Source organism: Nostoc sp. DedVER02 (assembly GCF_034530675.2).
Taxonomy (GTDB): Bacteria; Cyanobacteriota; Cyanobacteriia; order Cyanobacteriales; family Nostocaceae; genus Nostoc.
On the sequence record NZ_JAVRCP020000018.1, the window covers coordinates 1 to 57,671 of the forward strand.

Sequence of the window (57,671 nt, forward strand, 5' to 3'; positions counted from 1 at the left end):
CGAACCGCAAAGGACGCAAAGGACACAAAGAAAGAAGTTAAAAGGGTTTGGCGCAGCCTCACAAAGAAATGGTATTAGTCATCAAATGTTCTCCTGATTCTTTAACTATTCTGAATTCTGACTCCTGAATTCTTACAAATAAGCGCCACGCTAAAGGTTACTGCACATTGCAAATTAGTTGAAATTTTCTATTAGTTTGAGTAGCTGATAATGCTTATCTTTATTTATTGGCACCCGCCAATAAATAAAAAATTTTTAGTTTGCTGAAAATTCCAAACCATTTTATTTCCTGCTTAAGAACACGCTCACGATCAGCAGATTCTTGTGGCGGTAATTCCCAAATATCACGGATCTTATCTTCTTGGTGATCTGTTAATTGGAGATGATCTGGTAATTGAGACCGTTGCCCAAATAACCAAGGTACTCCATTTAATAGTTCTCTTTCTATTCCATGAAACATAATTTTTACCCTTATTAAAAATAAAGTGATTTTGACATTTAGCTTTTTACTTCTTGCTGCAATTATTGGCATTTGGCGATATCTTCGTTAAAACTGCTGTCCCAAAGTTATTTAACATCAACTTTTGTGGAAATTACACCCGCTTGAAAAAAGGTATCAGCAACCTTTTGCCCAGAAGCAATAGCTTCGTCAGAAACAGGAAGTAATTCTTGACGACGCTGTTGTTGTTATTAACAAGCAACCCAGAGAGAAGAAAAAATTTTGCCGCAGCCAATTTATAGACACGTTAATTTTTGGGTAAAAAACAAGGAAGTAAAATAACCACCAACTACTCTAGTAAGCCTGGTTCTTCGCCCACAATTCGCTCGTAGAGTGGCTGAAAGCTAAACCAACCACCAGAATGGGTTCCTACTTGGTTATGAGTAAAAGTTGCTGTTTCGTGGTCAATGGGAAGTGGTTTGCCAGCTGCTTCTGCAAGCAGTTGGGCTTGAGCCGATCGCTCAAAAGAAATGTACCAAAAAGCAGCTTCGTCTACTGTTTGTCCCACTGTCAAAAAGCCATGATTCCGTAGAATGACAGCTTTTTTGTCTCCCAAAGATTCAGCAATTCTTTTACCCTCTGAAGTATCTAAAACTACTCCTTTATAGTCATCAAATAGAGCGTGGTCTTGATAGAAAGCACAAGCATCTTGAGTTAGAGGATCAAGCAGTCGACCAAGACTTGACCAAGATTTACCATGCAGAGAATGAGCATGAGCAGCTGCAACTATATCAGGTCGCGCCTCATGAACCTGTGAATGAATCGCAAAAGCGGCGCGATTGACAGGAGCATTACCTTTGACAACTTCGCCTTCTCTATCGACCAAAATCAAGTCAGAAACTCGGATGTGACCAAAGTACTTGCCAAGGGGATTTACCCAAAAATGGTCGGTAAACTCAGGATCTCTGGCGGTGATGTGGCCTGCTGTTCCCTCACTAAAGCCAAAACGAGCAAACAACCGAAATGCAGCCGCAAGGCGTTGTTTGCGGTAGAGTCGTTCTTCTTCAACTCGTTCAAAGACTGGCGGTTGTGGTCTAGTGAAATTTGGCATGATTTTCTCTTTCTTGTTTCACAGGGACATTAAGCTACGGTTACTGTTTGTCGTTCTTGCTGTTGTACTTGTTGACGTACCAAAGGAATCACATCTCGACCGTAGGCGATCGCATCTTCCACCGGGTCAAAACCGCGAATTAATAGTGTTGTCACTCCAGCTTTGTAGTAATCAAATAATGACTCTGCAACTTGTTCTGGAGTCCCTACCAAAGCAGTAGTATTACCACGAGCGCCAGTAGCAGCTGCGATCGGTGTCCATAAACGCTTATCATAAATTTCGCTTTCCTTAGCAAAATCCAATAACCGCAATGAACCAACAGCTTGAGGTCGCAAAGAAGCACCAGCAGATAATTGAATACCTGCTTTAGCACGGCTTTCATTGATGCGTGAGAGAATATAACGCGCCTTTTCCCATGCTTTTGCTTCTGTTTCGCCCAAAATCGGACGCAAGGAAACACTAAATCGTAAATCTTTTCCAGGCGGTGCTGCGGCTTTCACCTCTGCGATCTGTTGTTTAATAGCAGCTATGGGTTCTCCCCAAAACGCATATACATTACTGTGCTTTGCACCTACATCCACAGCAGCACCAGAAGCACCACCGAAATATATCGGAATATGTGGTTGCTGTAAAGGTTTAACTTCCGAAAATGCTTGTTTGAGTTGGTAAAACTCCCCTTGATAATCGAAAGGTTCTTCACTCGTCCAAACTCGCCGCACAATGTCAAGATATTCATCGGTACGGCGATAGCGAGTATCATGATCGAGCCAATCACCATCGCGCTGTTGTTCGGCATCACTTCCACCAGTAATGATATGCACTGCAACGCGACCATTAGAAAAGTGATCTAATGTGGCTAATTTACGGGCGGCTAAAGTGGGAGCCACAAAACCCGGTCTATGTGCAAGTAAAAATTTGAGTCGTTCAGTTGCAGCAGCCAGATAACTGACTACATTAAAGCCATCCGGCCCTGTAGAACTATAACCAACTAATACTCGATCAAAGCCACCATCTTCATGGACTTTTGCAAATTTGCGGACATAAGCTAAGTCTATACTTCCTCCCGTGAGAGATACAGTAGGGTCATGTAATTCAGACGCTTCTCGCGTACCAATCATGCCAATAAATTCCACAGACATATTAATTTTGCTCCAAATCTTTGTTATTTAAGTTTTTAGTGGTAGTTATTCTTTGCCTCTTTTGATCTTTCCTACCTAGCGGCGGTAGTTTCTAACGGACATACTGCCGTTGCAATATCTACTCGTTGCGGAATAATTTTTTGCTCTAGCAACCAGTCAGCTGTTTTCTGAAGCTTGGTGATATCTTCAGCATTAGGAAATATGTAAGACTCTGGGCCTCGATTTTTAGTAACTTGCTTGGCTACAGTATCAGAGATTTTTAGCTCTTTAACTAAAAAATCTGATGCAGCATTAGTATGTTGATTTAACCATTCACCATCCTCACTCAAAGCAGTGAGAGCAGCTTTCACTGCTACAGGATTTTCTTTAGCTGCATCACCACGAACAACCATAATGCCGTAGGTAGGAGCAGGGTGTGTAGTAGTAATTCTCCGTGCCTTATGCTCTAATTGGGCAATGGAAATATAAGGTTCCCAAACTGCCCACCCATCAACAGAACCTTGATATAGAGCAGGTGCAGCATCATTCGGTGATAAGTAAACTCGCTGGACTTTCTCTTTAGGAATATTTTCTTTTTCCAAAACTTTTAATAACAGATATTCGCCCGCACCACCTTGATTAACAGCAACTTTTTTACCTACTAAATCAGTCGGTTTACGAATGGGAGAATCACCACGAACTAAGATGGCACTACTCAAAGAATCTGGACTAGGACGCTGTACAGAGCCAATACAAAGAGGTTGTCCAGCAGCAATTCCAGAAATGGAAGGAATATCACCACAGCCGCCAATATCTGCTCGATTACCATTGAGAGAACTTAAAAGCGTAGCGCAACGGTCAAATGGCCCACTCCATTCAACTTTAATATTTTGCGTGGCTAACTGACGCTCTAACTCACCTCGTTGACGCGCAATGGGAATAATCCCGCCTTTTTGGTAGCCCAAGCGAATCACATTGTTTTTATCTGTAGTTTTGGTAGTGATAGTTTTTGAAGAGGAATCTGAGTTAGCTGTGGCATTGATAGCTGTTTGTTGACTGCAACTAGAAGCTATCAAAGCAAGAAAAGACGTTGCGATCGCAACGTTTTTACTGTTAATACATTTTTGTTTATATTGAAAGCGGTGTTCTTTTAAATAATTCACCACAATTGAATCCTTAATACCAATTTTTAGGAATTTAAGCAGCCATATCTATAATGATACGAACAAATTACACTAACTCGATCGATTTACCGTAGTAACAGAAAGAAGATACCACCTTTTGATGAGTTGTTCAAATCTAATCAATATTTCTTTATCTTTGACTATGAGAATTTAGCGCAGGTATTTCTATATGAACCTACACATAAGTAGTGAGAGAATAAACTGTAAAAAACTCATAGACACAAATATCAAAAAAATTTTTGATTTGAGTGAAAATCTCTAAAAAACTGGTATAATCCTTCCTTTGTATTCTTTGTTGATAAAATCTTTGACATTTGGATGGACAAGTAGTTTGTTTAACTTTTGAATCTGTGGCTCATTTTCTCGACCTTGTAATGTAACTAATGCAAGAGCGTATTTCTTGTCTTTAGCTGTTTCTTCACCCATAGAATTAGGTTCTATTCCTGCAAGTGCAACAGTTTGAGCAGAAGATACAATGAAATCTACATCATTAATAGCTCGGACAACTTGTACACCTTCTACTTCCTTGATTTTCAAGTTTTTCGGGTTAGCAGCAATATCTCTTTGAGTCACGAATTGTTTAGGATTTTCTTTTAATTTAATTAAACCGTTAGTTGCTAATAACCGTAATCCTCGGTCGTTATTTATGACATCATTAGCAATTGTCACAGTTGCATTTTGAGGAATTTCGCTTACTGATTTTAATTTGTTAGAGAAAAGACCAAGCGTGTTCAAATACACTGTATTCAACGCTACTAAATTTAGATTTAATTCTTTACTAGCATTATTCATGAAAGGTCTGTGCTGAAAGAAATTAGCATCAATAACCTTATCTCTCAAAGCTGTGTTGGGTTGTATCCAGTCATTAAAGGTAACAACTTGAATCTCCAAGCCTTCTTTTGCTGCTATATTGTTATTCACAAATTTTAAAATATCCTGAGAGAGTATCCCAGTCACCCCAACTTTAATTACTTCTTTTTGCTCTTTTTGGCTAATTGTTTGCGTATTAGTAGAGTTTTGAGTAGATTGTTGGCTACAACTAGCAAAGATTGAAGAGACAGTCAGGGAACCTAAAGCTGTTAAGAGAAATCTGCGTCTATTCATAAGATTTTTAATTAATGTAAATTGTAAATGCTGAGTAAAATATTGCTCGTCTGTCTCCTTACTTTCATTCAGCGTTTTCTCATACGCTGTGCAATTAAATCACCTATAAATTGAATAATTTGTACTAGTGCAATCAAAACTACAATGGTAGAAAACATAACGCCTACATCGAAGCGTTGGTAGCCATATTGAATTGCCAAATTACCTAATCCACCTCCACCCACAGCCCCAGCCATCGCGGAAGAGTTAAGTAAACTCACAATTAGAATCGTCATACCTAATATCAGTGAAGGCAAAGCTTCGGGAATCAAGACTTTGAGAACGATTTGCCAATAATTGCACCCCATTGCTTGGGCAGCTTCTATTAGTCCCTTATCAACTTCTAAAATGCTAGTTTCAGCGATACGACCAAAAAATGGGATGGCGGCGAGAGTTAGGGGAACTAAAGCAGCTGTGCTACCGATGGAAGTGCCGACAATTAGGCGGGTGAGTGGTGTTAAAACGACAAGCAGAATAATAAAAGGAAATGAGCGTCCAGTATTGACGATCGCACCCAGCACTTTATGCACTTGAGGAAAATCTAGCAAGTTTCCGGGGCCTGTCATCACTAGCAACAAGCCCAAAGGTAAGCCTAATACTATTGCAACTAGGGTAGATATACCCACCATGTAAAAAGTTTCACTGGTGGCTAGCAACAAGCTTTGGAGTAATTCTTGTCCTTGCATTCACCCACCTCTTAACATAAGTTTTAGCGAATGGACTCAAATAAACTTTGCGTTCCTCTGTCTTGAAAAGTTTGCTCAACGGGGGGAACCCCCCTCCGGGTTCGGTAGTTCCTCATGGGGGAAACCCCCAAGACCGGACTACCTCACCGCACGCAACTTTTCGCTGCGCTTACCTCTGTGTTCCTCTGCGTTTAAAGTCTCAGTCCAGCCTGCTTCAGCAGTGGTAAAACGCGCTTACCGAAGAAATCCAGATCAGGCTCAAAATCATAAAAGGCAAGCTGGAACCCATCGACACCAGCCTTATTCAGTTGCAAAAGTTGTTCGGTAATTTGTTCGGGTGAACCGATTAGCTGCACATTACCGCCGATCGCACTGCCAACATCATGACGCAGATTTCCCTTCTTATGCCCCCTCCAGGCGTGTGCATCGCTGCTAACGCGAGAACGTCCAGCAATTGACTCATAATCGGCATGGTCGATTATTGCTTGAGCATATTCTTCTGCCTCTTTTTCCGTTTCCCGCACAACAATAAGCGGATTTAGGAGAGTGCGGACTTGTCTACCATTAGCGATCGCTGATTGTTTGACACGGGCTGTATGGGCGGGTAACGATGACAAAGCGCTTTCTATGTCACCGCCAGCCGGACTGGTGATAAATACGATATCAGAATGGCGACCCGCAAACTCAATGCCAGCATCTGAGCCAGTGGCGTTAACTAGGATGGGGCGACCATAAAGCGGGCGGGGACTGATGTAAGCATCCTTAAACTGCCAAGAACTCTGACTTTTATAAGAAAAATTCTCTGTTTCCGACCAGAGTCGTTTGAGGATGGTGACAAATTCATCAGCGAGTTCATAGCGGCGATCGTGTTCGATTTGGCTCCAGCCAAACAGTTCATGCTCATAAGCCCGGTGTCCGGTGACAACATTAATTCCCCAGCGACCTTTAGAAATGTGGTCAAGTGTCGCACCAAATTTAGCCAGATGGATGGGATGCCAAGGCCCGTAAAGAACATGAATTGTTGAGATTAATAGAATGCGTGAGGTAATGGCAGCAAGGGAAGCAGTAGCAATAAAGGCATCTAAACCTGCTTCTGTCCGAGTTGGCCCTTGTCCGCCCTTTGGCTGCCAGGTAGAATAGCCGAAAACAAGGTCAAAACCTAACTTCTCAGCTTTTTGGGTCAGTTTGGCATTGTAATCAAACGACCAGTCTGTAGTGCGCGGGAGGTTAGAAGAACTCCAACCACCGTGATGAATCGGTAAGAATAGCCCTAGCAGTACTGGTTGCCGGAGAGCTTGGGATAATGGGCTTTGGGGATAGTCTGTTGGAGAAGCGTAAACGCCAAGCGGCTTGTCGCCAGACATCGCCTCTTTACTTGCTTTCAAAGAAGTAGTATCAATTGCACTCATAGTTCCTCTCAACGGTTTCGGTTGGCTGCGAGATCCCCGACTTCTGATAAAAAGTGTTTTCCTGGATGTTATAAGTCAAACAATTTTGGATTTTAGATTTTAGATTGAAAAGAGCAATAAAGAATTGTTTGCGCGTTTAAATTCGCTTGCTCTGTAACCCCTTTTAAATTTTGAATCTTCAATCCAAAATCCAAAATCCAAAATTTAAAATTCGGTCAGGGATTTGAACAAAATTAGAAGAATCCTCGTTGCGGCAATGGTGTACCGTTGATTTCGTAGTCCCCGATCGCACGAGCCTTAAAATGATTTGGATTGTGTGAGGATAAGGTACGGGCGTTGCGCCAATGACGATCAAAGTTGGAGCTTTTCTTTGTTGTGGAAGCCCCACCAACTTCAAACAGCAAAGTGGCTGAACGTAAAGCCAAATCATCAACAATCAATTTGGCTTTGGATGCACTCAGAGAAGTTGCCAGTGCCGCAGCCGTCTCTGCCTCTTCACCCTGAGCTTGGGCAGCAGGGAGGCGATCAAGACCATCAGCTGCTGCTAAAACAATCGCTTCGGCAGCAAAGGCATTGGCGGCAATCTGCCCGATAGTCTGCTGCAAGATTGGATCTTCTGAGGCTTGCTCGGATACAGCATGGTAGAAAGTCCGGGGCCTGTTACGAATGAGGGCTGTTGCATCGCGTAGAACGCTGCGAATAATACCAGCATTGATTGCTGTTAAAAATAATTGCGGGACGATGTTGTATGGCAGGTTGTCTTTGTCTGTATCTGTCTCAAAAATTACTTCATCCGCCTCTACACGGACATTTTTGAATGTTGTCGTTCCAGTGCCTGTAAGCCTTTGACCAAAGCCGTCCCAGTCATCCACAAGGTCAATCCCTTCGCGGTTTGTAGGAATGAGTATAAATGCTTTAGTGCCATCGGGTACTAGCACACGCACGAAAATCAAGTCTGCATAAAGGCTGCCAGTGCTGTAATACTTTGTTCCATTCAGCCGATAGCCGTCGCCATCGGGTGTTAATTTTGTATTTGCGACTTGACCACCACCAGATCGCTTGCTTTCCAGTTCGGTTGAAGCGAGTCCAATAATCGCGCCATCGACGACTGCCTTGAGCCAGCGACGATTTCTTTGGGTGCGCTCAGAACGCAAAATTCGCTCTGTAACAGAGAAATGATTCCGCACAATGTGAGCGACATTTGGATCGGCATCCCCCAGCCGAATCACGACCTCGAATAGTTCGCGTGCGGTGCTACCACCACCACCTTCAGCAATGGGAATTCGCAATGCACCCAACCTGGAACGCCGGATCAATTCAACCACATTATAAGGAAGGATGCGATCGCGATCGCGCTCACTTGCCCCCAGTGCAATAAAATCAAAAAGCTGCTGAAGTTCTGGCGAATTTGCTTTCACAGGAGCCGAAAATTGAATTGTCGTATCTGCAAGTTTTTCTGGACTCTTAATCATTAGTTTTTATCTCCGAATATCTGATGAAAAATCTATGTTGGTGAGTGGTAGGGTTATTGTTGCTTAAGGCTTGACATCTGTTGGAGTAAAAGCAGCATACTGTTCAGCAGAGAGAATCGCATCCCTAACGTTGATTTTCTTGGTGATAAATTTCTGCTCATAGAACAAGTCAGCAATCGTCTGCTGTCCTGATAAAACTTCTTCACTAAGGGGTCTTAGAGTGTAACGCCGCCGCTTTGAAACTAATTCCAATGTGGGAACATCAATTTTTGCTTCGGGTGAAATTAGTTCGGCAACCTCTTTTGGGTTGTTTTCAGCCCATTTACCGATATTGTTAATCTCTTCCAAAATGGCTTTGACTAGCTCAGGGTTATCTTTAACAAACGTGCGCGAACCTAACCAGTAGCCTCCTTGGGTAGTAATATTTTTACCATCGCGGAGAATGCGAACCCTAGCAGTTTTTTGAAATACAGCCAAGTGAGGATCGCCAACAACAGCAGCTTCAACACTCTTACGTTCAAATGCTGCACGAGTTTCTAATGGTGTAAGGTTAATGTGTTTAACATCACTAAGTTTTAATCCGGCTTCTTTTAAAACCTTCACAACGAAGTACTGCTGTGCTGTGGCTCTTTGGAAAGCTAGTCCTTTACCTTTTAAATCAGCTACAGTCTTGATTGAAGAGTCTTTATCGACTACAACAGCAGTTCCTTCACCAGTACCAGGTTTAGTACTAGCAACATATACGAAAGGAACACCAGAAGCTTGAGCAAAGATAGGTGGAGTTTCACCAACAGAACCGAAATCCACACTTCCTACATTCATTGCTTCTAGAAGTTGCGGCCCAGCGGCAAATTTCGACCACTCTACAGAAATACCAAGTGGCTTTAAACGCTTCTCTAAAACTCCTTTAATCTTGACTATATCTCCAGCCGACTGATAGCCCATCCGTAATACTTTGGTCTTGATGTTACTAGAGGCAACAGCGGTTTTCTCTGTAGTTTGTGAGCTACAACCAACTAGGCTTGTAGACAGGGTAAATACTCCAGCTACTAAGAACATGAGAAAGCTACCTTTTTTAAATATTGCTACCATGATGTATTACCAATTTCCTGGGGTTAAAATACAAGCTTTAATTACTACTAAGAACTGATTTTGAAATGATGTAAAAGTTAGAGAGCGGAAATTCTTTATTTTGCGATTAGAGTCCGCTTACAAACTGCCTAATCTGACAAAAACCAAAATCTACTGCAAGGCGATAGATTTGCAGTAGATTGTTAATTGCACGGAATATACCACAAGCTAATCTAAAAATCAAGAAGCAAGGATGACTGTGCTATTGATGCAAGTGGGCAAAATGAAATGAATGCTAGGTGTAATAACTAGCGATCGCTACTTAAACTAGACTAGTCTGAAAAAAGCGATTAGCAGGGCGCGCCAACCCCAGATTTTCGCGCAAGGTGTTACCCTCATACTCTTTGCGGAAGATTCCACGCCGTTGGAGTTCTGGCACAACCTTGTCCACAAAATCATTCAGCCCTTCAGGAAGAAAAGGGAACATGATGTTGAAACCGTCAGAGCCTTCCTCAATCAGCCATTGCTCCATCTCATCAGCGATGCTTTGGGGTGTGCCGACGAAGGCCAGTCCGCCGTAACTGCCAATGCGTTGCGCCAGTTGTCGAATAGTCAAATTCTCACGTTGTGCTAAGGCGATTACTCTTTCTCGTGAAGAGTGACCACCGTTATTCGGTGGGATTTCTGGCAAGGGGCCATCCGGGTCAAAACCCGAAACGTCGTAGCCAATAGCACTATTTAGGCTAGCAATCCCACTGTCATAATGTACTAGGCTATCTAAATGAAGACGCTTGGCCTGTGCCTCGGCGACGGTTTCCCCCACGATGACTAAAGCACCTGGAAGGATTTTTATGCTGTCTGGGTCACGTCCGATTGCCTGCGCTCGTCCCTTAATGTCTGCAAATAAAGCTTTGCCAGCCTCCAGATTACTAGCAGGTGCAAACACAGCCTCAGCGGTTTCGGCAGCTAATTGCCGTCCGGCTTCAGATGCGCCTGCCTGAACGATTACCGGCCAGCCTTGGACAGGTCTGGCGATGTTCAATGGCCCTCGCACCGAGAGATATTTTCCCTGATGATTCAGAACGTGAAGCTTTGCAGGGTCGAAATAAATCCCTGCTTCCACATCCCGAATAAACGCATCGTCAGCAAAGGAATCCCAAAGACCCGTGACAACATCATAAAATTCTCTAGCCCGCCGATAGCGTTCATCATGCTCTACCTCTTCTTCTAATCCAAAGTTGAGGGCTGCGTCTGGATTGGCTGTGGTGACGATGTTCCAGCCAGCGCGACCGCCACTAATATGATCGAGAGACGCGAAGCGGCGAGCGATGTGGTAAGGCTGGTCATAAGTTGTGGAAGCGGTGGCTACTAGTCCGATGTGTTCGGTGACGCTGGCAAGGGCAGAAAGCAGGGTGAAAGGTTCAAAGGATGTGACAGTATGGCTGCGTTTCAAAGCGTTAACTGGCATATTCAGCACCGCTAAATGATCTGCCATGAAGAATGCGTCAAACTTGCCTTGCTCTAGTTTCTGGATGAATCGTTTCAGTGCTGGGAAGTTGAAATTAGCATCAGGCAAAGCCCCAGGATAGCGCCAAGCGCCTGTATGTATGCTTACCGGGCGCATAAAAGCACCTAGTTTTAATTGCTTCGATCTGCTCATCAGTCCTCCGTATGTGTAATTCGTAATTCGTAATTCGTAATTAAAATACAGGTGCAATCGTCCCTTTGAAGTAGTTATTTATATAGTCCTTCAACTTGGGATCGACAACCAATTGATTTAGTTTTTGGATGTTGGGATCATTTACTTTTGATTCTAAAGTTGCTAAACCCACCGCATAATTTTTGTTAGCCATGCCAATTTCGTCTAACACAATAGGATTTAGAGATACCTTTGCTTGCACAAGGAAGGATGCAGATGTCACAGCTAAATCTAGATCGTCTAACGCTCTAACAATAGCGTAATTGTCTAATTCCTTAATTTGGATATTTTTGGGATGCTTAATTATATCTTTGATGCTGTAATACTCCCCTGGTTTTTATTTTAAACTGATTAAGTTGATGTGTTTGAGGAATTTCAAGGCGCGGTCTTGATTGCTGTCATCATTATAAATAGCAATTGTCGCCCCTATAGGAATTTCATTGACTGATTTTATCTTTAGTCGTTTTGAATAGAGTCCAGTTATGGTGGTATAACTACGATTTAACATGACAAAATCTGCGTTGAGTCTTTTGGCAGCTTGTTTCATAAACGGTTCATGTTGGAAAAAATTAGCATCAATTTCCCCACTCTTAAGAGCATCGTCAATTTTCACTGAATCAGCGATAGTCACGATTTGAAAATCTAAGCCTTGGCTGGAGGCTATTTCTTTTTGAATGAACTTCAAAACATCCTCAGTGGTGGTATTTCGAGACCCGATTTTTAGTACTGTTGTCTTAGTTGATTGGCTGACTAATTGACCCGTAGATGAACTTGGTTTTGGTGTACAACTAGCGAAAAAAATAGATGCGATCGCCAACCCTGTTGTTAGGATAAAATAGCGGCGATAGAGCTTTGGATAAAACATGATAATAATTAGTAATTTTTAATAAAGGGTAGAAAGGAAATTCTGTAATTGAGAAGGTCAGATTTAATTTTGATTTTCTTCCCAATCCGCAATTCAATGCACCTGTACTTCAAATTCTGCTTCATGCAAATATTTCAAAGCTTGAGTTACCTTTTGACCTTCTAATTCAATGTGAAACTGACCAACTCGGCGATCGCCTACTGTTTCCACACTCCCACTGAGGATATTGATATCGACATCAAAATTACGGGCTAGGGTGGCGAAAATTGGTTGACTGGCTTGTTCTCCTGCAAAGGCGATCGTGGCAATAACTGCACCAGGCTTTGGTTTATAACCATTGCGATGGGGAAAAAATTCCTGTGAAAGAAATGATTCTGGCTTGGCGATTAAATCGCTAACATATCCCTTTTCCACAATCTTGCCAGCATTGAGTACAGCGACACTATCGCAGATTTGCTTGACTACAGCCATTTCATGGGTAATCAGTAAAATTGTTAAACCCATGCGCTTGTTCAAGTCGCGCAATAAATCTAAAATTGACCTCGTAGTTTGCGGATCAAGTGCTGATGTTGCTTCATCAGAAAGTAAAACTTTTGGTTCTCCAGCCAAAGCCCTAGCAATACCTACCCGTTGCTTTTGACCACCAGAAAGTTGTGCCGGATAAGCATTAGCTTTACCTGTCAATCCAACAAGTGAAATCAATTCTTCCACTTTAGTCCGGCGTTTCAGTCTACTGTAACCCATCACTTCCAGAGGAAAAGCAATGTTTTCCACGACAGTTCTGCAACTTAGTAAATTGAAGTGTTGAAAAATCATGCCAATGTGTTGACGAGCTTGACGTAACTTATCTCCAGAAAGCTTTGTCATCTCCTGTCCGTCAACTACAACTGAACCTGATGTTGGTTTTTCTAACTGATTAACACAACGAATTAAAGTGCTTTTACCTGCACCACTTTGACCTAAAACACCAAAAATTTCTCCTGGTTTGACGATAAGACTTACTCCATCTAAAGCTAGAACTTTCTGGCTGCCTTGGTTATAAACTTTGCGTACATCAGTAAATTCGATCATCTCAAAATCCCTCCACGATAAATTTTTAAGGAATGGGAAGTACTGCCCCTTGATATTTATCTTTAATAAATTGCTTAACTTTATCATCACGCAATAACTTATATAGTTTTTGAATTCTGGGGTCGGTTTCTTTGCCTTTTAATGTAGTGACAGTCACAGCATAAATTGGGTCGTTAGCTGACTCTAATGCTAAAGCGTCTTTATCGGTTTTCAATCCGGCTTGGACAATCCAATTACCCGTAACTCCTGCTAAGTCCACATCAGGAAAACTAGGAATTGCTTGCGCTCCTGGTATCTCTTTAATTTGGATGTTCTTGGGATTTGCAATAATATCTTTAGGACTCGCAGGACGGACATTTTGCTTGAGTTTTATTAAGCCTGATTCTTCCAACACTTTTAAAGCGCGATGAGCATTGCTAACATCATCAGGAATGGTGACGAGGGCTTTATTCGGCACATCCTTGAGAGTTTAGCTGAATCCTGATAGTTTTTTAGTTTTAGTAGATAAAATATGATAGAAGTTAAATTTTAAAATGGTAGTATTATCGGCGACTAAATTGAAAATTTTTGGATAGTATCTAAAAATAATTATTATAACAGTTAGCTAATCTAAATTAAATATTAATAAAGTTATTTTGCCATCATAAATATTACTAATTTATTAATAAACTAGTAATATTTAAAATTGTATAAAGCGTAAGGATTCAGGTCTAATATTGGGGAAGTAAAGAAGGACGAGACAGACTATTATTAGAGTCAGCAATTAGAGCTTGTGCAAAAAAATCAATGATAGACCTACCTTGACGACGGCAAGTTTGCACTACCGTCAACAAGTTGGCAGTGTGTTGAAACCGCGCAATCGTTCGAGAACCACCGCTAATCTTACGTTTTGTCACAGCTAAACGCAGCGATCGTTCGGCTTGATTATTATCAGGGGGAACTTCAGGATTTTCAAGAAAATACCACCATTGAGAAGCTTTATCCCGTAAAGAACGTAAAAGCTGGCTGGCTTTTGCTCCTGCCTTGTCAATCCACTGATTGAGCGTTTGTTGTAACTTAGATTTGAATTGATTAACCCAGTCGTTGTAACTGGTGGAGTCAAGAGTTTCAAACCAGTGAGCGTAATTTTTAAAGGCTTCATCAATTAAATCAACAAACGCTTCGCCAATAGCTTGGTTGTGAAGACCTGGAAGTATAATTAGTTTTTTGAAGTGACGGCGTAAATGAGCCAAACATTTCTGTTGGTCACTCACTGCATAACCATTGTAGACACTAAAATCGTCGCTGCTGAGTACTCCTGTATATTTTGGCAAATATTTTAAAAAAAGTAGCGGTAAAACTGGGATTTAATCTCGGTAGAATCAGTGGCGGCGATTTGATAGCGCCTTTGAAGCTCCGTTTATGGTCTCTTTAATAATCCCCGGCTTATAGCTGTGGAAAGTATCAATAATTATTGTCATCTTGTAGCTTTTCCTGAGATTTCTGATCGTTTTGGGGTTGATTATCAGTCGGTGAATTTTGCTTTTCCAGTGTTGGTACTACTACAGCCGAAGGATCTGATTTGGATTCTATGGGTGGTGCTGTTGGTATAACTACAGAATTTGACGGAATCACTGGTTGAGGGGAGGCAGAATTCTGATTAGATGTGGGTGAGTTCTTTTGTGGCAATGGTGCGGGGGAAGCACTGCGAGATGAGCGGATTGCCCGTAGTTTTTCCACTAGCGAGGGTGTGGGGGAAACGCTAGGTGAAGGTGAAGGTGCGGATTGCTCTAAATCGCCGCGTTGTGATTCTTGTGTAGGGCTGCTGGGAGTTTCTTCGGGGGAAGAACGACGATTACGCCGGCGCTGCTTGGAATTAGAAACAGGCGCTGATTCGGTTCTTGAGGTGTCACCATTCTCCAAGCTAGGTGCTTTCGCAGCTGGTTCTTGAGTTGGCTGTTCAAAAAGCGGCTTTGCAGTTGGCTGTGGCTGCGATTTGGGTAAGATGCTAGTGATGCCAAAACCTGCTGTAGCAGCAACTAGGGCTACACCGATACCAATAAATATTGATGAGCTAGGTTTTTTAGTCAGTAGATTTTTGTTGGCGATATCTGGGTTGGGCTGTGCCACCGCAGGCGGGTTATGAAGACGATTTTGGGCAGTTATACCCAGCACAGTTGCAGCTTGTTGGGCGGATAAATTGATGGTTGGGACTGCATAAGTTGTTAAGCCTTGTGGTGACAGATTCCCTTGATTTCCAGGTAGCAATTGTAACCACTCGGCAACTGTCGCTGGTCGAAAACGAGACTCTACCGCCATGCCGCGCATTACTGCCTGATTGACAGCAGCACTCAAGTGTGGTTGTAGTTCACGGGGAGAAGGCATTTGTTCGCGATCGCGCAATAATGCTGGCATAGGTACTTGTGCTGTCAATAGTGCATACAAGGTGGCGGCTAAACCATAAACATCGGTGGCGGGCGTGCGCGGCGCTTGTGTCAAATACTGCTCAATTGGAGAATAACCTTCAGAAACCAAACCAGTGTGAGTCTGTCTGACACTGCCATTAAATTCTCTGGCAATGCCAAAATCAATTAGTACTACTTCCTGGGTTCCTTGACGAAGAATAATGTTATCTGGTTTGACATCCCGGTGTAGCAAACCATTGTTGTGTACTACCTGCAAGGCTGCCCCAATTTGCCGGATATAATGGATTGCTGTAGCTTCCGGTAAGGTGATTCCTGGTAATACAAATGCGTCTCCCAAGGTTTCACCACGAATGTATTCCATCACCATGTAAGGCAGTCCGGCTTCTACAAAAAAGTCACTTACCCGGACTATATTTGGGTGGATACACGTAGCTAATCGTCTGGCTTCATCTTGGAATTGGCGCTCGAATTTCGTAAAATCAGGATGTTGTTGCAGCCGTTCATTGATGGTTTTCATCACTACCTCCTGGCCCAAGTAGTGATGGGTAGCTTTAAACGTAATCCCAAAGCCACCCCGCCCTATTTCTTGAATTAGGGTATATTTTCCATCCTGCAAAATTGTGCCTGCTAACATAAAGAGTCCTGATTCCTGAGTGAGCAGATAAGTAGCGATTCCTGAGTATTGAGGGATTCCCAAGAAATTTTCCCATATTATAGAGCAGGGTTTTTGCCTATCTATTTTACGAGATGATTTAGTTGTTGAAACTCTCTAAGTGAGAAAGACCTCCGAGCGATCGCAAGAGTTTTATCTTTTTCAGATGATAACGCGAGAGTCACGTCGCTTCGCTCCGAATTCAAAATTAAAAATTCAAAATTAAAGAGATTTTCATTTTATTACTCATTATTTGATGGTAAATATATCCGTGTTATGGGAGCAATTCATGTAGACGCAAAGCGGCTACTCTACGAGTTCTCCAACGGAGTACCCGCAGGGTATTGCCCCTAGAACAGATGTGATAATATTGTGTGGTAATCTTCCCGAATCGGAGTTTAGAACCGAGCGATACAAGAACTTATAGATTGTTTTTGAATAGCAACCAATTTTCAGTTTTTGTGATAAATCCGGTTAAAATCGCTGACCTATACCTAAATGCACTTTGCTTTCTCCCTGGTCATTAATGCCATAATCAGCCCGAATTAAGCCTAGTGGTGAATTGACTCGCACTCCAGCGCCATAACCAAAACCATAACCTGGTTTGTTCCTTACACCAGCCGGATCTCCTAATACAGTATCACCTGAGCCTAAATCTGAAGCAAAATCGGCAAATAATACATCGCCAACGATTGGAACGACAGGAAAACGATATTCCGCGGAAGCTAAAACATAACTGCGCCCACTTCCCACGTCACCTGAATCGTAACCGCGCACTGAATTGGAACCACCCAAGTTAAAGCTTTCATAGGGTGGTAAATTACCAAGAACAGTACCAGCTTGGACATTCACAGCAAATACTTGTGGCTGTTTGGTATTAAATAACTGGACTGGTAGATATTGGCTGTAATTGGCTTTCAGGCGATTTAGGGAAATATTACCTTGACCGATGGGAATAGATTGTTCTGTACTCAGACTCAAAACAGAACCTTTAGTTGGGTTGAGGGAATTATCTCGTTGGTCTTTGGTGGCGGTGAAGGATACTGTAGTTAGGTCATCAATACCAGTTCCACTTACAGAAAGGGGATTTCCCTGCGCGTCCGTTGGAGTAATATTACCTTGGCGATCGCGAATACTAGTTCGGGTATAGTTTAATCCTAATGAGGTATTCCAGTTATCAATTGGTCGCTGTAAGCTGACACTCCCGCCAATTTGACCTTCCCGCACTGTGTCGCCGTTAGCTAGCTTAATCTTGTCGTCAAAGGTTTCCGAAAGTTCCCGATTACGAAAACCATTCACAGTGTACCCCAAGCGATCGGGGTTTGTTGCGCGATAAGGACTGACAAATTTGCTATTAAATTGCAAGTCTCGGGTACTCACGCCAACATTCACACCTAATGTATCGTTAATACCACCAACATTCTGATCTTGATAGTTGATTGTGCCTACCAAACCTTGATCTGCATTGTAACTCCCACCCACGTTAACACCACGTGCCCCAGTTTCTTTAAGTTGGTAGACTAAATCAAGTTTTGTCGCATCTCCTTCTAAGGCGACATTCACACTCTGAAATAAACCAGTCTGATATAGTTGTTGGATGTCTTGTTTAACTATATTTTCTTGGAAGATTTGACCAGGTTTGAGTTTTAGTTGCTGTTGCAAGAAATCTGGTTTAGTACGTCCTCCGACGGGATTACCTTTACTATCAACGGTTTTACCCTCGTCGTTGACAAAACGAAATTTGATCTCACTCACCAAGCCTTCAGCAACATTTACGGTGAGAATGCCTTGAGAACTGGGTTTAATTGATAGCACTCGTGCCAAATTATAACTGTTGTCGGCGTACCACTTATTAATTTGTGCTACTCCTTGCTGGAGTGCTGCGGGACTGATGGTGGTTCCTATTTGAGATTGCAGACGTTGTTGGGCTACTTGGTAGGTGAGGACTTTTGCACCAGATAATTGGAGCGATCGCACAATCACCGGTTGCACTTGATAAACTACATTCAATCCAGTCTTTGTGCTAAAACTATTCACACTGACATTGCTAAATAAACCTGTATTTAATATTGCCGCTACATCTTTTTGTAGCTGGCTTTGACTAGTTTCTCCACCCACTTGAGTTTTAATAACTTTGCGAATAATCTCCTGCAATTCTTGATTGGCTCCCACTACTTGTACATCTGTAGCTGTGACTACTAAACTACTTTCAGTAGTAGTTTTTTGGGGAGATGAGGGAAAAGGAGTAGGGGAGGGGGGAGAAATGGGGCGGATAACTTGGGAATTTACTTCTTGTGCTGACTTTAAGATTACTGGGGAATTTTTGCTTACACCTGTTTGCACGGCGACGGGATTTTGGGAAAACTGTTGTGCAACTATAGTTTCTGGGGAAGCAATTGTCTCTATCCGTGCGGGAGTGTCTTCAATTATCGGTACTACCAAGTTCCCAGCTTTTGCAGTTGGAGTAACGGTTTTAGCAGATGCAGCCGTTGCTTGCTGAGTGGCATTGGCAGCAGCTAAAGTAGCTAAAGTAAAAATTGCAGTAGCGGAAACTCGCATAATATTTAACCTAATTAACAGGGAGTTATATTAATTTGGGATTTTAGATTTTAGATTTTGGATTAAAATACTTGACTAAAAACCTGTTCCAAGAATTTTATCCTTTCCGAATTTGGTGTTGTTTGTAGGAAAGCAAGTAAGTGGGTCAAATTAAATATAAAAACCTCGCCCGCAAGTGGCGCGATAATAATCCAAATTTTATGAGGAAGGTAAAAACCTCGCCCACAAGTGGCGCGACCTGTTCATCCCTTTCCCCTTTCCCCTTTAACCTTTTCCCCTTTTTTTATACCTCTTACCCAAACAGACAGTTAATTTTGATATTTTGTTTCTTATGAGTAATGTATCCCGCTTATCTTTAGGTTCTAACTCTCCACCTGCAAACTCTCCTTTACGGTTACTTGTATTAAGTAATGGTCATGGGGAAGATGGGATTGCAGTTCGGATTTTGCAAGAACTTCAACAACAATCAAACCCACCAGAGATATTTGCTTTACCTCTAGTGGGTGAAGGACGTGCTTACCAACAATTAGATATCCCCCTCATTGGTTCAGTCCGCACTATGCCTTCTGGCGGCTTTATTTATATGGATGGCCGCCAATTGGCGCGGGATGTACGCGGTGGCTTATTGCAACTTACCCTCAGCCAGATTAAAGCTGTCCGCCGCTGGGTGAGTTCTCAAAAAAAATTAGGTAATAGAAGAGCAATTTTAGCTGTGGGAGATATTGTTCCCCTGTTATTTGCAACTTTTAGTGGTGCTAATTATGCTTTTGTAGGTACGGCGAAATCTGAATATCATGTGCGCGATGAAGCTGGATTATTACCACGAAAATCTAAAGATGCACGTTGGGAAAACTTTTCCGGTTCAGTTTACCATCCTTGGGAACGTTGGTTAATGAGTCGTCGTCGTTGTAAGGCGGTATTTCCTAGAGATGCGCTGACGACGGAAACCTTAAAACAATGGCCAATTCCCGCTTTTAATTTGGGTAATCCAATGATGGATGGTCTACAACCAACCTTTTCGCGCCAACAATTTTATGGTCGAAATATTCAACAACAAGAAACAGTTAGACCTTTGATAGTGACTCTTCTTCCTGGTTCCCGTATGCCAGAGGCATACAACAACTGGGAAACAATTATGATTGCGGTATCTGCGTTAATGGCAAGTTTTCAGGAGCGAGATTCAATATTTTATACTTCTGGCACAGTGGTGTTTTTAGGTGCGATCGCTTCTGGTTTAGACTCTAATATTTTATCCCAAAGTGTGCAATCTCAAGGCTGGCAAACGGAATCGGTATGTCCTATCAAAATTGCCGATCCAAATGTTTTGACATTTAAACAAAGAAATGCATATCTACTGCTGACTCAAAAAGCTTATAACGATTGCTTGCATTTAGGAGATTTTGCGATCGCAATGGCAGGTACAGCTACAGAACAGTTTATCGGTTTAGGGAAACCTGCGATCGCGATTCCCGGTAATGGGCCACAATATAATCTTGCTTTTGCTGAAGCTCAAAGTCGTCTTTTAGGCTCATCTTTAATTTTAATCGATCAGCCAGTAGAAGTAGCGAAGGTTGTACAGTCTTTATTCAAAGATCCTGATATTTTGCAGATTATTGCCGAAAACGGACTGCGACGCATGGGTAAACCAGGAGCCGCACTACGGATTGCAGAATGTTTGCAAGAACGATTTTGAAAAGATATTTGTCATTTTTTATTTGTCATTTGTCATTTGTCATTTGTCATTTGTTATTAATTCTTCTCTCTCACTCTCTTATTCCCACTTCCTCATCTCTACTCAGCACTCATCACTCATCACTCATCACTTAGCACTTATCATGCTACTAACCCAGAGCGTAAGGCCCTCACAGCAGCCTGGGTACGGTCATCAGCACATAATTTATTTAGAATATTACGAACATGAGTCTTTACAGTACCAACTGTAATGTACAATTTCTCGGCAATTTGACCATTACTACACCCAGCTACAATCAACTCTAAAATTTCTAATTCTCGTTGAGTTAGGGGGTATGTTTCTAAAACTTGCTCGTATTCTGATGCCAGCGCCTCAATCTTTACAGTTTTTGGTTTATCAGAACTTTGGTTATCTCCAGGAATACCTTGCCGCATCTTCCGCAATACCACGTTGGCAATTGCCGGATCAATCCAAGAGTTACCGCCGTGAGTTGCTTGGATAGCATCAGTTAATTTACTGATACTTGTTTCTTTCATGTAATAAGAATCAGCACCCGCCGCGAACGCTGCAAGTACCGCATCCTCTGTATGATCCATCGTTAAGATGAGAATCTTAGTTGCCGTTTGCCCAGTTTCAGCTTGTTGACGTTTGAATTTACGAGTGAGTTCAATACCATCCATGTCAGGCAAACCGATGTCTACAACAGCTACATCTGGCTTTGCCGTTTCCAAAAGTTTTAAACCTTGGGTAGCATTTGCTGCTTCACCAATTACTTTCAATGCGCTGTGAGCCTGTAATGCCGCTCTTAGCCCCATTCGTGTTAAGTCATGATCTTCAATTAAAATAATGCTAATTTCACTCATCGCTACACTCGCTTTTATGCTGTTTGCATCTTTCAAAATATTACCTTTTGTAAGCGCTTCTCTCTTATTTTCCCAAACTAAAGATAGATGATTTTTTAATCACTCTGCATCCACCGATAGAAATAAGAAATATCTGATTATTTCATATTTTAGATAGAGGACATATCTAGCTGAAGATATATGGATACTTGGATAAAAAGTATGAAATATTGAGACTAATGCAAAATTGCTGTCCCCTTGCTCAAAATTTAGCTTTGCAGTTGCTATGTAACATTAGTTAATTACTATTAACTTCTATAAAGCTTTGCAAAAAGCTTAGAAAAACAGACAATCTACAACAGGTCAAATTTATCTTTTGAGAGAATGAAGGATGGTTTTGAGGGGTTTTTAAGCAAATACCTTGAATTCATCAGGTTGATGAAACCGATGGGCATTCTTATGGGAGGGAATCAGACAGCTTTAAATTTGGTAGGGTTTCGGTGATTTTTCGAACACTGGGAGACTGCGATCGCTCCGAAAATTACTTAAACTCAAGGAGGTAGGATTATTTAAAAATAATACATAGGTATCAGCAGTATTTTCTGATTTACTTAGTCTAATCAATCTGAAGATTCAAACTGCTCAAGCTTATGGTACACAATAATGGCATACAACTCTCACCAATGACTGAGGACGGTCGCTTGCTCACTCATTTACAATTGTTTTAAGCTTAGTAAAGTATTTTATTTTACTTCAAATTAACTCGGTCTATTGTCTTCAAAGGAATAATTTTTGGTTTGGAAATGGCTAATTTATTGGAAGTCATTTGTTCTAAAGCTTTTAACTTTGTAGAGATGATAGCAACACTCAATAATTATTGGATATTGTATTGTGTGAAATATCTTAGTTAATCAAGTTACAGATTTTAGATGCACGAAAATATTATATTCTTTAATTGGATAACCTGAAAATAGAAATGATATATATCAACATCTGTTTGGCGGCAAAAATAAAAACCGATGGAAGAGACGCTGAAACTTTTGGTTGTAGACGATGATGAAGTAGACAGGATGGCAGTCCGTCGCGCCCTGACTGAAGCACGTATTAAAATGGAACTGTCTGAAGTGAGTGATAGCAATGACGCATTTTCAGCTTTAAAAACTACTGCTTATGACTGTGTTTTCTTTGACTATAGCTTACCACTCCCAGATGGACTAACCTTGATTCAACAATTACGTTCTTCAAGAACTAAAGTTCCTTTAGTAGTCTTAACGGATCAAGGGGATGAAGAAATTGCTGTGCAATTAATCAAAGCTGGTGCAACAGACTATCTTTCTAAATCTAGGATATCTCCAGAAAATTTGGCACAGGTTTTGCGAAGTGCAATTCGGGTTTATCGGGCAGAAATGCAGGCAGCTTTGGCCCAAGAAGAACTCATGCTTAAGATCCAGGAATTGGAGAGACAACAGCAGCATATTCAAATGCAAAACTTCAAGCTATCGGAGACATCGCAGCTAAAATCACATTTTTTAGCCACTATGTCTCACGAACTTAGAACGCCGATGAATGCGATTATTGGTTTTTCGCAAATACTTTTGCGTCCGAAGTTTGGTAAATTAACTCATCAGCAAGCGGATATGGTTGAGCGCATCTTGAATAATGGAAAACATTTACTGATGTTACTCAATGAAGTTCTGGACTTTTCTAAGCTGGAGGTAGGACGATTAGACTTAAAGACTGAAAAATTTGATCTATCAAAGATAATAAATCTTGCTGTAGGTGAAATGCGTTCCTTAGCCGATGCTAAAAATTTATCATTGTTAGTGCAAACCAATTTGCAAGATCCTTTAGTTTTTAACGATCCTATTAGGATCAAACAGATTTTACTTAATCTGCTCTCCAATGCGATTAAGTTTACAGAGTCTGGTGAGATTTGGGTTGAGGTTCAGGAACTACCTGCAAATCGAGTAGCAATTATTGTTAGGGATACAGGGATTGGGATAGCATCTAGAGATTTTAAACGTATTTTTGAAGCATTTAGACAACTCGATCAAACTATCACTCGCAAATATCCAGGTACCGGTCTAGGTTTGGCAATTGTAGATTCACTGGTGCGAATGATGGGTGGAAAAATTTTTCTTGAGAGCAAATTGGGCATTGGTTCAATGTTTAAAATTGAATTGCCGCGTCAAATCACTTTAACAAATGTAGCAGGCGAAGCTCCAATACCGTTAGATGAGGGCGGAATTTTTCACTCTGCTAAAAATCCCCAGCAATCATCTTCTCAAGCTAGGCAAGTACCAATAGGATATCCTAAATTTAAAATATAAATTAACTTCCTAAAACTAATAAAAGTTGATGAATTATGTCTGTAGTTGAAAATAATAAAATTTATCACATCCTCGCAGTTGACGATATTCGAGATAATCTAATTTTGGTTCAAACAATTTTAGAAAGTGAGGGATATAAAATTGATTTGGCTACAGATGGAATAAAAGCTTTACGTCAAGTTGAACAATCTCCACCCGATCTGATTTTGTTAGATGTGATGATGCCAGGGATGGATGGTTATGAAGTCACACGTCGGATTCGGCAGAATCCTGCAATCTCTTATATTCCAATTTTGTTGATTACTGCCTTTCATGAATCCAGCGTTGTCGAAGGTTTGGATGCTGGTGCTGACGATTTTATTCGCAAACCATTTGATACTGATGAGTTACTGGCAAGGGTGCGATCGCTATTACGTCTCAAGCACAGTTTAGACGAACAACAAAAAATGGCCCGTCAACGGGAAGACTTTGTTTCCCGTCTGACTCATGATTTGCGAACTCCCCTAGTAGCCGCCGATCGGATGTTGAGTTTGTTTGAGATGGAAACATTCTGCAAAATTTCGCCAGAAATGAAACAGGCGATCGCAGTTATGATTCGCAGTAACCAAAATTTGATGGACATGGTGAATACTCTCTTAGAAGTCTATCGGTTTGAAGCCGGTAAAAAAACGTTGAATTGGGAAGAATGCGATTTACGTGAGATATCTCAAGAAGTAGTCGGCGAACTAAGTCCTTTAACTAGTGAAAAAGGCTTAACTTTAACAATAGACACCAGTAAGTTAGATCCACGGAGTAAAAATGCTGCTGTGATTATGGGGGATCGCTTAGAACTACGGCGAGTAATAAACAATTTGATCGCAAATGCCATCAAATTTACAGATACAGGAGGCATAAAAATCCGCATTTTTGAAACATCACAAGATTCGGTAACAATTGAGGTAGAAGATACAGGATATGGTATTTCACCCGAAGATCAAGTAACAATTTTCGAGCGATTTCGCCAAGGCAAACATAAACGTTCCGGTAGTGGCTTAGGGCTACATTTATCTCATCGCATTGTAGAAGGGCACGCAGGAACTATCAATGTCGCCTCGGAAGTAGGTAAAGGTACTTTATTTACTGTGAAACTACCTAAGAACCTTTAAGCTTTTTCTTCATTAACTAATGTCAAACTAACCCATTCCCCTTTATCGTTATAGCTGCGAATCATCCTTTGGCGGAGGTTTGGCTGAATTAACCAACCCGCTTCTAAGAATAAAGGTTGACGTAACTGCACTTTGAGAGGAGAAGTTGCAGAAGCGCCATCAGGTAATAATAATACTTGTATTTGCTTTTCGGGATCTTGGTCAAAGAGAACAATGGAACCTTTGATAGTAGCAGTTGAGGTAATTGTACGTTCTCCAAAAGAGGTACTTTGAATTAATCGCCCAGCATCATCAAGTTGTATTTTCAAAGTTGTAGAGTAAATTTCAGGCGATCGCAAATCTCGATAGATTGTCATTGCTTCTCCTCGCCATTCTCCCAACAAATCATTTATCTGCAAAGGTGGACGTTCTGTTGCTGAGGTTCCAGCTAGATGTTCTCGAATCAGAGTTAGTCCATTGAGATGACCGTTTTTATCAAATAGTTGCACTAGACGTAAGCGGTGATTTTTATGAACAAAAGCGAGTTCTGCACCAAATTCGGAAAATGGCCCTAGCTGAATTAAACCTTCAGAAAAGGAACCATTTTCAAAAAATAGCAGACCTCCCCCCACAGACATAAATTCTCTGATTACATCATCCTTTTCCGAACGGCTGAGAGTTAGGCGTACTGTCTGGTTATTATTCAAACCTTCTAGGGAAAGACGGCTAGAAGTATCTTTCAGAAGCGTACCTTGGGGAGAAAAATTGGTAAATGAACCTTCCCAAACACCGAGATTTTGTAGAAAACATTCCCATTGTGATTTCATAAGATTTTGTCCTTTGTCATTTGTCATTGGTCATTGGTCATTTGTCATTGGGTATTAGTTACAAACTTGCAACAAATAAATTATCCAATCTTGTAGAGTACATAATATGACCAGCCCACAAGAAGTAGTTGACTATTTTTTTGTAAATCCCCTCTTAGACGATTGACAAATGACAAAGGACAAATGACAAATGACTAACTTTTAGCAAAACGCCGGACTGCAAATAAGCTTCCCATTAATCCTACAACTGCACCGAAACTCAGGAGAATTAAGGGTAATAGTAAAATTTGGGCTGGAGTGAGTTGCACGCCGTTGGTGATAACTTGGATAAATTCAGGTTGATTGGCTAGCAATTTACCGAGAAACTGTTGAATCACAGAAATGAAACTCCAAGCGATCGCACCACCAACTAAACCGAAAGCAATTCCTTGTAAAATAAATGGTAAGTAAATCCATGCAGAGGTTGCGCCTACCAGTTGCATAATTTCAATTTCTTGCCGTCGCGCCATGACAATCAGCCGAATTGTGGTTGTAGTCACTGCGATCGCTGTTAAGGTCAAAATAATCGTAATTGTTAAAGTAATCCATTTCAGCCCCCGGTGTAGCTGGGCAATGCGTTTAACTGCTTCATCGATATATTCCACCGTCTCAACTCCCCGCAATTTAGCCAGTTGCGTTGCTAAATTTGGTACAACTTGAGAATTACGCGCTTTCACCTTCATCTCATCAACCAAAGGATTCTCACCTAGCTGCTGGGTAGCGCCCTCAATATCAGAAATTTTCATTTCCTTAACTAACTTAGTCCAAGCTTGCTCTTTGGTAATGCTTTGTATCGCCGCAACCTCCGGCATTTTAGCGATCAGTGGCTCAATATTTTCGAACCGTGCATCCGGTTCGAGATAAACTGATACTTCTAGCTGACTACCGAACTGATAGAGGAGTTTTTCAACTTGCCAAGAAGTTTGCAAACTCAAACCAAATAAAAATAATAATACCGTAACAGTACTTACAGCCGCCCAATTCATCCAACCTCCCCGCAACAAACCCAGGAAAGTTTCTTTGAGCAAATAGTCAAGTTTCGTAAAAGACTTAAACATAATTCGTAATTCGTAATTATTGAAGAAGAAGTCAGAATTCAGAATTCAGAATTCAGAAGTCAGAATTCAGGAGTCAGAATCAATTGGATGGGGATTCAAACCCCAACCAATTGTAGACACCGTGCAGACGATAGCGTAGCGTTAGCGACGCAGGAGCGTCTGGGGTTTTAAACCCGTTTATTCAGACGCTCGAGTACTCGCTAACGCTGCGCTATCCACCAGTCGCACAGAATTCAATTCTGAATTCTGGCTCCTGACTCCTGAATTCTGTTTGATAATTCCCAATTCCCAATTCCCAATTCCCAACTTGATAGAATAAAAATAGTACGAATTTTCACCACTAGCCATTGAGACACATGCCCTCTGAAATTGCTGTAGAGAAAAAAAAGTTAAAAAATCCACCTTTGGAGCTTCATTATTTAGGCGATCGCGTGCTACGTCAAGCTGCAAAGCGGATTTCTAAAGTTGATGACGAACTTCGCCAAATGGTGCGTGAAATGCTGCAAACTATGTACAGCAAAGATGGCATTGGTTTGGCTGCCCCGCAAGTGGGAATTCATAAACAACTAATTGTCATCGACCTGGAACCAGATAATGCAGCTAATCCGCCTTTGGTGTTGATTAACCCCAGCATTAAACAAGTCAGCCGCGACATCTCTGTTGCCGAAGAAGGATGCTTGAGCATTCCCAACGTATATCTTGACGTAAAGCGTCCCGAAGTCGTGGAAATCGCTTATAAAGACGAGTATGGTCGTCCTCGGACATTAAAGGCCAATGACCTTTTAGGACGCTGCATTCAGCACGAGATGGATCACCTGAACGGTGTGGTATTTGTAGACCGTGTAGAAAATTCCTTGACTTTAGCCCAGGAGCTATCTAAGAATGGCTTCTCGTATCAAGCGGTGAAACCAATAGCATAGGGGGCTAGTAGTGTATTTAACTCCAAAAAGCGGTTTATTTCTGGGTGGTTCTTGTGTAAGTGCGATCGCAGCTGTCGGTTCGATTTTTGAACTCAGTTACGGACAACCAGACTTGGGTTTCCAAGTCACGGCAATTATCCTCGCATTGAGCATTCCACTCACAGCATTATTTTTTGTTGCCGCAGTGAAGGACGCAAGGGCTAACATGAAATAAGCATCAGGTACATAAAAAAGGTAAAAGGATGAATTAAAAAGGCAAAGTTCATTCTTTTACCTTTTATTTTTATAATGCTCCCTGCTCCCTGCCTCTTCAATCTGGATCTTCCACTGCCCCTAAAGCTTTCAGGGTTACTAACTGCGCTGTGGTTAACCCCGTCACCCCCGTGATATTCATTCCTTCGTAGGGTCTTGGCGATCGCAGTGTTTTTATGCACTCACCTGTCAAGACATCCCAAAGCTTAATTGTCTCGTCTTGGCTACCACAAATTAGGGTTTGACCATCGGGACTAAAGGCAACTGACCTGACCCAGTTGGCTCCCTGTAAGGTTTTGAGACATTTACCCATATAGACATCCCATAATTTTACTGTTTGGTCTTCACTGGCACTAGCTAAAGTCTGACCATCAGAACTGAAAGCAACTGACCACACCCGATTAGTATGTTCTTGTAAAGTTGTGAGACACTTACCCATTTGGACATCCCATAATTTCACCGTTTGGTCGTCACTGCCACTAGCTAAAATATGACCGTCGGGACTGAAAGTAACCGACCTGATCCGATTACCATGTCCCTGCAAAATTTTCAGACATTGTCCCGTTTGGATATCCCATAACCTGACTTTTTGATTTTCACTGCCACTAGCTAAAGTTTCACCATCAGGGCTAAAGGCAACCGATCTTACCCAACTGGTATGCCCTTCCAAGGTTTTGAGGCATTGTCCAGTTTGAACATCCCATAATTTCACCGTTTGGTCGTCACCGCCACTAGCTAAAATTTGACCATCAGGGCTGAATGCAACTGACCTAATGCGATTGGTATGTTCCTGCAACCTTTTAAGACATTTTCCGGTTTGGACATCCCATAATTTGACTGTTTGCTTTTCACTGCCACTAGCTAAAATTTGACCATTGGGACTGAAAGCAAGCGATCGCACCCAACTATTATGCCCCTGCAAAATTTTTAGGCACTTATTGTTACGGACATCCCATAATTTCACCGTTTGCTTTTCACTGCCGCTAGCTAAAGTTTGACCATCGGGACTGAAGGCAACTGACCGAATTCGATTGGTATGCCCCTGCAAAGTTTTGAGACATTTTCTCGTGTTGACATCCCATAACTTCACCGTTTGGTTTTCACAACCGCTAGCCAAAGTTTGACCATCGGGGCTGAAAGCAACTGACATGACCCGATTGCCATGTCCTCGCAACCTTTTGAGGCATTTTCCAGTTTGGACATCCCATAACTTTACTGTTTGGTCGTCACCACCGCTAGCCAAAATTTCACCATTAGGACTGAAGGCAACCGACCAAACCCGATTGGTATGTCCTAACAAAGTTTTGAGACATTTTCCTGTTTTGATATCCCATAACTTTACTGTTTGGTCGTCACTGCTACTCGCTAAAATATTACCATCAGGGCTGAAGGCAACTGACCTGACCCAATTGCTATGTCCTTGCAAGATTTTGAGGCATTCTCCGCTGCTAACATTCCATAACTTCACCGTTTGCTTTTCATTACCACTAGCTAAAGTTTGACCATCGGGACTGAAAGCAACCGATCTAACTCTATTGGTATTTCCCTGCAAAGTTTTGAAGCATTTTCCCGTGTGGAGATCCCATAATTTTACTGTTTGGTCTTCACTGCCACTAGCTAAAATATGACCATCGGGACTGAAGGCAACTGACCTAACCCAATTACTATGTCCCTGTAAGGTTGTGAGGCATTTACCGTCTTGAATATCCCATAACTTTACTGTTTGGTCATCACTGCCACTAGCTAAAGTCTGACCATCGGGACTAAAGGCAACTGATTTTACCGAACTGCTATGTCCAGTACAAGTAAAAAGTAGCTTTCCGTCTTCAACTTGCCATAAGTAAGTCTTACCATCAGCATCGCCCGTGGCTAAAAGTTTCCCATCTGGGCTAAATGCCACTGACGAAATACTAACTAATGTTTCTGCAAAAACGGACTTAGCTAAATCAGCTTTGGCAAAATTCACCCGATGCAAATTGACGCTTTGTAAATATGCTTGCCAAATAGTCAGATTAGAAAAGTCATAGCCGCTTAAATCAATTTGTAGTTGACAAAGCATATTTATCAGATTTCCACCCGCATATCCCGCAGCTTGTGGAGTCTCGTTTCGTAGGTAAAATAAAACTTTAGATAGATGCGTTTCCAGATTTTTAGGAAATCGATAAATCGTTGATAGCCTATCTATAACCTGCTTCAGAATAAGGGTAATTTGAGTGTTGCGAATATAATCTTTAGCCGTAGCTTCCATTAAAGCATGGCTCCTAAAGAGTCTAATCTCACTAGTAGTAATTTCCTGACAAACCTGTTCAATTAATCGGTCAGTCATGTATTCCATCACCACGGACTGGAGAGTGAAAAGTGCTGTTCTTTGTTCAATTAGCGATCGCCTACGTAGTGACTCTAGCGCCTCGATTACTTCCCTTTTGGGCAAAGGACGCACAATATCATCTAGCAATTCTTCCAAAGAAACTAACTCGCGTTTGATTGCTAGCCAATAAATTATTTCTTGTTCTATCTCTGACAATCGCTCAAATTGTTGGTCTAATAAATTTCGGGTGTCACCAAAAATTATCTCTCCTTCAGCAAGAAAGGCAGCGATATCACCACCAAATAACTCCCGAATCGGTTCAGAAACGAGTTTCAATGCCAAGGGATTACCCGAATATTTTTCAATCAACTTGGCCGATTCCTGCTGTGAACCAAATAACCCTTTATCTTGGAGAATTTCTTGTGCTTCTTCTCCCAAGCCAAGTAAAGATAACGTTCTGACTGGTGATGCTTTCCCCTCCAAAGGAGCAAATTCTTTTGGTTTTTCTCTGGAAGTCAACACCAAGCAGCTTTGATGGATTTCTTCCCCTATGCGTTGGAGTAGTTGACCATAATCTTGATATTCTTCTTGATATTCTCCGGCGCGATCGCCTTCTTGTAAAATTGTCTCTGCATTATCTAATACCAAAAGACAACGATGCTCTCGTAAATAATTAATCAGCAGCGTTACTCTACCATCCACTGTTTCTGGTAACTCCGTTTCTCTCTCATCAGATAAAAAACGGATCAGGTTTGCCACCATCTCTGAGGCGGGTGGCGCATTGCGGAGACTTCGCCAAATCAGATATTCAAAATTATCCTGAACTTCTTTCGCTAATTTTACAGATAAGGCGGTTTTACCAATTCCACCCATACCCAATATTGCCACCAGTTGGCAGTTATCCTCAATTAGCCACTGGGTTAGCTGAGATAATTCTGCTACACGTCCATAAAAAACGCAGATACCAGGTGCTTGTCCCCAATCTTGGCGGTTTTCGGCGATGGGTTTATCATTCAGCGAAGATGCTTGATATTCAGATTCAATAACTTGTTGTAACTTAGTGAGTTTACCTGGGCCGCTACCAGTAACATTAAATTTTTTGTAAACTTCGCTTAATCTTTTGCGTACAGCCTCGGCACTAATAGCCAATTCTTTAGCGATCGCATTTGGCGATTGTCCCCGAACAGCATATAAAAATACCTCTACCTCGCTGGTAGACAAGCAGTGTTTTTGGGCTAAAGCTAAAAGAACTTTTTCAGAAATGACACTCATACTCACACTTATACACATTACAGAACAATGTTAACTCACTAGGTGAGATAACACGAACGCCAAAAGTGAGCATTTATCTAAGACTTCAGCCCCGTTTATTGCACCTAGTTCAGGACTTACGCAATAACTCTTTGAAACTCTTATTCCTTTGTGTCCTTTGCGGTTTGTTTTATTATGATTTTGCGTAAGCCCTATAGTTAAATAATTTTCTCTATAGTTTACCTTGACCTAAGTAACTAAGTTACTTTATAGTGAGTTCAGGAGCATAGGAGAGTAACTTAGTAAGGTTGCGGACAAAAAAAGAAACTTAGTGAGTCTTGACTTACGCAATAACTTTTTGAAACTTTGATTCCGACGCTTGTCTACGAGAGGCTTGTCTGCGACATGCTGCGCGGACACCTAGATGAATGGGAACGCCTTCAGCGAATATGTCCTCTGTTATATTTCATAATTTTGCGTAAGTCCTGTGAGTAATAAGTAAAGGCTGAAAGCGTCGATTCTGAAAAAGGCAAACATCAAAATTGTCTGCAAGAATTGCGAGGGTTCAATGCGCGTAGTGCGCTTTATGTGAGATTACGGGCATTGAACGCCTGATTTTAATATCAATAATTGCCCCGGCAATTGATTAAGGAGCTTAATTTTTCATTATCTGTAAATATCAAGACCACCTTCGTTGACATTCCAACTCTAACTCTTGAGTAGGACTGTTGTTTAGCTTGACTTGGTGGGAGTAACACTGTGGGTATTAGCTGTTTCCTTAGTGTGGTCGGGGAAGCAAGCGCTACCTGCTACCTAGATTCAACTTTCAAAACAGGAAAAAAAATATGAAACCCAGTCTTAAAGACAACGATAATTTTCTGTTCAGATGGTTTTGCAGAGGACTCAAGTATTTTCTGCTAGCGCTGCTAGGCGTTGCAATCGCCTTTGTAGTGTCTCAAACGTTTCGGGCTGACATCATAGTTGGGATACTTTTATCCCAATTTCTTTGGATATGGGTTGCAAGGATAGCAATTTCTTTAGTCTGTCTATTTGCGATCGCCATGATTATTGAGTCTTGGAGTTAATAGAACAGGGTTTGCTGTCTAAAGCTCATGCTCAAACTTCATAAATAGCCTTTGACTAAGTTTCACTCAGCCAAAGGCTTCTTCTTAACTTTCCATTTGGAGATTATATCATGACAAACAATAGCAACGGCTCTGGAGTAGAAACACTGTCGCCGCTTTTAGTTATTTTAGTAGCAGGGTCAATCTCTTTGGCGATCGTTAACAAAGCTAATCACCCAGCATATTTTGACATCGTTAAAATAGCTATGGCTTACAGTTTTGGCTCCATCAAGTCTCAAGGAAAAACGAGACATTCAAATCACCAAGATGAGGCGGATGATGACGAGTTGAAATAACAGCTAGGGCGAAGGTTATTCGCGGCTACACAAACATAGACGCTTTGCGGCTTCCCGCAGGGTAGTTCACCTCCTCGGACTAGGGAAAACTAAATGTTTGAACATAATGGAGGTGGGTAAAGTCTCGTGTAGACGCGGTTTCCAACTGCCCTTTTTACCTTCAGGCTTCTAAAATAGAATAATGCTGTTAACTCCTACTCAACTACTGCGACTGTCTCAAGGACAACTCAATCTACTAGAAGTTTGTCCGCGTAAATTTCAACATACCTATCTAGAAAAACTCAATTCGCCCTCAAATCCAGAACAAGAAGAACGGCAAACTTTGGGTAGTCGTTTTCACTTGCTAATGCAGCAGCGAGAAATGGGTTTACCAATTGATAGTTTTTTGCAAGCAGATGCTAAACTCCAAAGCTGGATGCTAGCTTTTGCTGATGCAGCCCCAGAAATTTTAACGCCTGCATCTAATAATCAAACTTTCCGTGAGAGTGAACACTACCGCACTCTGCAAGTTCAGGATTATTTGTTAACGGTTGTCTATGATTTATTGATTGCAGATAATCAACAAGCACAAATTCTCGACTGGAAAACTTATCCTAAACCACCCAATAAACGCAAGTTAGAGTCAAACTGGCAAACACGGCTTTATCTATATGTATTGGCAGAAACTAGCGAGTATTTGCCAGAAAATATTTCGATGACTTACTGGTTTGTCCAATCTGAAGGTAAACCGCAAAATATTAAGTTTAATTACAATACTGTTCAACACACACAAATAGCAAAGAAACTTAATCAACTATTAAGTCAGTTAACCCGTTGGCTGGAAGATTACCAAAATAACCAGCAGTTTCCTCAAGTTGTGGAGGGTAGCAAAACCTGTGATTATTGTCAGTTTGCTAAACGGTGCGATCGCATACAAGTTCCTGAAGAAGCAGTGAAAGACTCATTGCAAAATTTTGACAACATTCAAGAAGTTTCACTTTAATTTTATCCGCCGGATTTTTTATTCTTGTATCTAATGGAAAGTTAAAAAGTAATATAAAGTCCTTTTTGTAAATCCAAAGCATTTGAAAGCATTCTAATTAAAAGAACAAGACTCGGTAAATGTTCTTTTTTATCATTCAATAACAAATTAAGCAATTCCAAGTTATTCTTTACTTGCTCAGGAGATTGGAAATACGCTCCCATTTTTCCAGGATCGAAATAATTTCCTGGAATACCAAAAACTTTACCTAACAATGGAGATACATCTTTATCGAATTCATTCATTAGCATATTATAGAGAGGCAACCAATCATAGCCAAGTCCAATATCACAATGGCAGATTGATTGATTACGAACACCAAAAAGCTGAAAGAGCAGGTTACAAGCGATCTCGTCCAGCAATTCGCGCCCGTAAAGCTGATAGTGTCGCTAATGAAGTAATTCTTAATCCCCTAGTAAGTGAATCTCAAACAACTGAGGATCAATCCGCAATTTAACAAATTCTAAGGGTTTAAGTTGCCTGCTTTTAATAAGCAGCAAGTTTTATGGCTCTTTCTAAATTCAAGTTGCAAAACTTAATGATTTAGCTACAGAAAAAAGCCATTCTGCAAGCGTTATTACGAATTACAAATTATTTTAGCAATGCCAGAACAACAGTGGACTATAGCAGCAAACGAACAACCCCCTGAGTGGTTCATCCAAGCGGTGAAACAGCATACACCCGCATCAAGTGGAATGTATGCAGCACAATTATTGTGGCAACGAGGAATTAAAGATAATCAACAATTAACAGCTTTTATTAACTACAAAGCTTATCAACCAGCGAGTCCCTTTGAGTTTGGGCAGGAAATGCACTTAGCGATCGCACGATTGCAACAAGCATATAACGCCAAAGAAAAAATTGCCATCTGGGGAGACTTTGATGCTGATGGGATTACCGCCACCTCTGTACTTTGGGATGGGTTAGGGCAATTTTTTAAACAAAGTATTCAGTTAATTTACTATATTCCTAATCGCCTGAAAGAATCTCACGGCCTCAATAATCAAGGTATTGATAACTTAGCCGAACAAGGTTGCAAATTAATTGTTACTTGCGATACTGGCAGCACAAACATTGAAGAAATTATTTACGCCAAACAGTTAGGCATAGATGTAATAGTTACAGACCATCACACCTTACCCACCGAACGCCCACCCGTCGCAGCAATTATTAATCCCCGCTATTTATCAAGGGAACATCAGTTATTTAATCTTTCTGGGGTAGCCGTAGCTTATAAATTGGTGGAAGCATTATATCAAACTCTGCGTAATATTGCAAAATATCCGTTAGAAGATTTATTAGATTTAGTAGCAGTAGGATTAATTGCCGACTTAGTGCAGTTAAGCGGAGATTGTCGTTATTTAGCACAGTTGGGAATTCAACGACTGCAAGCAGATTTTCAACAACCGCCAGCAGCGCGTCGCCGTCCGGGGGTGGGGCGATTATTAGAATTGTGCCAGAAAAGTGGCGATCGCCCCACAGATATTTCCTTTGGTTTGGGGCCAAGAATTAACGCCGTTAGTCGCATCCAAGGTGATGCGGGTTTTTGCGTTGAATTATTAACCAGTCGAGATGTCAAACGTTGTAACGAATTAGCCGAAGTTACAGAACTCGCAAACACCAGGCGCAAGTCTTTACAAAAAGATGTGCAAGCGCAAGTAGCACAAAAACTTACTCAATTAGATTTATCAACCACCAGCGTCATAGTCCTAGAAGATGCCCAATGGCCTGCGGGTGTATTAGGCTTAGTTGCTGGACAAGTAGCACAAGAAACAGGTCGTCCGACTATTTTGTTGAGTACAGAAGGATTGGGGACTGGGGAGGAATTTTCCCAATCGCCAATCCCTAATCCCCAATCCCTAGCCCGTGGTTCCGCCCGTTCGGTGAATTCTGTCGATTTATACCAACTGGTAAAAGACCAAGCACATTTGTTACATCGCTTTGGCGGCCATCCCTTTGCAGCAGGTTTGAGTTTGTTGGTGGAGAATATTCCTTTATTTACAGCAGCGATTAATCAGCAGTTGCGGCAATCTTTAGGTAGTACAACCCTAACGCCAACCGTGCAAGCAGACTTGACGGTAACAGTTGCAGACTTGGGGAAAGAGTTGTTTTTGGAACTGAAGGTGCTAGAACCTTGTGGAATGGGTAATCCTGTTCCGAAGTTGCTAATTCAAAACTGTTGGTTTGAGAATGCTTGGCATCGCAATCAGCAAGATTGGCAAGGGAAAAAGGTACAGTACATTAAAACCGAGTTTGACATTCGGGATGATTCTACCAGAAGTGCTTTTCCTGGCTTATGGTGGGGACACTACAAAGATGAATTACCCATAGGAAGGTGTGATTGCATAGCAGAATTAGACTACAACACCTTCAAAAAACGTTATGAAATCAGATTAATTGCCGTGCGTCCTTCTGTTAACTCAGCACTCAGCACTCGAAACTCACCAGTCATCTTAGACTTACGCAATCAAGAACACTCAAAAAAAGCTACAGCTAACGCAACTCAAGATTCACCACTAATTCTTGAAGATTGTCCCACGAGTTGGGAGAGTTTACGGTTATGGTTGCGGCGATATCTAACGACAAGGCGCTTTGCGTCTACGCTTGACAATCAGCAACAATTAGCGATCGCTTGGTCTAAACCCAACCACCAACCACCGAATCAAATTTGGCTGACTCTTGTCGGAATTGCTAAATATCTCAGTCGCACAAATCAACCTGTTACCCGCGTTCAACTTTTAGAGAAAATCGGCATCAGCGACCAAACCTTACTTGTCGGAATCAAAGCTTTAAAATATTTCGGGTTCACAGTCAAACGACAAGACAATTATTTACAAATTACCTGGCATCCGAGCGATCGCGCAGAAAATCTTGCTGATGAAGCAGTGGCAAGATTTTTAGCTGCTGTCCGAGAAGAACAATTCCAGCAACAGTATTTTGCCGAAGTGCCTTTATCTACTATTATGGCGATCGCAAACTCTGACAATTATATGGGTACAAACCTTTGAATGAGGGACTGGGGATTGGGGATTAGGGATTTAGACCCCAACCAAGTTTTGTCCCTTGCGCGTCTCTTAGAGGGTGTTTATAAATAAAAAATAAAGAGCAGCGCAGTCATTCCCCAGAACACTTATTTTGTTCATAGGAAGTAGTGTTATTGGAATCGGGTGCAATGAGTCGAAAAGCTGATCCCACAGATGTTTCCGATACAGAATGGGATTTGATTAAATCAATGATTCCAGCAGAAGGTAAGCGTCAACGTGGAAAAAAGCGTGAAGTCGATATACGGGAAGTGGTAAATGGCATTTTTTACATTTTGCGTGCAGGTTGCTCTTGGCGAATGATGCCTCATGATTTACCGGCATGGCAAACTGTATACTAGTATTTTCAAAAGGGCGTATGGCAAAAAATCCATTCGGTTCTGCGATGTCTGCCAAAAGAGAGATGCGAAGTGCTAAACAATAGCACCCCGCAAACCTGAATCGTTATTTACACAAAGGTGCTAATTCCGATTAACCAACCACAAAATTATTATTGGTTAGCGACAATCCAGCAGATAATTGTGCAAATTTTACTTGAGTAAAGCCAGATGCACTACCATCTTGGTCAAAGAACAATCCACCTGTAGCAAAGTCATAGATAAATCGTTGATTGCTTGTCGTTGCAGATGTTCCAATAGTAAACTGAGCATCTGGCAATGAATAACCTGACAACCCACCACCAAAACCAATAGTCGATACCTGAATCACATCATTACTTACGTTAAAGTTAGAAATAGTATCAACCCCTTCATTGTAACTATTGAAGAAAAAAGTATCATTACCAAGACCGCCTGTAAGGATATCATCACCATTCCCACTATAAAAAGTGTTATTGCCTAATGCATTAGATGCAGACAGAGTATCATTGCCATCGCCCCCTGAGAGATAATTATTGCCTAGTGAAGAGTCAATATTCAAGCTATCGTCACCACTACCACCGAGGAGATCGTTGCCAGTATAACCAGAATTCGATATATCAGAGGTACCATATAGTATGGACAGAGTATCATTGCCATCGCCCCCTGACAACAGACTTAAGCTATCTAAAAAGCTAATACTCAAATAATCGTCACCAGCACCACCATTCAGTGTATTAATACCTGCATCACCAACGAGCGTATCATTCCCCGCATTACCGCGTAGCAGGTCGTCACCAGTACCACCGTTGAGGTAGTCATTGCCTATACCACCAATGAGAGTATTATTCCCCACACCACCGTTAAGGGTGTTGTTACCTAACGCATCAAAAGCACTGAGAGAATCATTACCATCTCCACCATTCAGTAGGTTATTGCCTGATGAATAGTCAACATTCAATGTATCGTCACCAACGCCACCGTTGAGGGTATTCTTTCCTGATGTGACATTATTTCCTCCCTCGTAGTCGTTGTATAAAAAGCCAGAGGCAGAGATATAATCATTACCATCCCCACCATTCAGTAGGTTATTGCCTGATGAATAGTCAACATTCAATGTATCATTACCAGCACCACCGTTGAGGGTGTTATCGCCTAATGTGAAACGGAAAATTATGCCTTGTCCTATGGGATTTTGCCCGTAGTAGCCAGAACCAGAGATATAATCATTACCTTCTCCACCATTAAGTAGATTATTGCCTGATGAATAGTCAACATTCAATGTATCGTCCCCAGCGCCACCATTGAGGGTATTCTTGCCTGAAGCGCCAAAGAATCCTCCGTAAATCTCGAAGCCGCCAGAGGCTACGAGAGAATCATTGCCATCCCCACCATTAAGTAAGTTATCGCCTCTTGAATAGTTAATATTAAACGTATCGTTACCAGCACCACCGTTGAGGGTGTTATTGCCAGAAGAAGGAACAATGCCGTATCTGGTACTATTGCCAGAGGCTAGGAGATAATCGTTGCCATCTCCACCATTAAGTAGGTTATCCCCTTGTGACGATTCAACATTCAAGGTATCGTTACCAACTCCACCATTAAGTAGATTATTGCCTGTTGAATAGTCAGCACTCAACCCATCATCACCAACGCCACCATTAAGCGTGTTGTTGCCTGATGCGCCACGGATACTGTAGTAATCGAAGCCAGATAGCGAGAGATAATCATTGCCATCCCCACCATTGAGTAAGTTATCGCCTGTTGAATAGTCAATAATCAAAATATCGCTACCAAGACCACCATTGAGGGTGTTATTGCTTGATGTGGCAGTGGCAGTAAGAGAATCATTCCCATCCCCACCATTGAGCAAGTTATAGCCTGTTGAATTGTCAGCCCTCAAGGTATCGTTACCAGTACCACCAAAGAGGAAGTTACTGCCTTCACCACCATTGAGGGTGTCATTCCCCGCACCACCAAGGAGAGTATCATTGCCTGCACCACCCCTCAGCAGATCGTTGCCACTCAAGCCATCAATGATGTCATCGCCCCCCTGACCATTGATAACATCATCTGAGTTGTCAAAACCGCTAACATTATTGTTGAGGTCGTTAAGAAAAGTGACTGTGTTTTTGTTGAAGATAGTGCTTTGGGTCGAGTTGGCATTGAAAACATCAAAGCTATCTGTAGTGCTAGTTTGATTGGAAAACACGATGTTGCCCAAGTCTACAGTAGCTCCTGTAGATGTACTGAGATTATCCAGGTTTTCCAGGGCAAAGTTTTGCAGAATGACTGGATTACTACCTTGTTCAAAGGTAATTTCTAGATCGCTACCATTTTGGGTTAGCAGCAGATTTTGAGCAGTAAAGTCATAGCCTTGGAATATTAGAGTATCCACTTCGGCAATGACTCCTGCCGAAGGATTTATGCCTTGACCGACACCACCAAAATCGGTGATGATATTAGTTGTGTTTCTACCGTAGGTGAAAACAAATGTATCATTGCCACCTCCACCAGTCACAGTGTCCTCGCCAAAGGAACTTGTGATAGTATCATTACCTGCTAGACCGTTAATTGTGTCCGCCTCCGAAGTGCCTATTAGATTATCGTTATCGGTGGTTCCAATGATATCTGCCATAACTTTTACCTCACTCAATCCATTTTTTCAGTAACTTAAGTTCTCAAACCGAAATTTTCAATTTTCGGCATTTATGCGTCACTTTTGAGGAACAGTAATATTTACTGAAGAGTCACCTTTGACTGAGTTGTATGTAACAACTTATCTCACTATCTAAGCTTTAAGCGCTGCACAAATTAATCAGCTTTTGCATTCAAAATAATCGGTCAGTTTGGGCTAAATAAATTATCTTTGTTCACTATAAATCAATGAACAAGCATCAAGAAATTCAGTCTTTGTATTTGGTTTTTTGTCAGCGCCTAAATCCTTCTAGTTGAGAAAATAGTCAATAGTTCGACTTTGACTCAGTAAATAGACTTTTATACCCTCCTTGGGCGCAATTTTGGGTAGATGTTTAGCTTGAAAATAGATAACATCTCAATAACCTAACACTGTCCGTATACTACCGTATTTACTTAGATATCTTTGCTTCAAGGCACATCTTTGCATATTCTTCACATTATTTACTGAAAAATTTACGTAAAAATATTTTGCTTGTGTACATTAATCTTCTGATATAGCAATACGGTTCAGTTAAGGACTACTGGTAAAAATTTTGGGTTTTTGAGACGCGATAAATCGCCGTCTCTACAAGTGTTTTGGTCTTATCTGAACTGTATTGTCTGATATAGGACTACTATTTGATTTTTGAAAAGATACGTAGGGTGTGAGCGCAAAGAGTACGGCACCAAAGCCTTAAGAAGGGTGCGTTACGGCTTACGCCTAACACACCCTACAAATACTTAGATTTTTCAGAAATCAAATATGATTCCTATAGTCTCTCTTCTTGAAGGTTATTACGCTCCGCGATCGCAGATATTGCTGATAATTGAATCAAGCTTAGTAGGTGCAAGCCTGACAGTTGCCTAACTCTACAAACTACTTGGAGGAATAGTTTAATTTTTTCTTAAAGTGGTTTGATGCGATCGCTTTTAGTAGGATATACAGAGTGTCACAACTTAACCTTAAGTAAATAGAAAAGGAATGCGTATATGGGCAAAGGGAGGTTAGAAGCATTTAGTGATGGGGTGATTGCCATCATTATTACCATTATGGTGCTAGAAATCAAAGTGCCGCATGGGTTAGATTTAGCCGCCCTGCGTCCGCTAATCCCGATATTTCTCAGCTATGTGCTGAGTTTTATTTATATCGGCATTTACTGGAACAATCACCATCACCTACTACAAGCAGTCCGACAGGTTAATGGGCGTATCCTTTGGGCTAATCTGCATTTGCTGTTTTGGTTGTCACTAATTCCCTTTGTCACTGGCTGGATGGGTGAAAATCACTTTGCCGCTATGCCAGTTGCACTTTATGGTACAGTGTTGTTGTTAAATGCGATCGCTTACTATATTCTTACCCGCGTCCTCATTTCTCACCACGGTAGAGATTCAACATTAGCGATCGCAGTTGGTGAAGATTTCAAAGGAAAAATATCGGTGGTGTTCTATGCAGTAGCAATTCCCCTTGCCTTTTTGAACTCATGGTTTGCCTGTGCATTGTACATTTTAGTTGCAATTATGTGGCTTATCCCTGACCGTCGCATTGAGAAGACTCTCACTTCCTAAAGGAATTATCAATTACCTATAAGTGCAATACCTAAACACAACAAACATTACATAGCACAAGCCTTGGTGGTTAAGACATCAACAGATGATGAAATTTAGACGCAAAAAGACTTTTCACTCAGTTCCCAGTCCCTTGCTATAACGGTAAAGTTGCGATAAATAATTGAAAACGCGAAGCATCTTAAAGACGCTTCGCGTTTATTTACTAAAACAGAGTGTCTAGTTAATTGTTCTCTTAAGCTGCAACTTTTTCCTCAAATGGTTTAAAGGTTTTTTTGCTAGCACCACAAATCGGACATTCCCAATCATCAGGAATTTCTTCAAAAGGTGTACCAGGTGCAATTCCCGAATCGGGATCGCCAGCAACTGGATCGTAAATCATGCTGCATTGTTTACAAATCCATTTTCGAGTTTTAGGATCTTCACCTGCAACTCTGGTTGCTGTTTGTCCGCCATTTAAAACTTCTAAGGCTTCGGTGTAGCGATCGGCGTGATAATTTTCGATGAATTTTAATAAGCCAAAACGGTGTGCAGCTTCCCGGAATGTGTTGGCGTGATCGGTAGATTCTTTAACTTGTTTGAGAAATTCTTCAGCCGCAGGATTGTCGCGATCGCGTTGAGCATCGGCGGCAAACTCTGGATACATTGTAGTATATTCATAAGTCTCGCCTTCAATTGCCAAAGATAAACAGCGAGATACAATTTCCCGCTTTTGTTCATCACTTAAAGCAGCCGAATCTTCTACCACAAGTTCTGGATGCAGCAATTTAAAATGTGCAAAAGCGTGTTCGGTTTCTTGATCTGCTGTTTCTTTAAAAAGTTTCGCCAAGTCTGCAAACCCAAGTTGACGTGCCACCTCAGCAAAAAACAGATACTTGCGGTTTGCCATCGATTCACCACCGAAGGCAGTTTCTAAGTTTTGAAGTGTAGTAAAGTTGGACAAATCCATAATTTTGGGGTGACAGTGAAGTGATATTTAGTACAGAAACCAGAGTCTACAACCAGCTACGGGAGATGTTATGAGACTTACGCATCAAGTATGAAATTTAGGGGCAAATTATGAATTGCCAATACGGGAAATCAAGGATTTCACTGCCTTTTTGCGTAAGTAATAACTAAAAAGCTCGAATCAATGGAAGTAGCTGTCTAATTTTCACCTACGCTAACAGGACTGGCAATACCCATTTACTGGTTGAGGTTTTGAAACAGACAATATGGCGTTTTTGAAGAAAGCTTCGATAGCCTCACGCGATTCCACCGTTTACACGAATGTTTTGCCCAGTAATCCATCTGGCTTCATCGCTAGCGAGAAATGCTACGACATCGGCAATTTCTTGCACATCTCCCAGTTTGCCAAAAGCAGCCATTTGAGCTAAACGATCTATCTGTTCTTGGGTTTTGCCTTCTCGAAACAGTTCTGTATCGGTGGGGCCAGGAGAAATAACATTAACTGCGATCGCTTTTGCACCCAATTCTTTAGCTAGTACTCGTGTAATTTGTTCAACAGCACCCTTGGTTCCTACATAAGCACTATAAGTAGGCAGCATCATCACCGTAGTTGATGACGAAAAGTTGATAATCCGTCCGCCTTCTGATAAATGTTGCGCGGCTTGTTGGCAAGCAAAATAAGTACCTTTGACGTTAATAGCAAAAATCGCATCGAAATCTTCTTCTGTCACCTCAGTAATCGGTTTATAAAAGGCGATTCCGGCATTGTTGACCAAAATATCGATTTTACCAAAGCGTTCAATTGCTTGCTCAAACAGCCGTTGAATGTCGGCTACTTTGCTAATATCGGCTTGAATAGCGATCGCTTCTACTCCCAACTTTTCAATTTCTGCAACAACTTCTTGTGCTTTGGCTGTATTACCCGCATAGTTAACAACGATAGATGCACCGTTTCCAGCTAATTTTAGTGCGATCGCTCGTCCAATTCCCCGCGATGCACCAGTGATAATTGCAACCTTCCCGGCTATTGATGACATAGATTAATCTAGTTTTTTTGCTTCACCCAACTGATTATCTGCTGTTAAAGTACTATACCAAGGTTAAATTTAGCGATCGCTGTCATTGAGCATTGGACATTGGGAATTGGGCATTGATAATGGGGTAATAATCTAATAGTTATTCTTCCCCTGCCCCCCTGCCCCCTGCTCCCTGCCCCCCTGCCCCCTAAGATTCTGGAACGATCGCAGCACCATCTTTAAGATTAAGCAACCCTGAGATAATAACTTTATCTTCTGGCTGTAATCCTTCAATAACTTGATAATTATTATCTTTGATTTCGCCTAGCTTCACGCGCTTTTGTCGAGCTACTTGTTGAGATACACCTTGGGGAGATGTTTCGGTTTCAACTACATACACAAAAGTGTCGCCACCAACGCGAGTCATTGCTGTTGTGGGAATTAAAATTCCGGGGCGCTGATTCCAAAATAATCTAGCCCTTACCAATTGATCTGCGTGTAACTGACCGTTAGGGTTGTCAAAAAGTGCTTTTATAAGTATCCCTTGTGTTTCATTATTAGCAGTAGGTGCGATGAAAAATACCCTACTTCTACCCAGCTTTTGCCCTTGTGTATTCATCACCTCCACTGGCATTCCCTTACGCAATTGCGGCCCTTGCTGTAGTGGCACAGAGATGTTGACTTCTAAAGGTCGATTTTGAGTGATATTAACTAATTGTGTGGAAGTATAAACTAAATCACCTACTTTCACAGCCATGTTGCCAACAGTGCCATTAAAGGGAGCGGTAATTTTGTCAGACTGGATTTGTTGTGTTTGAGTATTTACATTAGCTTGCTGCAAGGTTTTTTCAGCTTGCAAGATGTTGGCTCTTTGTGCTTGAATCCTGGAATCAATTGCATCAAGACTAGTTTTAGCATTGGCAAGGCGATCGGCAACCTGATTTCGAGTCTGTCGAGATACGGCTCCTTGTTCAGCTAGGCTGGAATATTTTTCATAAGTCTGCTGATACAATTGCACATTAGCAATGTATGATGAACGTTGGGCTTCCAGAGATTTGAGTATAGTGCGGGCATTTTCCAGTTGCAGTAAAAATGCTTGAGGCGCTGGATTGTTAGGAGCGATCGCAGATTGTGTTGTACGATCTACTTGGATAATTGGCGCTCCTTCGGCAACTGGATCTCCGGGTTTGACAAATATTTGGGTAACTTGACCTTGAATTCTCGGCTGGATTATGACTGAGCGCTGAGATTTTAGACTAGCAATAAAATCTGAACTTTCCTCAATTATGCCGCTTTGTACTGTGGATATTTTGACTCTTACGCCTTGAGGTTGAACGTTAGCAGTTGCAGGCGTTGAATTTTGCGGAGCGAGCAAACGCCAAACTAGAGCCGTTCCTCCCCCTAACAATAATAGTGCAGGTAAAAATAACCAAAGCCACCGCCGTTTTCCAGAAGGTGGCTCAAATGAGGTTTGTGGAGTTTTGTCTCCATAATCAGTTTGAGGCTCAGGGGATGTCATGGCTTTTGAGGAAGTTAAGGAACAAATTAACTAGAATTCAATCAAAATTTCATCTGCTTTTATTGAAATTACTGATTTAGCAAGAGGTTTTATCGCAAATTGTGTGTTAGCACATCCAAATATACAATTTCCATGATTCTGTCTAAATCTACCCAAAGGTGAATCCCTAATTTTCCATCCAGTCATCATGGACAAAATTTGGTGATGCTGGCATACCCCTGATTTCACCTTACAAACTCAGTTATATTCCTAAGTCAAGTCAATATGGGACTTCCGGTTCCCCCATTTTTTAACAGCGTTTATTTCTAAGTTTGCAGGATTGTACAACAATCTTAGACGATCGTCATATTGCTTGCCCTTGAGAATCCTTAGAATGAACCTAAAGCAATAAAAAATGATTCCGGCTTCTTGTAAAGATTTTGGATTTTTATTTAAGAGAAAACTCAATTTTGATTGAACAGGAGACTCACCTACTGACAACCAAAATGTCATCAAGGCTACCTTGCTTTTTAAAAGAAATCATCCCTACAGATAGAGCAAGCATAAGCTGCTCAATCTCTACGATTGGGCTAGCAACCCAAATGGCATCAAGTGAAGGAATTGAGCAATGGATAAGGGGAAAAGGGTTTAAATCCCAAACCAGTCCCCTTTTCCCTCTGCCTCTTCGGGGAAGTAAAACTTAATACCTAAAATTACTGCTTTCCGTTTGAAGGAGCAAATAAAAGTAATCGGTGACTTCGCGGGTAGGGCATTCTCAGGTTTCTGAGTAAACCAAATCAATTTTTTTGCATATATATAGGGAGATAAATTCATGTACAACACGAAAGCTTATTCCGCAGCCAGTGCAACATCACCACTGTCCTCCACCAAAATCAAGCGTCGCGATCCAAGCGAACACGACGTTCAGATTGAAATTCTCTTCTGCGGTGTCTGCCACTCCGACCTGCATTCGGTACATAACGAGTGGAGCAGTTTCATATCCACTGTTTACCCAATTGTCCCCGGTCATGAGATCGTCGGCCGTGTCACCAAAGTTGGCTCGGCAGTTACCAAGTACAAGCCTGGCGACCTCGCCGCAGTCGGCTGCCTGGTGGACTCTGATGGAACATGCCCGAATTGCAAAGCTGGGTTTGAGAACTTCTGCCCGAACCAGATCCTCACCTACAACTCTCCAGACAAGCACCTTGGAGGTGTTACATACGGTGGGTACTCCGATAGCATTGTCGTAGATGAACGCTTTGTTCTGCGTGTCCCCTCCAACCTCAAACTTGCTGGAGTTGCGCCGCTCCTCTGTGCCGGAATTACAACCTATTCCCCCATGCGCCACTGGGGTGTCACCAAGGGCAAGAAGGTCGGCGTGGTCGGTCTTGGCGGGCTGGGGCACATGGGCGTGAAGTTCGCCCATGCGTTCGGTGCCCACGTCGTTGTCTTCACCACTTCACCTGACAAGACGGAAGACGCGCTCCGCCTCGGTGCTGATGAAGTCGTTGTCTCCCGCAACACCGACGAAATGCAAAAACACGCTGGCAGTTTCGATTTCATTCTCGATACCGTCTCCGCCAAGCACGACATCAACGCCTATCTCAACCTGCTTTGCGTCGATGGGAACATCACCCTTGTCGGCGCACCCGAGAAGCCCCTAGATGTCTCAGCATTCAGCCTGCTCGTGGCCCGTCGCAGTCTCTCTGGCTCTAATATTGGCGGCATCGCCGAAACCCAGGAAATGCTTGACTTTTGCAGTGAGAATAACATCACTGCGGATGTCGAAGTTATCCCCATTCAGAAGGTCAACGAAGCTTACGATCGCCTGCTCAAGTCCGATGTCAAGTACCGCTTCGTGATTGATATGGCATCTCTTAAATCTGAATAACTGAGGTGAAACCTCGAAGGAGAAAGCAAAATGCAAAAACGCAAACTTGGAAACAGCAATTTAGAAGTTTCAGCGATCGGGCTGGGCTGCATGGGAATGAGCTTTTCTTATGGGCCGCCCAAAAACATACAGGAGATGAGCGATCTTCTAGGAGCCGCAGTCGATCGCGGCATTACATTCTTTGACACTGCTGAGGTCTACGGCCCGTTCACCAATGAAGAGCTTGTGGGGGAAGCCCTCGCTCCCTTCCGCAAGCAAGTGGTCATTGCCACTAAATTCGGGTTCGACCTGAGTCCTAATTCTGATCCCCGTGGGATGAAGGGTTCGCCAGCACTGAATAGCCGACCGGAGCATATCAAGGAAGTTGTGGAGCGATCGCTCAAGCGACTCAAGGTTGAGACAATCGACCTGCTCTATCAGCACCGGGTTGATCCGAACGTGCCGATTGAAGACGTGGCAGGAGCGGTGAAGGAACTGATTCAAGAAGGGAAGGTGAAGCACTTTGGACTCTCTGAAGCAGGCGTGCAAACGATCCGTCGCGCCCATGCCGTTCAGCCGGTTACTGCTCTCCAGAGCGAATACTCCCTGTGGTGGAGAAAGCCTGAAGCGGAAGTGATACCGACCCTTGAGGAACTGGGAATTGGCTTTGTCCCCTACAGCCCTCTGGGTAAGGGCTTTCTCACTGGCAAGATGGACGAAAGCACGACATTCGACAGTTCCGACTTCCGCAGCACCCTGCCTCGCTTCACGCCGGAGGCTCTGAAGGTGAATCAAGCTTTGATCGATCTGCTTGGCAGCATTGCAGAACAGAAACAGGTGACCCCTGCTCAAATTGCGATCGCTTGGCTGCTAGCCCAGAAGCCTTGGATTGTGCCAATTCCGGGTACCACGAAGTTGCATCGCTTGGACGAAAACATCGGGGCTGTTTCAGTGGAACTCACGCCCAACGATTTGCATGACATTGATGATGCGGCCTCCAAGATCGCGGTGCAAGGAGCTAGGTATCCCGAAAACCTGGAGCTTTTGACCGGTCGTTGAGCATCGATTGCAGTCTCTGGGACTGGCATAACCGTCCCTTATACCATTTCACTTTAAGGTTGATACAAATAGGGAGCAGGGGATCAGGGGGGAAAGAATTAGAGATAAATTATTTGTATCAGGTATAGCAACAGTCAAGGTGATTAGGACATCAACAGATGATGAAACTTAGACACAAAAAGACTTTTCACCCAGTCCCCAGTCCCCAGTCCCTTGCTATATCTTGGACAAATACCGATATTTAAAGATGCGATCGCACTTATACTAAACAACAGCATAAGAGCGATCGCTTTGCATTTGAGTGCGTAGGCATATCCCATTGTAGATATTGCACTCAGATGCAGCACTATTGTTCAACTCACCGTAATCACTGTTCCCGCACTCTCATTCGCCAATCTATCCACTGCACACACAGCATAAGTTCCGGCTTGTGGGACAGTAGCGAAAGTTGTGCCAGCAGACAAAATTCGCGCAATTGTCCAAGTATCGCCAGTTTGCCGATAAAGTGTCCAAGAACGAACTGGCTGATTGTCTCCAGGCTGCCAACTCAGTTTGCGGTTATTAACTTGTAATCCAATGGGCGGAGGGGGTGGTGTTGTATCCTGCCAAGGCAAGGTTGGCGGTAGCGCAGGTTTGTTATAAAGCAGACTTTGGAATTTGTCCGCAATGCCCTGACTATTTTGCGTCAAAACACCTAGATTAAAGAAGATATTCCCCAGTGATAACCGTCCAGCTTGGCTACGACTAATTTTTACCTGCTTTTCAATTTCATCACTCTCTCGGCTCTTGTTGCTTGGTTCTGTCAAATTGTTACCAGCGTAAACGTGTCTTTGCTTTGTGTTTACCTGTGTCCACCACTGTAGCAACGCCGAATAACTTTGTTGTGGTTGATCTGTGCGCCAGTAAAGTTGAGGCGCAATATAATCAATCCAACCTTCTTCTAACCATTTTTTCGAGTCAGCATACAGCACGTTATAAGCATCCAACCCAGTAATACCAGTGGGTTGTCCGGGGCGATAAATCCCAAAGGGACTGATACCAAATTTTACGTCCGGTTTGGTTGTTTTAATTCCCTGCCAGAGGCGCTGTACCATTCTGTTAACATTGTCCCGTCGCCAGTCGCCAAGGCTGAGTGTACCACCGCCTGCTTTATATGCAGAGTATGTTTTCTCATCCGGGAAAGGTTGTCCCTCGATGGGATATGGATAAAAATAATCATCTAAGTGAATGCCATCAACATCGTAGCGCTTCACTACATCAAGAATTACGTTGTAAGCTCTGTCTTGAACTATTTTCAATCCTGGGTCCATCCAACGTTGAGTTTTCCACAAATAAACGCTTTCTGGATTCGTCGCTGCGATGTGAGGACGGACTGTTTTAGCTGGGTCGGTGGAAGTGCTGGCACGGTAAGGGTTGAACCAAGCATGAAGTTCAATATTGCGCTTATGGCATTCTGCGATCGCAAACGCTAAAGGATCGTAAAATGGTTCTGGTGCTTTCCCCTGAGTTCCTGTAATCCAAGCACTCCAAGGCTCTAATTGCGATTCATATAAAGCGTCTCCTTCTGGTCGCACCTGAAAGATTAGGGCATTAAAATTTAACGCTTGTAATTTAGTAATAATTTCGGTCAGTTCTGCTTTCTGTTGAGCAACAGGAAGTCCCGGTTTGGAAGGCCAATCACCATTCCACACAGATACTACCCATGCTCCCCGGAATTCCCGACTATGACTTACCCTAACACTACCGACAGGTGTGGGTGTTGGTGTTGGTATTGGTATTGGCGTTGGCGTTGGCGTTGGTATTGGCGCAGGAGTTGGTGTTAGTGTTGGCGGCGGCACTAAGTAAGTAGAGGCAATTTTTTCTGCTTTGCCTAAATACACCAAAGCTTGATAAATAATTACTGCTACATCTCCACGGGTAGCTGCAAGATTGGGATTAAGTAATTTGATATTTGGGTGACTAACCACCAATCCAGCGCTAGTGGCAATAGCTACCTGATTTCTACCATACCCAGGAATCTGAATAGAATCTTGATAAATTTGTGGAAGTGCTGAGAGAATGTCAGGTTTAATCTTGGTGGCAATTTCTAAGCCCGCTACCAAGGAAATTAAAACTTCTGCCCTAGTAATTCGTTCGGCAGGGCGGAAAGTTTTATCAGGAAACCCGCTAATAAATGCTTTTTCGTAAGCTGTTTGAATGGCTGCTGCTGCCCAATAACTCGTGGGTACATCAACAAAGGGGACGTATTGCCGCTTCTTAGTAACTGTGCCAAATGCGTTGGCTACAATAGCAGCAAATTCAGCGCGAGTGAGTGAGTTATCGGGGCGATATGTGCCATTAGGCGACCCACTGACAATACCACGTTGGGCTAAGGCTGTAATAAATAAGCGTGCCCAATGGTTTTGAATATCCGAGAAGGAAGTAGCAATAGATACCATTGTTGATTGCAGCTAGCTGGCCCTGATTTTGATTTCCTTAGTTAATTTAGCAATTTTCTTGGCGTAGGCATAGCCAGGAGCAGGCATCGCTGCTGCAATGTATTGTAAACTTTGTTTGGGAATTGGGAATTGGGAATTGGGAATCTCCAGAAATTAAATATGCGTTACCCAGAAGTTTTGTAAAGATGTAGCAGTGCTAAGTCTCTACATTCTTTTTCGTAGATGTCTATTGGGCATTGATAATAATTGCTCTTTCTTATTTCCTATTCCCCATTCCCCATTCCCTATTTCCCATTCCCCATTTACTAAGTAGGATTTGCAGCTTGCTCAGAAGGATTTGAGGTAGAACGCGCGTTTAACGATAGCATCACGCGGGAAATGCCGCTAAAAATAACGCTGACACCAACTAGTGTGCCCAGAAGCCAGGGTGCATTGAAGGGCCACTGAAACCAAATCATTGCACCTAAGACTAGGGTAATAATGCCATTACCTAGTACCCACGTCCAGTTTTCTTGCGGACGTAACTTGAATGCCAGAATTAACTCGAATGTACCTTCAGCTAGCAAAAAGCTGCCAAGTAACAGAGTCAGTGTGAGAATACCTGTAAAAGGATAAACAAACAGCATTATGCCGGTTGCAATATAGAGTCCGCTTAATAGAAGTTTCCAAATAAAACCTCCTTGGTGGCGGCTTTGGGTGGCATAAACTAGTTTTGTAAATCCGGCAAAAATCAAAATCACCGCAATCCAAGTTTCGGCGAATAGGGTGGTGAAATTAGGCGCTGCGATCGCAATTACCCCTAAAATACTTAGGAGAATACCACTTATGAGCGATCCATTAACATTCTGCTTAATATTTTTAGAAACATCGGCTGTCATACAAATTTTTTCCTATTCTTAGACTAACTCTACATCTAGATTAGGGAATTTCTAAGTAATAGAGTATGAACCCTAAGATAGACTCATCAGTATTAACTTAATTGCGATCGTGGCTAAGAATTCACGACTATTGAAACACCAAACCAATCATTTTACGATAACTGTATTGTGTCTACGTTCCCCTCACAATAGCTCTGCAAGATTGCTTAGGCGTTCATAAACAGAGATGAGACGATCTCCTTCAAGTTCAACAGAAGTACTTGGATAATTCTGAATCGCTCCAAGCAAGGTAACTTCACCATTTTGTTGAATAGATTCGCTTAAAGCGCTTCGTAGCGCCTGCTGATTTAGTTCCCCTGCGGGAGGGTGAACTACTTCACCAATTTGGTTAACCAAAATTGGCCCTGCCCAGCTAGATAGTAAACTATTTAAAAAGGCAGCATCGGCTTTTATTGGGGCTTTCAGTGCTTTCCGAGCTACTGCGGGATCTTGTCGGGCTGCTTCCAAATAACCTCTTAGTATCGGGTTAGTCTTACCAGTTTCTGTAAACTCAGTTAATTCTTGAACAGATACTTGCCCCTGAAACGTACCATACTTTAAAACAACTTGCTCGGCAGCATTAGCATTAGTACTTGAAAAAAGAACAATAGCACCTACACTTAAAGCTACTGTTTGAGTAAGTAACTTAGTAAATTTACTATTGTTCAATCGATTGAAAATTTGAGAAATCTGCATTTTGTCGAACTTCCTGATAATGTGGAGCGTATATAGGCACAAAATGCCCAAGTTATATTATTTTACAAAATTTTTGTTACAAATAGATAGTTAGGAGCGTATTACTGTATGCTCCTAAATTTTCGCAATTTGCAAATGATGTTACCAAGCTTGTCCATTAGGCGAAGCTAATGAGGTAGTATTGACTTATCTTCGTCTAAAGTTGGTGCAGGTATGCCCAAATGCTTCCTTGCAGATTCTTCAGCTAGCTTTCGGTCTTGTTCGTTCTCGAACTGACTCTCATCTAATAAATGAGGGTTTTTTGCTGCTTCATCTCTACTTGGTTTATAGCCATTTTTCCACCTGTACTTCCAGTCCATAATTACGAAGGCAGATATACTGCAATTTAATTTCCTAGTTCTTCATAGTAGGCGCTTAATGGAACATGAGAACTCCTGCTAGAGGTTGAGGAGACTCATTCTGAGGGTATAAATTTTACATTACCTTAAAGTAAGAATACTCTATAACCTGAATTTTAAGGCAATTAGGAGTTGCGATCGCAAATGTAACAAGTATTTTCATCATCTGCGATCGCTGCTGGGTGTCATATAAAATTTTACAATCACCAAAAAGTTTTAACTTATCTGAGCATCGATATTGTACCCTTCCCTACGAGACACGACAGGCGAACGGGAGCTTTTTGTGTGCATCTAGTAATTTTGACTGGTTAAGTATATTTGCTGATTACTTTTTCAAAAAGCCTATTTACTTCCTCAAAATACTTAAATGCTTTCTCAAAATACCATTTCACTTACTCATTTTGGTATTTCCCGCAAGCAAAATGACATTTGACCTGAGATTTTAATTTACCCATTTCCTTACCATTGATTCCAGATGTCTATAAATTCATCACCCTAAAGTTATAGAAAACGATGAATTTAGTACAAAGTTTATAAAATATTTTAACTAATATCTCTATAGACATAAGCAAAAAAGATGATTTTAGGATAACTCCATCTGTAGACTCAAGCAATTTAGGCAAAAAAGGTTAATACTGAAAAATAACTTTACTACCATTAAGTCTGGTTGTAATAAAGACTTACACTACAAGAAAAACAGAGAAAAAATTACTGAAAAACAATGGCAACTTCTACAGATACAGACCGCAATCAACAAATTCAAAAGCTGCATGAGCTAATCAAAAATATTGATTATGGTATGTTTACCACAGTCGATGATGATGGCAGTTTGCATAGTTACCCCATGTCAAAAAGTAATGAGATTGACTCTGAAGGAACGCTCTGGTTCTTTACTTACGCTGGGTCTTATAAGGTAACTGAGATTGAACACCACGATCGAGTTAACGTTAGTTTTTCCTCACCCGAACAGCAGCGATACATTTCTATATCAGGAACATCAGAACTCGTAAAAGACCGCAACAAGATGCGAGAACTGTGGAAGGCGGAACTTCAAACCTGGTTTCCTAAAGGATTGGACGAACCCGATATTGCTTTGCTTAAGGTGAATATTAACCAGGTTAATTACTGGGATAGTGCATCGAGTTTTAAGCCACAAACAATTAGTTTTTGACAAAAACAGGACTTTAAATCATTTCTAATTTGTAATTAATAATTAGGAATGATTTAAAGTCGTAGTTTTTGGATGAAATCGGCAAGAAATAAGTATTATTTTAATTATTATATATTGCGAAAAATTCATGATAGGTAAAAATAATGATAAATCTACTCAAAATCATCTGCCTTGAGAGATAAAGCGGCAAAATTTTTAAAAGGAATAGACTTTATAGTTTAGGATTGCATTTAACAGTCTTATTGATGCTGCAAAAAAAAATCTTTGTTAAGAAGGAAGTTTGGTGTTATGAATTACCTTGTTGCAGTTTTACCAGATCGAGTTCAAGTAGAAGCCGTTTACTCTGCTCTAGAAAAAGAAGGTTTGCCAGCTTCACAAGTTAATATTTTGGGCGATGGTTATTTAAGTGCTGATGAATTTGGAATGATTGATCCTGACAAGCAAGCCCGCAAACAATCAACTCGGCTCTTTTTGTGGCTTGTACCTTTTGGATTTGTTGCAGGTTATGCGTTCAACTATCTTACAGAAATTGAAATATTTCCTCAGTTTGCTCGATTTGGCAATGAATTTCTTGCTGGTATATTAGGAGCTATAGCCGGTGCTTTGGGCGCTGGTTTAATCGATCGAGGAACCGGCATAACAGTTGACAGTGGTGATGCTTTACCTTATCGTAACCGTTTGAATGCTGGTAAATATTTAATTGTAGTTACTGGAAATGAGGATTTAATACGCGAAGCTACGCGCATAATCCGTGAATTTGAACCAGAGAATATTCAAGGCTATACAGATTATTCACAAAAAAGCAAATTTGTAAGGAATTAAGTATCTACATCGGGTTCAACGCCGAGCGATCGCAATTGTGCAATCAACCGTTCAGCCCTTTGTCTTTCTTGTTCAGCCCTTTGTCTTTCTTGTTCAGCCCTTTGTCTTTCTTGTTCAGCGCGTTGGCTTTCTTGTTCTGTAGAAGTTAATACCCAGTTGAGAGTCCCATCGTACCAGCGCAACCAGGGCTGTTCTACATTTTGATAGTGTCCCCGCCACACACCTAAACCTAATTCTAGTTCTGGTATCCAGAAGCGTGAATCCAGCAATGCTATCTCAGCATAACGACCTCCATGTAATTTAAATGCCCTGAACTCATATTTATAGCGATCAAATACTACATAATAAGGAACACGTAGAATCTGCTCGTATACTTCCCATTTTCCTGGTGGTTGCTTGATATCCCGCAATGTCTGTCCTAAATCTTCCTTTTCAGTACCTGGAGACAGCAACTCAACCACAATAAAAGGATGAACTCCCTCTTGCCAAACGACATAACTTAACCGTAAATCTCGTTGTTCGTAGAGACGGGAAACACCTAAAACAGCAAACCAATCTGGTCGCTTATGCCACAGTGGATGGCGCGGATCGTAATAAAGATTCAGACCGCTAGCAACAAATATCTCGTCACTAGGATAATTCTGTGGACGAAAGGTTTCGTCTAACAGACGAGGTTGTAATAAATGAAACTGATCGGGCAAACCAGGCTCCTCTGGATCTTCACTGGGAAGATCGTACATGGTCGGCAATACATCTTTTGGCGATCGCGGCGGGTCGGTTTGATACATCATAAAGTAGTGGTGATGATGAAACTCTCAGTTCTATTATGATTTAATTGTTTTTGAGTAACTCAACATCTTGCAGAACGGGGCAGCATAAATTTCTCGCCTTCTGCTGCAAATTTACTACGAACCATCAGCAGAGTTTCATCAAATGCATAGGGTCATGATTCCACATCTTTAACATCGAGAAGTTCTGGACTAAAGTAAATTACTAAATTTGCACAGTGCGTAAGTCCTAAATTGGATGAGGGTGTTGCGCCTCCAACGTTCACTCTAATATCTCTTAAGCCTGAGTCTCTTCAAATAAGACTAAGCCATACTTTTTGCCAGTAGGCAAAAAGCCAATTCCTCGATAAACTGCTTGGGCTGCTTGGTTATTATGACCTGTAAATAGGATGGCACGTTTTACTCCTTGCGATCGCGCATCTAACAACGATCCTGCTACCACATTTTTGGCATAGCCTTTCCCCCGCAGCGCTGGCGGTGTCCATACTCCACCAATTTGTACAATATCAGGTAGACTGGCATTGAAAGCAGAGTAAGAAACTAGAGTATCTTCTGCTACTAAAACCCAATGCATATTCATATCTTGACGTGCTTCAATTATGCGATCGCAAGCAAGTCTTAAACTTGGAGTATCGGTTTTTCCTAAAGCTTCCACGTTATAAGCAACGCACCATTCGCTAAGTAATTCCAACTCACCTGGATGCGGCAAACGACACTGTAACTTCGCCGATGCTAAAGCTTCAGGTATTTGTAAGTCTTGTAGTGCGAGAGAAAATAATATCTCAGGTTCATCAAGCTGAGTTGGTCGGTTGCTAATTCCCAAAATGCTTTTTGTCGCTTCAACTTGTGCTGCTGGCCCACTAATTCCAGAAATAGCACGTCCAGATTTTGCCACAACTGCTTGCACCACCTCTGGCAAATATACAGGCGCTTGGACTATTATCATCCCATTCCAAAAATGGGCTGCAACTGCCACTATACTTTCATCTAAGTAGGCTGCTACATAAGTTCCTTGAAATCTTGCACCTTCATCAAGCAGTCCCGCAGCCCGCCAATTAGAGCGCAAAAACATAGAAGTATCAGTATGTTGCAAGAGAAATTCTTCCAGCGATACTTCATCTCCAGGTTGCAGAGTTATCAAAATAGGCACAAAAACCTCTTTCCTAATAATTGAAAGGGACACAGTTAGGCTATGTCCCTAGTAGTCTGCCAAGCCAAAAATGCGCTTGTGAGGGCTGGGGAAAGGGAAAGGGAAAAGGGTAAGGGATTTAAACCCTTTCCCCCCGCCCCTTATCCCCAGAGGGGGCCCCACCTTCCCCTTTACCCTTTACCCCGCCAAGGGAACTTGGCGTACTACTAGAAGCTACTTCAAGATGCTAGGACTGGCGATAGCAGGCAAACTCCATTGAAAAAGTAGCCATACCAGAAGTGAGCGATCGCAATTCTGTAGAATACCCAAACATCCGCGCCAGCGCTACTTCTGCCCGAATCACCGTGTATCCCTGCATTGTCTCGGAACCCAACAACAAGCCCCGACGGGAGGATAAGTCACCCTGAACTCTTCCCATAAACTCGTTGGGTGTTTCCACCTCAACAAGCATAATAGGTTCAAGGATGTAGGGTTTGGCTTTAGCGATCGCACCCTCAATTGCTTGATGAGATGCTGACCGAAAAGCCAATTCTGAAGAGTCAATTGGGTGATAAGAACCACCATCTAAAACGACTTTCACCCCAGTTACCGGATAGCCTTCTAGCTTTCCTGATTCCATCGCCTCACGGAAACCCTTTTCGCACGCAGGGATATATTCTTTGGGAATCGCACCCCCAACCACCCGATTTTCAAAGACAAACGGCTGATCTGTGGGTTCAATCCACCCAGTAATATGAGCGTACTGACCGGGGCCGCCTGACTGCTTCTTGAATCGGTAGTCAAAAGTAGCTTGTTGTCCAATGGTTTCTCGATACGCCACGGCGGGATTACCAACGTAAACCTCGGCATTATATTCTCGTTGAATGCGTTCGAGGTAGATTTCTAGGTGGAGTTCGCCCATCCCAGAAATCAGAGTTGCGCCTGATTCAGGATCGATGCTCAAGCGGAAAGTAGGATCTTCCCTTTGAAAGCGATTGAGTGCCTTGGAAAGGCGATCGCTATCTTCCTGTTTCTTAGGCGTAATCGCCAGCGTAATCACTGGTTCTGGCACAAACATCTTCTCTAAAGATACCAGTGGTTCTCCAGAACAGAATGTATCACCAGAAGCACAATCCACACCCAACAGAGCCACAATATCCCCTGCTACTGCAACTTTTACCTCTTCTCGCTTATTGGCGTGCATTCTCACCAAGCGACCGATTTGCACGCGTTGTTCAGTCCGCGAGTTGTAGACGATATCGCCTGGTTTCAGCGTTCCAGAGTAAATCCGGGTATAGGTCAACTGCCCA

General features: G+C 42.0%; 46 protein-coding genes and 3 pseudogenes (1 of these 49 running past the window's edge). 16 read left to right on the top strand and 33 right to left on the bottom strand.

Annotated elements, in window-relative coordinates:
- Positions 1-220: 220 nt before the first annotated feature.
- The 16 genes and pseudogenes from RMZ41_RS18590 to RMZ41_RS18665 form a co-directional block, all read right to left on the bottom strand.
- Entirely contained in the window at positions 221-532 is a 312-nt protein-coding gene (locus RMZ41_RS18590; protein ID WP_322643419.1) for a hypothetical protein, read from the bottom strand.
- Positions 533-788: 256 nt separating this feature from the next.
- On the bottom strand, positions 789-1,550 hold the full coding sequence (locus RMZ41_RS18595; protein WP_322643418.1) for a class II aldolase/adducin family protein: 762 nt from the start codon (positions 1,548-1,550) through the stop codon (positions 789-791).
- A 29-nt stretch (positions 1,551-1,579) separates the two neighbouring features.
- The gene (locus RMZ41_RS18600) at positions 1,580-2,689 is read right to left on the bottom strand and encodes an LLM class flavin-dependent oxidoreductase (RefSeq protein ID WP_322643417.1); all 1,110 of its coding nucleotides are present in this window, start codon (positions 2,687-2,689) and stop codon (positions 1,580-1,582) included.
- A 71-nt stretch (positions 2,690-2,760) separates the two neighbouring features.
- Positions 2,761-3,834: an aliphatic sulfonate ABC transporter substrate-binding protein gene (locus tag RMZ41_RS18605; RefSeq protein WP_322643416.1), complete on the bottom strand. Its 1,074-nt coding sequence runs from the start codon at positions 3,832-3,834 to the stop codon at positions 2,761-2,763.
- Positions 3,835-4,110: 276 nt separating this feature from the next.
- A complete protein-coding gene (locus RMZ41_RS18610; protein WP_322643415.1) occupies positions 4,111-4,956 on the bottom strand; it encodes a MetQ/NlpA family ABC transporter substrate-binding protein in 846 nt (281 codons plus the stop codon).
- A gap of 68 nt (positions 4,957-5,024) precedes the next feature.
- Complete coding sequence (locus RMZ41_RS18615) at positions 5,025-5,681, bottom strand: methionine ABC transporter permease (RefSeq protein ID WP_181927421.1); 657 nt, start codon at positions 5,679-5,681, stop codon at positions 5,025-5,027.
- Between the two features lie 191 nt (positions 5,682-5,872).
- Complete coding sequence (locus RMZ41_RS18620) at positions 5,873-7,090, bottom strand: LLM class flavin-dependent oxidoreductase (protein WP_322643414.1); 1,218 nt, start codon at positions 7,088-7,090, stop codon at positions 5,873-5,875.
- 233 nt (positions 7,091-7,323) lie between these two features.
- Positions 7,324-8,562 carry an acyl-CoA dehydrogenase family protein gene (locus RMZ41_RS18625; protein ID WP_322643413.1) on the bottom strand — a complete coding sequence of 413 codons (1,239 nt, stop codon included), beginning with the start codon at positions 8,560-8,562 and terminating at the stop codon, positions 7,324-7,326.
- 63 nt (positions 8,563-8,625) lie between these two features.
- Positions 8,626-9,654: an aliphatic sulfonate ABC transporter substrate-binding protein gene (locus RMZ41_RS18630; protein WP_322643412.1), complete on the bottom strand. Its 1,029-nt coding sequence runs from the start codon at positions 9,652-9,654 to the stop codon at positions 8,626-8,628.
- Between the two features lie 301 nt (positions 9,655-9,955).
- The gene (locus tag RMZ41_RS18635; protein ID WP_322643411.1) at positions 9,956-11,293 is read right to left on the bottom strand and encodes an LLM class flavin-dependent oxidoreductase; all 1,338 of its coding nucleotides are present in this window, start codon (positions 11,291-11,293) and stop codon (positions 9,956-9,958) included.
- 40 nt (positions 11,294-11,333) lie between these two features.
- Positions 11,334-12,197: pseudogene (locus tag RMZ41_RS18640) on the bottom strand (MetQ/NlpA family ABC transporter substrate-binding protein).
- 93 nt (positions 12,198-12,290) lie between these two features.
- Positions 12,291-13,268, bottom strand: a complete 978-nt coding sequence (locus RMZ41_RS18645) for a methionine ABC transporter ATP-binding protein (RefSeq protein WP_322643410.1) — start codon at positions 13,266-13,268, stop codon at positions 12,291-12,293.
- Between the two features lie 25 nt (positions 13,269-13,293).
- On the bottom strand, positions 13,294-13,725 hold the full coding sequence (locus tag RMZ41_RS18650; protein WP_322643409.1) for a MetQ/NlpA family ABC transporter substrate-binding protein: 432 nt from the start codon (positions 13,723-13,725) through the stop codon (positions 13,294-13,296).
- Positions 13,726-13,978: 253 nt separating this feature from the next.
- Positions 13,979-14,575: pseudogene (locus RMZ41_RS18655) on the bottom strand (transposase); the annotation flags it as partial.
- 136 nt (positions 14,576-14,711) lie between these two features.
- Positions 14,712-16,307 (bottom strand): serine/threonine protein kinase, encoded by a 1,596-nt coding sequence (locus tag RMZ41_RS18660; RefSeq protein WP_322643425.1) that lies wholly within the window; start codon positions 16,305-16,307, stop codon positions 14,712-14,714.
- Between the two features lie 492 nt (positions 16,308-16,799).
- Positions 16,800-18,884 carry an outer membrane protein assembly factor gene (locus RMZ41_RS18665; protein WP_322643408.1) on the bottom strand — a complete coding sequence of 695 codons (2,085 nt, stop codon included), beginning with the start codon at positions 18,882-18,884 and terminating at the stop codon, positions 16,800-16,802.
- 331 nt (positions 18,885-19,215) lie between these two features.
- On the opposite strand from RMZ41_RS18665, the gene RMZ41_RS18670 reads away from it, so the two are divergent.
- A complete protein-coding gene (locus RMZ41_RS18670) occupies positions 19,216-20,577 on the top strand; it encodes a lipid-A-disaccharide synthase-related protein (RefSeq protein ID WP_322643407.1) in 1,362 nt (453 codons plus the stop codon).
- 140 nt (positions 20,578-20,717) lie between these two features.
- On the opposite strand, the gene RMZ41_RS18675 is transcribed toward RMZ41_RS18670, so the two are convergent.
- Positions 20,718-21,440, bottom strand: coding sequence for a response regulator transcription factor (locus tag RMZ41_RS18675; protein WP_322643406.1), 723 nt, complete (start codon positions 21,438-21,440; stop codon positions 20,718-20,720).
- Between the two features lie 998 nt (positions 21,441-22,438).
- On the opposite strand from RMZ41_RS18675, the gene RMZ41_RS18680 reads away from it, so the two are divergent.
- Both RMZ41_RS18680 and RMZ41_RS18685 read left to right on the top strand, forming a co-directional pair.
- A complete protein-coding gene (locus RMZ41_RS18680; RefSeq protein ID WP_322643405.1) occupies positions 22,439-23,749 on the top strand; it encodes a hybrid sensor histidine kinase/response regulator in 1,311 nt (436 codons plus the stop codon).
- A gap of 35 nt (positions 23,750-23,784) precedes the next feature.
- Complete coding sequence (locus tag RMZ41_RS18685; protein WP_322643404.1) at positions 23,785-24,894, top strand: hybrid sensor histidine kinase/response regulator; 1,110 nt, start codon at positions 23,785-23,787, stop codon at positions 24,892-24,894.
- Here RMZ41_RS18685 and RMZ41_RS18690 read toward each other — a convergent pair.
- The gene (locus RMZ41_RS18690; RefSeq protein ID WP_322643424.1) at positions 24,891-25,700 is read right to left on the bottom strand and encodes a DUF3598 family protein; all 810 of its coding nucleotides are present in this window, start codon (positions 25,698-25,700) and stop codon (positions 24,891-24,893) included. The two genes, RMZ41_RS18685 and RMZ41_RS18690, sit on opposite strands and share 4 nt — an antisense overlap.
- Positions 25,701-25,894: 194 nt before the next feature.
- A complete protein-coding gene (locus RMZ41_RS18695) occupies positions 25,895-26,797 on the bottom strand; it encodes an ABC transporter permease (RefSeq protein WP_322643403.1) in 903 nt (300 codons plus the stop codon).
- Between the two features lie 356 nt (positions 26,798-27,153).
- Between RMZ41_RS18695 and def the strand changes: the two genes are divergently transcribed.
- Together def and RMZ41_RS18705 are read left to right on the top strand one after the other, a co-directional pair.
- Positions 27,154-27,717 carry a peptide deformylase gene (def, locus tag RMZ41_RS18700; RefSeq protein WP_322643402.1) on the top strand — a complete coding sequence of 188 codons (564 nt, stop codon included), beginning with the start codon at positions 27,154-27,156 and terminating at the stop codon, positions 27,715-27,717.
- Between the two features lie 10 nt (positions 27,718-27,727).
- Positions 27,728-27,931, top strand: coding sequence for a hypothetical protein (locus RMZ41_RS18705; protein ID WP_322643401.1), 204 nt, complete (start codon positions 27,728-27,730; stop codon positions 27,929-27,931).
- 96 nt (positions 27,932-28,027) lie between these two features.
- On the opposite strand, the gene RMZ41_RS18710 is transcribed toward RMZ41_RS18705, so the two are convergent.
- Positions 28,028-31,549 carry an NB-ARC domain-containing protein gene (locus RMZ41_RS18710; RefSeq protein WP_322643400.1) on the bottom strand — a complete coding sequence of 1,174 codons (3,522 nt, stop codon included), beginning with the start codon at positions 31,547-31,549 and terminating at the stop codon, positions 28,028-28,030.
- A gap of 824 nt (positions 31,550-32,373) precedes the next feature.
- On the opposite strand from RMZ41_RS18710, the gene RMZ41_RS18715 reads away from it, so the two are divergent.
- The 3 genes from RMZ41_RS18715 (at position 32,374) to RMZ41_RS18725 (ending at position 33,930) form a co-directional block, all read left to right on the top strand.
- Positions 32,374-32,613, top strand: coding sequence for a hypothetical protein (locus RMZ41_RS18715; RefSeq protein WP_322643399.1), 240 nt, complete (start codon positions 32,374-32,376; stop codon positions 32,611-32,613).
- A 110-nt stretch (positions 32,614-32,723) separates the two neighbouring features.
- The gene (locus RMZ41_RS18720) at positions 32,724-32,948 is read left to right on the top strand and encodes a hypothetical protein (RefSeq protein WP_322643398.1); all 225 of its coding nucleotides are present in this window, start codon (positions 32,724-32,726) and stop codon (positions 32,946-32,948) included.
- Positions 32,949-33,129: 181 nt separating this feature from the next.
- Positions 33,130-33,930 carry a PD-(D/E)XK nuclease family protein gene (locus RMZ41_RS18725; protein ID WP_322643397.1) on the top strand — a complete coding sequence of 267 codons (801 nt, stop codon included), beginning with the start codon at positions 33,130-33,132 and terminating at the stop codon, positions 33,928-33,930.
- A 41-nt stretch (positions 33,931-33,971) separates the two neighbouring features.
- Here the strand turns inward: RMZ41_RS18725 and RMZ41_RS18730 are convergent, their stop codons facing one another.
- A complete protein-coding gene (locus tag RMZ41_RS18730) occupies positions 33,972-34,214 on the bottom strand; it encodes a hypothetical protein (protein ID WP_322643426.1) in 243 nt (80 codons plus the stop codon).
- A gap of 44 nt (positions 34,215-34,258) precedes the next feature.
- Here RMZ41_RS18730 and RMZ41_RS18735 point away from each other — a divergent pair.
- The 3 genes and pseudogenes from RMZ41_RS18735 to RMZ41_RS18745 form a co-directional block, all read left to right on the top strand.
- Positions 34,259-34,426 (top strand): annotated as a pseudogene (locus RMZ41_RS18735) (GNAT family N-acetyltransferase); the annotation flags it as partial.
- 145 nt (positions 34,427-34,571) lie between these two features.
- The gene (recJ, locus tag RMZ41_RS18740) at positions 34,572-36,977 is read left to right on the top strand and encodes a single-stranded-DNA-specific exonuclease RecJ (protein ID WP_322643396.1); all 2,406 of its coding nucleotides are present in this window, start codon (positions 34,572-34,574) and stop codon (positions 36,975-36,977) included.
- Positions 36,978-37,141: 164 nt separating this feature from the next.
- A complete protein-coding gene (locus tag RMZ41_RS18745) occupies positions 37,142-37,351 on the top strand; it encodes a transposase (protein WP_322643395.1) in 210 nt (69 codons plus the stop codon).
- Between the two features lie 130 nt (positions 37,352-37,481).
- On the opposite strand, the gene RMZ41_RS18750 is transcribed toward RMZ41_RS18745, so the two are convergent.
- On the bottom strand, positions 37,482-40,004 hold the full coding sequence (locus RMZ41_RS18750; RefSeq protein ID WP_322643394.1) for a calcium-binding protein: 2,523 nt from the start codon (positions 40,002-40,004) through the stop codon (positions 37,482-37,484).
- 1,031 nt (positions 40,005-41,035) lie between these two features.
- Here RMZ41_RS18750 and RMZ41_RS18755 point away from each other — a divergent pair.
- Positions 41,036-41,611, top strand: a complete 576-nt coding sequence (locus RMZ41_RS18755) for a TMEM175 family protein (RefSeq protein WP_322643393.1) — start codon at positions 41,036-41,038, stop codon at positions 41,609-41,611.
- A gap of 235 nt (positions 41,612-41,846) precedes the next feature.
- On the opposite strand, the gene RMZ41_RS18760 is transcribed toward RMZ41_RS18755, so the two are convergent.
- The 3 genes from RMZ41_RS18760 to RMZ41_RS18770 all read right to left on the bottom strand — a co-directional run bounded on the left by RMZ41_RS18760 (position 41,847) and on the right by RMZ41_RS18770 (position 45,094).
- Positions 41,847-42,560: a rubrerythrin family protein gene (locus RMZ41_RS18760; RefSeq protein ID WP_322643392.1), complete on the bottom strand. Its 714-nt coding sequence runs from the start codon at positions 42,558-42,560 to the stop codon at positions 41,847-41,849.
- 295 nt (positions 42,561-42,855) lie between these two features.
- Positions 42,856-43,596: an SDR family oxidoreductase gene (locus RMZ41_RS18765; RefSeq protein WP_322643391.1), complete on the bottom strand. Its 741-nt coding sequence runs from the start codon at positions 43,594-43,596 to the stop codon at positions 42,856-42,858.
- 187 nt (positions 43,597-43,783) lie between these two features.
- The gene (locus RMZ41_RS18770) at positions 43,784-45,094 is read right to left on the bottom strand and encodes an efflux RND transporter periplasmic adaptor subunit (RefSeq protein ID WP_322643390.1); all 1,311 of its coding nucleotides are present in this window, start codon (positions 45,092-45,094) and stop codon (positions 43,784-43,786) included.
- 811 nt (positions 45,095-45,905) lie between these two features.
- On the opposite strand from RMZ41_RS18770, the gene RMZ41_RS18775 reads away from it, so the two are divergent.
- Both RMZ41_RS18775 and RMZ41_RS18780 read left to right on the top strand, forming a co-directional pair.
- Positions 45,906-46,964 (top strand): NAD(P)-dependent alcohol dehydrogenase, encoded by a 1,059-nt coding sequence (locus RMZ41_RS18775; protein ID WP_322643389.1) that lies wholly within the window; start codon positions 45,906-45,908, stop codon positions 46,962-46,964.
- A 30-nt stretch (positions 46,965-46,994) separates the two neighbouring features.
- Positions 46,995-48,002, top strand: a complete 1,008-nt coding sequence (locus RMZ41_RS18780) for an aldo/keto reductase (protein ID WP_322643388.1) — start codon at positions 46,995-46,997, stop codon at positions 48,000-48,002.
- 143 nt (positions 48,003-48,145) lie between these two features.
- Here the strand turns inward: RMZ41_RS18780 and RMZ41_RS18785 are convergent, their stop codons facing one another.
- From RMZ41_RS18785 to RMZ41_RS18805, 5 genes are all read right to left on the bottom strand, one after another.
- Complete coding sequence (locus RMZ41_RS18785) at positions 48,146-48,349, bottom strand: hypothetical protein (protein WP_409875601.1); 204 nt, start codon at positions 48,347-48,349, stop codon at positions 48,146-48,148.
- Positions 48,350-48,355: 6 nt separating this feature from the next.
- Positions 48,356-50,440 carry a glycoside hydrolase family 10 protein gene (locus tag RMZ41_RS18790; protein WP_322643386.1) on the bottom strand — a complete coding sequence of 695 codons (2,085 nt, stop codon included), beginning with the start codon at positions 50,438-50,440 and terminating at the stop codon, positions 48,356-48,358.
- A 305-nt stretch (positions 50,441-50,745) separates the two neighbouring features.
- The gene (locus RMZ41_RS18795; protein WP_322643385.1) at positions 50,746-51,318 is read right to left on the bottom strand and encodes an HdeD family acid-resistance protein; all 573 of its coding nucleotides are present in this window, start codon (positions 51,316-51,318) and stop codon (positions 50,746-50,748) included.
- A gap of 183 nt (positions 51,319-51,501) precedes the next feature.
- Positions 51,502-52,053 carry an alpha/beta hydrolase gene (locus RMZ41_RS18800; RefSeq protein WP_322643384.1) on the bottom strand — a complete coding sequence of 184 codons (552 nt, stop codon included), beginning with the start codon at positions 52,051-52,053 and terminating at the stop codon, positions 51,502-51,504.
- Between the two features lie 167 nt (positions 52,054-52,220).
- The gene (locus tag RMZ41_RS18805; protein WP_322643383.1) at positions 52,221-52,412 is read right to left on the bottom strand and encodes a bromodomain-containing protein; all 192 of its coding nucleotides are present in this window, start codon (positions 52,410-52,412) and stop codon (positions 52,221-52,223) included.
- Between the two features lie 760 nt (positions 52,413-53,172).
- Here RMZ41_RS18805 and RMZ41_RS18810 point away from each other — a divergent pair.
- On the top strand, positions 53,173-53,622 hold the full coding sequence (locus RMZ41_RS18810) for a pyridoxamine 5'-phosphate oxidase family protein (protein ID WP_322643382.1): 450 nt from the start codon (positions 53,173-53,175) through the stop codon (positions 53,620-53,622).
- Between the two features lie 288 nt (positions 53,623-53,910).
- Positions 53,911-54,444, top strand: coding sequence for a hypothetical protein (locus tag RMZ41_RS18815; protein WP_322643381.1), 534 nt, complete (start codon positions 53,911-53,913; stop codon positions 54,442-54,444).
- On the opposite strand, the gene RMZ41_RS18820 is transcribed toward RMZ41_RS18815, so the two are convergent.
- From RMZ41_RS18820 to fusA, 3 genes are all read right to left on the bottom strand, one after another.
- Complete coding sequence (locus RMZ41_RS18820) at positions 54,441-55,232, bottom strand: Uma2 family endonuclease (protein WP_322734482.1); 792 nt, start codon at positions 55,230-55,232, stop codon at positions 54,441-54,443. The two genes, RMZ41_RS18815 and RMZ41_RS18820, sit on opposite strands and share 4 nt — an antisense overlap.
- Positions 55,233-55,509: 277 nt before the next feature.
- Positions 55,510-56,382, bottom strand: coding sequence for a GNAT family N-acetyltransferase (locus tag RMZ41_RS18825; protein ID WP_322643380.1), 873 nt, complete (start codon positions 56,380-56,382; stop codon positions 55,510-55,512).
- 226 nt (positions 56,383-56,608) lie between these two features.
- Positions 56,609-57,671, bottom strand: partial view of an elongation factor G gene (gene fusA, locus RMZ41_RS18830; RefSeq protein WP_322643379.1) — the 3' portion only. 941 nt of this gene lie beyond the right edge of the window; only the last 1,063 of its 2,004 coding nucleotides appear in the window; its start codon lies beyond the right edge, outside the window — the gene reads right to left on this strand; its stop codon occupies positions 56,609-56,611.

Excerpts from the sequence above, each read along its gene's own strand:
- RMZ41_RS18590 (WP_322643419.1), bottom strand. The coding sequence starts at position 532 with ATGCCAATAATTGCAGCAAGAAGTAAAAAGCTAAATGTCAAAATCACT.
- RMZ41_RS18595 (WP_322643418.1), bottom strand. The coding sequence starts at position 1,550 with ATGCCAAATTTCACTAGACCACAACCGCCAGTCTTTGAACGAGTTGAA.
- RMZ41_RS18600 (WP_322643417.1), bottom strand. The coding sequence starts at position 2,689 with ATGTCTGTGGAATTTATTGGCATGATTGGTACGCGAGAAGCGTCTGAA.
- RMZ41_RS18610 (WP_322643415.1), bottom strand. The coding sequence starts at position 4,956 with ATGAATAGACGCAGATTTCTCTTAACAGCTTTAGGTTCCCTGACTGTC.
- RMZ41_RS18615 (WP_181927421.1), bottom strand. The coding sequence starts at position 5,681 with ATGCAAGGACAAGAATTACTCCAAAGCTTGTTGCTAGCCACCAGTGAA.
- RMZ41_RS18620 (WP_322643414.1), bottom strand. The coding sequence starts at position 7,090 with ATGAGTGCAATTGATACTACTTCTTTGAAAGCAAGTAAAGAGGCGATG.
- RMZ41_RS18625 (WP_322643413.1), bottom strand. The coding sequence starts at position 8,562 with ATGATTAAGAGTCCAGAAAAACTTGCAGATACGACAATTCAATTTTCG.
- RMZ41_RS18630 (WP_322643412.1), bottom strand. The coding sequence starts at position 9,654 with ATGGTAGCAATATTTAAAAAAGGTAGCTTTCTCATGTTCTTAGTAGCT.
- RMZ41_RS18635 (WP_322643411.1), bottom strand. The coding sequence starts at position 11,293 with ATGAGCAGATCGAAGCAATTAAAACTAGGTGCTTTTATGCGCCCGGTA.
- RMZ41_RS18645 (WP_322643410.1), bottom strand. The coding sequence starts at position 13,268 with ATGATCGAATTTACTGATGTACGCAAAGTTTATAACCAAGGCAGCCAG.
- RMZ41_RS18660 (WP_322643425.1), bottom strand. The coding sequence starts at position 16,307 with ATGTTAGCAGGCACAATTTTGCAGGATGGAAAATATACCCTAATTCAA.
- RMZ41_RS18665 (WP_322643408.1), bottom strand. The coding sequence starts at position 18,884 with ATGCGAGTTTCCGCTACTGCAATTTTTACTTTAGCTACTTTAGCTGCT.
- RMZ41_RS18670 (WP_322643407.1), top strand. The coding sequence starts at position 19,216 with ATGAGTAATGTATCCCGCTTATCTTTAGGTTCTAACTCTCCACCTGCA.
- RMZ41_RS18675 (WP_322643406.1), bottom strand. The coding sequence starts at position 21,440 with ATGAGTGAAATTAGCATTATTTTAATTGAAGATCATGACTTAACACGA.
- RMZ41_RS18680 (WP_322643405.1), top strand. The coding sequence starts at position 22,439 with ATGGAAGAGACGCTGAAACTTTTGGTTGTAGACGATGATGAAGTAGAC.
- RMZ41_RS18685 (WP_322643404.1), top strand. The coding sequence starts at position 23,785 with ATGTCTGTAGTTGAAAATAATAAAATTTATCACATCCTCGCAGTTGAC.
- RMZ41_RS18690 (WP_322643424.1), bottom strand. The coding sequence starts at position 25,700 with ATGAAATCACAATGGGAATGTTTTCTACAAAATCTCGGTGTTTGGGAA.
- RMZ41_RS18695 (WP_322643403.1), bottom strand. The coding sequence starts at position 26,797 with ATGTTTAAGTCTTTTACGAAACTTGACTATTTGCTCAAAGAAACTTTC.
- def (WP_322643402.1), top strand. The coding sequence starts at position 27,154 with ATGCCCTCTGAAATTGCTGTAGAGAAAAAAAAGTTAAAAAATCCACCT.
- RMZ41_RS18710 (WP_322643400.1), bottom strand. The coding sequence starts at position 31,549 with ATGAGTGTCATTTCTGAAAAAGTTCTTTTAGCTTTAGCCCAAAAACAC.
- RMZ41_RS18715 (WP_322643399.1), top strand. The coding sequence starts at position 32,374 with ATGAAACCCAGTCTTAAAGACAACGATAATTTTCTGTTCAGATGGTTT.
- RMZ41_RS18720 (WP_322643398.1), top strand. The coding sequence starts at position 32,724 with ATGACAAACAATAGCAACGGCTCTGGAGTAGAAACACTGTCGCCGCTT.
- RMZ41_RS18725 (WP_322643397.1), top strand. The coding sequence starts at position 33,130 with ATGCTGTTAACTCCTACTCAACTACTGCGACTGTCTCAAGGACAACTC.
- RMZ41_RS18730 (WP_322643426.1), bottom strand. The coding sequence starts at position 34,214 with ATGAATGAATTCGATAAAGATGTATCTCCATTGTTAGGTAAAGTTTTT.
- recJ (WP_322643396.1), top strand. The coding sequence starts at position 34,572 with ATGCCAGAACAACAGTGGACTATAGCAGCAAACGAACAACCCCCTGAG.
- RMZ41_RS18745 (WP_322643395.1), top strand. The coding sequence starts at position 37,142 with ATGAGTCGAAAAGCTGATCCCACAGATGTTTCCGATACAGAATGGGAT.
- RMZ41_RS18750 (WP_322643394.1), bottom strand. The coding sequence starts at position 40,004 with ATGGCAGATATCATTGGAACCACCGATAACGATAATCTAATAGGCACT.
- RMZ41_RS18755 (WP_322643393.1), top strand. The coding sequence starts at position 41,036 with ATGGGCAAAGGGAGGTTAGAAGCATTTAGTGATGGGGTGATTGCCATC.
- RMZ41_RS18760 (WP_322643392.1), bottom strand. The coding sequence starts at position 42,560 with ATGGATTTGTCCAACTTTACTACACTTCAAAACTTAGAAACTGCCTTC.
- RMZ41_RS18765 (WP_322643391.1), bottom strand. The coding sequence starts at position 43,596 with ATGTCATCAATAGCCGGGAAGGTTGCAATTATCACTGGTGCATCGCGG.
- RMZ41_RS18770 (WP_322643390.1), bottom strand. The coding sequence starts at position 45,094 with ATGACATCCCCTGAGCCTCAAACTGATTATGGAGACAAAACTCCACAA.
- RMZ41_RS18775 (WP_322643389.1), top strand. The coding sequence starts at position 45,906 with ATGTACAACACGAAAGCTTATTCCGCAGCCAGTGCAACATCACCACTG.
- RMZ41_RS18780 (WP_322643388.1), top strand. The coding sequence starts at position 46,995 with ATGCAAAAACGCAAACTTGGAAACAGCAATTTAGAAGTTTCAGCGATC.
- RMZ41_RS18790 (WP_322643386.1), bottom strand. The coding sequence starts at position 50,440 with ATGGTATCTATTGCTACTTCCTTCTCGGATATTCAAAACCATTGGGCA.
- RMZ41_RS18795 (WP_322643385.1), bottom strand. The coding sequence starts at position 51,318 with ATGACAGCCGATGTTTCTAAAAATATTAAGCAGAATGTTAATGGATCG.
- RMZ41_RS18800 (WP_322643384.1), bottom strand. The coding sequence starts at position 52,053 with ATGCAGATTTCTCAAATTTTCAATCGATTGAACAATAGTAAATTTACT.
- RMZ41_RS18805 (WP_322643383.1), bottom strand. The coding sequence starts at position 52,412 with ATGGACTGGAAGTACAGGTGGAAAAATGGCTATAAACCAAGTAGAGAT.
- RMZ41_RS18810 (WP_322643382.1), top strand. The coding sequence starts at position 53,173 with ATGGCAACTTCTACAGATACAGACCGCAATCAACAAATTCAAAAGCTG.
- RMZ41_RS18815 (WP_322643381.1), top strand. The coding sequence starts at position 53,911 with ATGAATTACCTTGTTGCAGTTTTACCAGATCGAGTTCAAGTAGAAGCC.
- RMZ41_RS18820 (WP_322734482.1), bottom strand. The coding sequence starts at position 55,232 with ATGTATCAAACCGACCCGCCGCGATCGCCAAAAGATGTATTGCCGACC.